General features: G+C 51.3%; 67 protein-coding genes (1 of these 67 only partly in view). 53 read left to right on the forward strand and 14 right to left on the reverse strand.

The genetic code is table 11. From position 1 onward, the window contains the following. Together MUU46_RS12795 and crp are read right to left on the reverse strand one after the other, a co-directional pair. On the reverse strand, window positions 1–1,682 hold the 5' portion of the coding sequence (locus MUU46_RS12795) for a YccS/YhfK family putative transporter (protein WP_258965738.1). Its footprint begins 391 nt before the window's first position; 1,682 of the gene's 2,073 nt are visible here — the first part of the coding sequence; the start codon lies at window positions 1,680–1,682; its stop codon lies off the left edge, out of view. Between the two features lie 53 nt (window positions 1,683–1,735). Continuing rightward, a complete protein-coding gene (crp, locus tag MUU46_RS12800) occupies window positions 1,736–2,368 on the reverse strand; it encodes a cAMP-activated global transcriptional regulator CRP (protein WP_049839093.1) in 633 nt (210 codons plus the stop codon). A gap of 306 nt (window positions 2,369–2,674) precedes the next feature. Here crp and MUU46_RS12805 point away from each other — a divergent pair, with 306 nt between their 5' ends. Then, window positions 2,675–3,079, forward strand: a complete 405-nt coding sequence (locus tag MUU46_RS12805) for an OsmC family protein (RefSeq protein WP_159757681.1) — start codon at window positions 2,675–2,677, stop codon at window positions 3,077–3,079. 67 nt (window positions 3,080–3,146) lie between these two features. Here MUU46_RS12805 and MUU46_RS12810 read toward each other — a convergent pair whose 3' ends face one another. The 4 genes from MUU46_RS12810 to MUU46_RS12825 form a co-directional block, all read right to left on the reverse strand. Then, window positions 3,147–4,016, reverse strand: a complete 870-nt coding sequence (locus MUU46_RS12810; RefSeq protein ID WP_258965707.1) for a phosphoribulokinase — start codon at window positions 4,014–4,016, stop codon at window positions 3,147–3,149. 39 nt (window positions 4,017–4,055) lie between these two features. Beyond that, entirely contained in the window at window positions 4,056–4,274 is a 219-nt protein-coding gene (locus tag MUU46_RS12815) for a YheU family protein (RefSeq protein ID WP_110511763.1), read from the reverse strand. Beyond that, window positions 4,271–5,293 (reverse strand): hydrolase, encoded by a 1,023-nt coding sequence (locus tag MUU46_RS12820; protein ID WP_159757687.1) that lies wholly within the window; start codon window positions 5,291–5,293, stop codon window positions 4,271–4,273. Before MUU46_RS12820 ends, MUU46_RS12815 begins: the two co-directional genes overlap by 4 nt. Window positions 5,294–5,401: 108 nt before the next feature. Further along, window positions 5,402–7,306, reverse strand: coding sequence for an ABC transporter ATP-binding protein (locus MUU46_RS12825; RefSeq protein ID WP_258965708.1), 1,905 nt, complete (start codon window positions 7,304–7,306; stop codon window positions 5,402–5,404). A gap of 180 nt (window positions 7,307–7,486) precedes the next feature. Between MUU46_RS12825 and kefG the strand changes: the two genes are divergently transcribed. The 4 genes from kefG to slyD all read left to right on the forward strand — a co-directional run bounded on the left by kefG (window position 7,487) and on the right by slyD (window position 10,751). Beyond that, window positions 7,487–8,038 (forward strand): glutathione-regulated potassium-efflux system ancillary protein KefG, encoded by a 552-nt coding sequence (gene kefG, locus MUU46_RS12830; RefSeq protein WP_185153746.1) that lies wholly within the window; start codon window positions 7,487–7,489, stop codon window positions 8,036–8,038. Further along, entirely contained in the window at window positions 8,038–9,843 is a 1,806-nt protein-coding gene (kefB, locus tag MUU46_RS12835; protein ID WP_159757696.1) for a glutathione-regulated potassium-efflux system protein KefB, read from the forward strand. The genes kefG and kefB overlap by 1 nt, the downstream gene beginning before the upstream one ends. Window positions 9,844–9,853: 10 nt before the next feature. After that, a complete protein-coding gene (locus tag MUU46_RS12840) occupies window positions 9,854–10,054 on the forward strand; it encodes a YheV family putative zinc ribbon protein (RefSeq protein WP_159757699.1) in 201 nt (66 codons plus the stop codon). 94 nt (window positions 10,055–10,148) lie between these two features. Beyond that, window positions 10,149–10,751 carry a peptidylprolyl isomerase gene (gene slyD / locus MUU46_RS12845; protein WP_159757702.1) on the forward strand — a complete coding sequence of 201 codons (603 nt, stop codon included), beginning with the start codon at window positions 10,149–10,151 and terminating at the stop codon, window positions 10,749–10,751. A gap of 66 nt (window positions 10,752–10,817) precedes the next feature. On the opposite strand, the gene MUU46_RS12850 is transcribed toward slyD, so the two are convergent. Then, on the reverse strand, window positions 10,818–11,036 hold the full coding sequence (locus tag MUU46_RS12850; RefSeq protein WP_159757705.1) for a protein SlyX: 219 nt from the start codon (window positions 11,034–11,036) through the stop codon (window positions 10,818–10,820). A 215-nt stretch (window positions 11,037–11,251) separates the two neighbouring features. Here MUU46_RS12850 and fkpA point away from each other — a divergent pair, with 215 nt between their 5' ends. The 11 genes from fkpA (at window position 11,252) to bfr (ending at window position 19,483) form a co-directional block, all read left to right on the forward strand. After that, a complete protein-coding gene (gene fkpA / locus MUU46_RS12855; protein ID WP_258965709.1) occupies window positions 11,252–12,100 on the forward strand; it encodes an FKBP-type peptidyl-prolyl cis-trans isomerase in 849 nt (282 codons plus the stop codon). A gap of 170 nt (window positions 12,101–12,270) precedes the next feature. Further along, window positions 12,271–12,993, forward strand: coding sequence for a helix-turn-helix transcriptional regulator (locus MUU46_RS12860; RefSeq protein WP_159757711.1), 723 nt, complete (start codon window positions 12,271–12,273; stop codon window positions 12,991–12,993). Beyond that, a complete protein-coding gene (tusD, locus tag MUU46_RS12865) occupies window positions 12,993–13,379 on the forward strand; it encodes a sulfurtransferase complex subunit TusD (RefSeq protein WP_258965710.1) in 387 nt (128 codons plus the stop codon). The genes MUU46_RS12860 and tusD overlap by 1 nt, the downstream gene beginning before the upstream one ends. Then, entirely contained in the window at window positions 13,379–13,735 is a 357-nt protein-coding gene (tusC, locus tag MUU46_RS12870) for a sulfurtransferase complex subunit TusC (RefSeq protein ID WP_258965711.1), read from the forward strand. The genes tusD and tusC overlap by 1 nt, the downstream gene beginning before the upstream one ends. A 7-nt stretch (window positions 13,736–13,742) precedes the next feature. Further along, window positions 13,743–14,030, forward strand: coding sequence for a sulfurtransferase complex subunit TusB (gene tusB / locus MUU46_RS12875; RefSeq protein WP_258965712.1), 288 nt, complete (start codon window positions 13,743–13,745; stop codon window positions 14,028–14,030). A gap of 122 nt (window positions 14,031–14,152) precedes the next feature. Beyond that, window positions 14,153–14,527, forward strand: a complete 375-nt coding sequence (rpsL, locus tag MUU46_RS12880) for a 30S ribosomal protein S12 (protein WP_043956330.1) — start codon at window positions 14,153–14,155, stop codon at window positions 14,525–14,527. Between the two features lie 94 nt (window positions 14,528–14,621). After that, a complete protein-coding gene (gene rpsG, locus MUU46_RS12885; RefSeq protein WP_110511749.1) occupies window positions 14,622–15,092 on the forward strand; it encodes a 30S ribosomal protein S7 in 471 nt (156 codons plus the stop codon). 93 nt (window positions 15,093–15,185) lie between these two features. After that, window positions 15,186–17,300, forward strand: a complete 2,115-nt coding sequence (fusA, locus tag MUU46_RS12890) for an elongation factor G (protein WP_159757724.1) — start codon at window positions 15,186–15,188, stop codon at window positions 17,298–17,300. A 70-nt stretch (window positions 17,301–17,370) separates the two neighbouring features. Next, window positions 17,371–18,555 carry an elongation factor Tu gene (tuf, locus tag MUU46_RS12895; RefSeq protein ID WP_258965713.1) on the forward strand — a complete coding sequence of 395 codons (1,185 nt, stop codon included), beginning with the start codon at window positions 17,371–17,373 and terminating at the stop codon, window positions 18,553–18,555. A gap of 183 nt (window positions 18,556–18,738) precedes the next feature. Further along, entirely contained in the window at window positions 18,739–18,933 is a 195-nt protein-coding gene (gene bfd, locus MUU46_RS12900; protein ID WP_258965714.1) for a bacterioferritin-associated ferredoxin, read from the forward strand. 73 nt (window positions 18,934–19,006) lie between these two features. After that, a complete protein-coding gene (bfr, locus tag MUU46_RS12905) occupies window positions 19,007–19,483 on the forward strand; it encodes a bacterioferritin (protein ID WP_159762036.1) in 477 nt (158 codons plus the stop codon). Here bfr and MUU46_RS12910 read toward each other — a convergent pair. Further along, a complete protein-coding gene (locus tag MUU46_RS12910; protein WP_159762035.1) occupies window positions 19,467–19,946 on the reverse strand; it encodes a prepilin peptidase in 480 nt (159 codons plus the stop codon). The two genes, bfr and MUU46_RS12910, sit on opposite strands and share 17 nt — an antisense overlap. A 375-nt stretch (window positions 19,947–20,321) precedes the next feature. Here MUU46_RS12910 and rpsJ point away from each other — a divergent pair, with 375 nt between their 5' ends. The 31 genes from rpsJ to MUU46_RS13065 all read left to right on the forward strand — a co-directional run bounded on the left by rpsJ (window position 20,322) and on the right by MUU46_RS13065 (window position 35,150). Next, window positions 20,322–20,633 carry a 30S ribosomal protein S10 gene (rpsJ, locus tag MUU46_RS12915; RefSeq protein ID WP_001181005.1) on the forward strand — a complete coding sequence of 104 codons (312 nt, stop codon included), beginning with the start codon at window positions 20,322–20,324 and terminating at the stop codon, window positions 20,631–20,633. Window positions 20,634–20,665: 32 nt separating this feature from the next. Then, window positions 20,666–21,295: a 50S ribosomal protein L3 gene (gene rplC, locus MUU46_RS12920; RefSeq protein ID WP_159762034.1), complete on the forward strand. Its 630-nt coding sequence runs from the start codon at window positions 20,666–20,668 to the stop codon at window positions 21,293–21,295. 10 nt (window positions 21,296–21,305) lie between these two features. Continuing rightward, entirely contained in the window at window positions 21,306–21,911 is a 606-nt protein-coding gene (gene rplD, locus MUU46_RS12925) for a 50S ribosomal protein L4 (protein WP_110512460.1), read from the forward strand. Further along, a complete protein-coding gene (gene rplW / locus MUU46_RS12930; RefSeq protein WP_159762033.1) occupies window positions 21,908–22,210 on the forward strand; it encodes a 50S ribosomal protein L23 in 303 nt (100 codons plus the stop codon). Before rplD ends, rplW begins: the two co-directional genes overlap by 4 nt. 17 nt (window positions 22,211–22,227) lie before the next feature. Then, window positions 22,228–23,049: a 50S ribosomal protein L2 gene (rplB, locus tag MUU46_RS12935; protein WP_159762032.1), complete on the forward strand. Its 822-nt coding sequence runs from the start codon at window positions 22,228–22,230 to the stop codon at window positions 23,047–23,049. Between the two features lie 16 nt (window positions 23,050–23,065). Then, window positions 23,066–23,344, forward strand: coding sequence for a 30S ribosomal protein S19 (gene rpsS / locus MUU46_RS12940; protein ID WP_001138115.1), 279 nt, complete (start codon window positions 23,066–23,068; stop codon window positions 23,342–23,344). A gap of 14 nt (window positions 23,345–23,358) precedes the next feature. After that, window positions 23,359–23,691: a 50S ribosomal protein L22 gene (gene rplV, locus MUU46_RS12945; protein WP_032938700.1), complete on the forward strand. Its 333-nt coding sequence runs from the start codon at window positions 23,359–23,361 to the stop codon at window positions 23,689–23,691. Window positions 23,692–23,708: 17 nt separating this feature from the next. Continuing rightward, entirely contained in the window at window positions 23,709–24,407 is a 699-nt protein-coding gene (gene rpsC / locus MUU46_RS12950; protein WP_006817277.1) for a 30S ribosomal protein S3, read from the forward strand. Window positions 24,408–24,419: 12 nt separating this feature from the next. Beyond that, complete coding sequence (gene rplP / locus MUU46_RS12955; protein WP_002919759.1) at window positions 24,420–24,830, forward strand: 50S ribosomal protein L16; 411 nt, start codon at window positions 24,420–24,422, stop codon at window positions 24,828–24,830. Then, on the forward strand, window positions 24,830–25,021 hold the full coding sequence (gene rpmC / locus MUU46_RS12960) for a 50S ribosomal protein L29 (protein ID WP_159762031.1): 192 nt from the start codon (window positions 24,830–24,832) through the stop codon (window positions 25,019–25,021). The genes rplP and rpmC overlap by 1 nt, the downstream gene beginning before the upstream one ends. Further along, window positions 25,021–25,275, forward strand: a complete 255-nt coding sequence (gene rpsQ, locus MUU46_RS12965; RefSeq protein ID WP_159762030.1) for a 30S ribosomal protein S17 — start codon at window positions 25,021–25,023, stop codon at window positions 25,273–25,275. The genes rpmC and rpsQ overlap by 1 nt, the downstream gene beginning before the upstream one ends. A gap of 164 nt (window positions 25,276–25,439) precedes the next feature. Further along, window positions 25,440–25,811, forward strand: coding sequence for a 50S ribosomal protein L14 (rplN, locus tag MUU46_RS12970; protein ID WP_000613954.1), 372 nt, complete (start codon window positions 25,440–25,442; stop codon window positions 25,809–25,811). 10 nt (window positions 25,812–25,821) lie between these two features. Continuing rightward, window positions 25,822–26,136 carry a 50S ribosomal protein L24 gene (rplX, locus tag MUU46_RS12975; protein ID WP_159762029.1) on the forward strand — a complete coding sequence of 105 codons (315 nt, stop codon included), beginning with the start codon at window positions 25,822–25,824 and terminating at the stop codon, window positions 26,134–26,136. Window positions 26,137–26,150: 14 nt separating this feature from the next. Next, window positions 26,151–26,690, forward strand: a complete 540-nt coding sequence (gene rplE / locus MUU46_RS12980) for a 50S ribosomal protein L5 (protein ID WP_097165000.1) — start codon at window positions 26,151–26,153, stop codon at window positions 26,688–26,690. Window positions 26,691–26,704: 14 nt separating this feature from the next. After that, entirely contained in the window at window positions 26,705–27,010 is a 306-nt protein-coding gene (rpsN, locus tag MUU46_RS12985; RefSeq protein WP_074780832.1) for a 30S ribosomal protein S14, read from the forward strand. Window positions 27,011–27,043: 33 nt separating this feature from the next. After that, complete coding sequence (gene rpsH / locus MUU46_RS12990; protein ID WP_097165001.1) at window positions 27,044–27,436, forward strand: 30S ribosomal protein S8; 393 nt, start codon at window positions 27,044–27,046, stop codon at window positions 27,434–27,436. A gap of 12 nt (window positions 27,437–27,448) precedes the next feature. Beyond that, a complete protein-coding gene (gene rplF / locus MUU46_RS12995; RefSeq protein WP_258965715.1) occupies window positions 27,449–27,982 on the forward strand; it encodes a 50S ribosomal protein L6 in 534 nt (177 codons plus the stop codon). Between the two features lie 9 nt (window positions 27,983–27,991). Then, on the forward strand, window positions 27,992–28,345 hold the full coding sequence (rplR, locus tag MUU46_RS13000; RefSeq protein ID WP_006817270.1) for a 50S ribosomal protein L18: 354 nt from the start codon (window positions 27,992–27,994) through the stop codon (window positions 28,343–28,345). A 14-nt stretch (window positions 28,346–28,359) separates the two neighbouring features. Next, on the forward strand, window positions 28,360–28,860 hold the full coding sequence (gene rpsE / locus MUU46_RS13005) for a 30S ribosomal protein S5 (protein ID WP_002438697.1): 501 nt from the start codon (window positions 28,360–28,362) through the stop codon (window positions 28,858–28,860). Between the two features lie 5 nt (window positions 28,861–28,865). Further along, on the forward strand, window positions 28,866–29,045 hold the full coding sequence (gene rpmD, locus MUU46_RS13010) for a 50S ribosomal protein L30 (protein ID WP_004846568.1): 180 nt from the start codon (window positions 28,866–28,868) through the stop codon (window positions 29,043–29,045). A 3-nt stretch (window positions 29,046–29,048) separates the two neighbouring features. Further along, window positions 29,049–29,483, forward strand: coding sequence for a 50S ribosomal protein L15 (rplO, locus tag MUU46_RS13015; protein ID WP_159762028.1), 435 nt, complete (start codon window positions 29,049–29,051; stop codon window positions 29,481–29,483). Between the two features lie 8 nt (window positions 29,484–29,491). Then, window positions 29,492–30,823, forward strand: coding sequence for a preprotein translocase subunit SecY (gene secY, locus MUU46_RS13020; RefSeq protein ID WP_110512469.1), 1,332 nt, complete (start codon window positions 29,492–29,494; stop codon window positions 30,821–30,823). 30 nt (window positions 30,824–30,853) lie between these two features. Further along, window positions 30,854–30,970, forward strand: a complete 117-nt coding sequence (gene rpmJ, locus MUU46_RS13025; protein ID WP_000868187.1) for a 50S ribosomal protein L36 — start codon at window positions 30,854–30,856, stop codon at window positions 30,968–30,970. 147 nt (window positions 30,971–31,117) lie between these two features. Next, window positions 31,118–31,474, forward strand: a complete 357-nt coding sequence (gene rpsM, locus MUU46_RS13030) for a 30S ribosomal protein S13 (RefSeq protein WP_097165006.1) — start codon at window positions 31,118–31,120, stop codon at window positions 31,472–31,474. A 16-nt stretch (window positions 31,475–31,490) separates the two neighbouring features. Continuing rightward, on the forward strand, window positions 31,491–31,880 hold the full coding sequence (gene rpsK, locus MUU46_RS13035) for a 30S ribosomal protein S11 (protein ID WP_043081126.1): 390 nt from the start codon (window positions 31,491–31,493) through the stop codon (window positions 31,878–31,880). 33 nt (window positions 31,881–31,913) lie between these two features. After that, window positions 31,914–32,534 (forward strand): 30S ribosomal protein S4, encoded by a 621-nt coding sequence (gene rpsD, locus MUU46_RS13040; RefSeq protein ID WP_097165007.1) that lies wholly within the window; start codon window positions 31,914–31,916, stop codon window positions 32,532–32,534. Window positions 32,535–32,559: 25 nt separating this feature from the next. Then, complete coding sequence (locus MUU46_RS13045; RefSeq protein WP_110512470.1) at window positions 32,560–33,549, forward strand: DNA-directed RNA polymerase subunit alpha; 990 nt, start codon at window positions 32,560–32,562, stop codon at window positions 33,547–33,549. Window positions 33,550–33,589: 40 nt separating this feature from the next. Next, window positions 33,590–33,976 (forward strand): 50S ribosomal protein L17, encoded by a 387-nt coding sequence (gene rplQ / locus MUU46_RS13050; RefSeq protein ID WP_001216372.1) that lies wholly within the window; start codon window positions 33,590–33,592, stop codon window positions 33,974–33,976. Between the two features lie 105 nt (window positions 33,977–34,081). Beyond that, on the forward strand, window positions 34,082–34,453 hold the full coding sequence (locus MUU46_RS13055) for a DnaJ family domain-containing protein (RefSeq protein ID WP_258965716.1): 372 nt from the start codon (window positions 34,082–34,084) through the stop codon (window positions 34,451–34,453). After that, a complete protein-coding gene (zntR, locus tag MUU46_RS13060; protein WP_159762026.1) occupies window positions 34,453–34,878 on the forward strand; it encodes a Zn(2+)-responsive transcriptional regulator in 426 nt (141 codons plus the stop codon). The genes MUU46_RS13055 and zntR overlap by 1 nt, the downstream gene beginning before the upstream one ends. A gap of 56 nt (window positions 34,879–34,934) precedes the next feature. After that, complete coding sequence (locus tag MUU46_RS13065; protein WP_258965717.1) at window positions 34,935–35,150, forward strand: alternative ribosome-rescue factor A; 216 nt, start codon at window positions 34,935–34,937, stop codon at window positions 35,148–35,150. On the opposite strand, the gene mscL is transcribed toward MUU46_RS13065, so the two are convergent. The 5 genes from mscL to def all read right to left on the reverse strand — a co-directional run bounded on the left by mscL (window position 35,151) and on the right by def (window position 39,917). Then, window positions 35,151–35,561 (reverse strand): large-conductance mechanosensitive channel protein MscL, encoded by a 411-nt coding sequence (mscL, locus tag MUU46_RS13070; protein ID WP_258965718.1) that lies wholly within the window; start codon window positions 35,559–35,561, stop codon window positions 35,151–35,153. A gap of 145 nt (window positions 35,562–35,706) precedes the next feature. Continuing rightward, window positions 35,707–37,083: a Trk system potassium transporter TrkA gene (gene trkA / locus MUU46_RS13075; protein ID WP_110512475.1), complete on the reverse strand. Its 1,377-nt coding sequence runs from the start codon at window positions 37,081–37,083 to the stop codon at window positions 35,707–35,709. Between the two features lie 21 nt (window positions 37,084–37,104). Beyond that, on the reverse strand, window positions 37,105–38,394 hold the full coding sequence (gene rsmB / locus MUU46_RS13080; protein ID WP_258965719.1) for a 16S rRNA (cytosine(967)-C(5))-methyltransferase RsmB: 1,290 nt from the start codon (window positions 38,392–38,394) through the stop codon (window positions 37,105–37,107). 51 nt (window positions 38,395–38,445) lie between these two features. After that, window positions 38,446–39,393, reverse strand: a complete 948-nt coding sequence (gene fmt / locus MUU46_RS13085) for a methionyl-tRNA formyltransferase (protein WP_258965720.1) — start codon at window positions 39,391–39,393, stop codon at window positions 38,446–38,448. A gap of 14 nt (window positions 39,394–39,407) precedes the next feature. After that, window positions 39,408–39,917 (reverse strand): peptide deformylase, encoded by a 510-nt coding sequence (def, locus tag MUU46_RS13090; protein WP_159762021.1) that lies wholly within the window; start codon window positions 39,915–39,917, stop codon window positions 39,408–39,410. 129 nt (window positions 39,918–40,046) lie between these two features. Between def and dprA the strand changes: the two genes are divergently transcribed. The 6 genes from dprA to MUU46_RS13120 are packed head-to-tail and all read left to right on the forward strand — an operon-like array spanning window position 40,047 to window position 43,840. Next, window positions 40,047–41,171: a DNA-protecting protein DprA gene (gene dprA / locus MUU46_RS13095; RefSeq protein ID WP_258965721.1), complete on the forward strand. Its 1,125-nt coding sequence runs from the start codon at window positions 40,047–40,049 to the stop codon at window positions 41,169–41,171. Next, window positions 41,143–41,616: a DUF494 family protein Smg gene (smg, locus tag MUU46_RS13100; RefSeq protein ID WP_110512480.1), complete on the forward strand. Its 474-nt coding sequence runs from the start codon at window positions 41,143–41,145 to the stop codon at window positions 41,614–41,616. Before dprA ends, smg begins: the two co-directional genes overlap by 29 nt. A 27-nt stretch (window positions 41,617–41,643) precedes the next feature. Continuing rightward, window positions 41,644–42,201: a DNA topoisomerase family protein gene (locus MUU46_RS13105; RefSeq protein WP_258965722.1), complete on the forward strand. Its 558-nt coding sequence runs from the start codon at window positions 41,644–41,646 to the stop codon at window positions 42,199–42,201. After that, window positions 42,191–42,763 carry an L-threonylcarbamoyladenylate synthase type 1 TsaC gene (tsaC, locus tag MUU46_RS13110; RefSeq protein WP_258965723.1) on the forward strand — a complete coding sequence of 191 codons (573 nt, stop codon included), beginning with the start codon at window positions 42,191–42,193 and terminating at the stop codon, window positions 42,761–42,763. The genes MUU46_RS13105 and tsaC overlap by 11 nt, the downstream gene beginning before the upstream one ends. Window positions 42,764–42,767: 4 nt before the next feature. Continuing rightward, on the forward strand, window positions 42,768–43,586 hold the full coding sequence (aroE, locus tag MUU46_RS13115; RefSeq protein WP_258965724.1) for a shikimate dehydrogenase: 819 nt from the start codon (window positions 42,768–42,770) through the stop codon (window positions 43,584–43,586). Next, complete coding sequence (locus MUU46_RS13120; RefSeq protein WP_258965725.1) at window positions 43,583–43,840, forward strand: DUF1488 family protein; 258 nt, start codon at window positions 43,583–43,585, stop codon at window positions 43,838–43,840. Before aroE ends, MUU46_RS13120 begins: the two co-directional genes overlap by 4 nt. Here the strand turns inward: MUU46_RS13120 and MUU46_RS13125 are convergent. After that, window positions 43,816–44,370, reverse strand: a complete 555-nt coding sequence (locus tag MUU46_RS13125) for a gamma carbonic anhydrase family protein (protein WP_258965726.1) — start codon at window positions 44,368–44,370, stop codon at window positions 43,816–43,818. The two genes, MUU46_RS13120 and MUU46_RS13125, sit on opposite strands and share 25 nt — an antisense overlap. Window positions 44,371–44,663 lie beyond the last annotated feature (293 nt).

Consider the following 44,663-nt stretch of genomic DNA (forward strand, 5'->3'; position numbering starts at 1 on the left):
TGGTTCAGCGAGTTGAACAACGCGTTGTGCGCCTGATTCACCCGCATCCGCTGATAGGCCAGCGTCGGAGCCTGAGGGTCGTTGCTGAGAATCAGTCGGATAGCCTCCTGATCCGCCTCCAGTGCTTGCTGGGCATTTTTGCGTAATAGCCCACTTTGCCACTGCGGCCACAGCCAGACCATCCCGCCGAAGGCAATCAGACAGCCAATCACCGTGTCGACAAAACGGGCCAGAATGAAATGTTCGCCGTTCAGGGTCAGCAGTTGGATGGTGTAGACCGCGGTGACCGTAAAGCCCACCGTTGCCCAGCCGTAGCTCTTGCGAATGATCAAGTAGCTCGCCAGCGTGATGACTAACATTGACGCCAGCGTGTAGCCTTCCGGCACGTGAAAGTGCAGGGTGCCAGCGGCTATCACCAGCCCGGCCAGCGTGCCTGCCGCCCGGTGGAAAATCCTGACCCGCGTTGCGCCGTAGCCATTTTGCGTCACTAGCAGGACGGTCATCAGGATCCAGTACGGTTTCGGCAGATGCAGCGCCGCGCCCATCAGGCTGGCAATGCTGAGCATGACGCTGATTCGCGCCGCACTGCGCAACGCCGGGGATTTTAGCGACAGATAGCTTTTTAGTGCGGCAAACAGCGGCAGGCGACGTTCGTTATCAGCCATCAGATTGCGTGGATAGAGCGGGCGCTGAAGGCGCAGCACTCGGGCGATTCGACTGAAGTGCCAGGCGCAGAACTGCCCGACCGGGTTATCCGGATGCTGATGTGCGATTTTTTCCAGCGCGCCAATCTGCTTGTCCATGTTGAAACGTTGCGGAAATCGGTGGTAGAGGATGTCATCCGCCATCACACGCAGGCGCGCCGCAATGGTCTGTGCATTCCAGCGGATCACCGCTTCAGCGTGGCTGCGTTCAACCAGTTTCTGCACTTCGGCGGGCTGATGCAGGCTGACGGAAATGTGCTCCTGCAAATCGAGGCCAATCTGGAAGGCGCGCAGCAGGCGCTTATATTCATGGTTCTGATTGGCGGCCAGCATGTGCATTTGCTGATAGCACAGGGTAATCAGATCGACGGCCTTCTGCTGGCGGCTGAGTAATGGCGGCAGCGCTTTTTCCGGATCGGTATGCTGAGTCAACAGGCTGTATTTGGCTTCACAGTAATCGGCCAGCTGTCGATACAGCAGGCTTAGTGATTCACGTAGCGGCTGTTCACGCCACATCCAGAACCAGAACCAGTTGAACAAGCCATACCATAGTGTGCCGAGAGCGTAGATGAGCAGCGGCTCCCAGACCGGCATATTCCCCGCAAGGCTGAGCGTAAAGATGGCCGCAATGAGCGATGCGGGCAGTAAACGGGCGTGAAGCGAACTGATTTCTGCAGTGACGCCGAGGATCAGCGCCAGCCCAGTCAGGATCAGCGGTAAAGGCACGGTATGCGCCAGCAGCAGCTGAACCGCGAGGCTACAGCCCGCAAACAGCGATCCGCCAATTATCAGGCGTTTGAAGAAACGTTTATGCGGTGTGTCCAGCCCGGCGATGTTGCAGCAGGCGGGGACTAACGAGAACAGCAGACCGTACTTGAGGTAACCGAGCACCAAACCGATAGCCACGGGGGTACATAACACCAGCGTTTGCCGCAGTGCATAGTTAATTTCCGGGTGATAAATCAGCCTGCGCCACATCAGGGAAAAGACAAAAACGGCGTACTGCAGGGGCAATACGCCGTTCAGCTAGCTTAGCGGGTACCGTAAACCACGATAGTTTTACCGTGGGCGGAGATCAGACTCTGATCTTCGAGCATTTTTAGAATACGGCCAACGGTTTCGCGGGAGCAGCCGACGATCTGACCGATTTCCTGACGAGTAATTTTAATTTGCATACCGTCCGGGTGGGTCATTGCATCAGGTTGTTTCGCCAGATTCAGCAGAGTCTGTGCGATACGACCGGTTACGTCGAGGAATGCCAGGTTACCTACTTTTTCAGAGGTGACCTGCAGACGACGAGCCATCTGAGAAGAGAGACGCATCAGGATATCCGGGTTTACCTGGATAAGCTGACGGAATTTTTTATAAGAAATTTCTGCCACTTCACAAGCGGTTTTCGCCCGAACCCAGGCACTACGCTCCTGACCTTCTTCGAACAGGCCAAGCTCACCGATAAAATCGCCCTGGTTGAGGTAAGAGAGGATCATCTCTTTACCTTCTTCATCCTTGATGAGTACTGCAACAGAGCCTTTCACGATGTAGTACAGCGTTTCTGCTTTTTCACCCTGGTGAATCAGCGTGCTCTTCGATGGGTACTTATGAATGTGGCAATGAGACAAGAACCATTCAAGGGTAGGGTCTGTTTGCGGTTTGCCAAGCACCATGCGCGGTTATCCTCTGTTATAAGCTGTCTCCAATGGCAGACACGACACTGCCACTGGCTTTGCAATCGTATCCTTCCCTGTGCCTGGGAAGTCGGCTGTCGGATTTTACTGCAGCCTGTAATGTGATGTTCTCTGCATACACGCATTACTTCAATGTATTACTGTTGCAGCACGACTGTTTTAGCATAGCTTTTGTCGCCTGTCTCCTGGTGTCTCGCTTCAGCATGACGCGCGTCGCCTTCCGTTGCGAGAATTGTTATGTGCGCGTAATCTGTCAGGAAAATTGCTACTCGGGAGTTAACAAATATGCAAGCGCGTGTGAAATGGGTTGAGGAATTAACCTTCCTGGGCGAGTCAGCTTCTGGCCACCAGATTATGATGGATGGTAACTCTGGCGATAAAGCCCCAAGCCCGATGGAAATGGTGCTGATGGCCGCGGGCGGTTGCAGCGCGATTGACGTGGTGTCCATTTTGCAGAAAGGCCGTCATGACGTGACCGACTGTGAAGTGAAACTGACTTCCGAGCGTCGTGAAGAAGCACCGCGTTTGTTCACCCACATCAATCTGCACTTCATTGTGACCGGTAATGACCTGAAAGAAGCGGCAGTGTCGCGTGCGGTGGATTTGTCTGCGGAGAAATACTGCTCTGTAGCGTTGATGCTGGAAAAAGCGGCGAAGATTACACACTCGTTTGAAGTGGTCGAAGCCTGATTGAGTGGCGGGGGCGTTACGCTGACCCGCCCTAAAAAATGATGCACGCCCGTTGGCGTGCATGCGATTACCCTATCTTTTTTCCTTCCATCAACCGCTCGACCAGCGGTGACATAATCAATTCCATTGCCAGCCCCATTTTCCCACCCGGCACCACCAAGGTGTTCATGTGAGAAATAAACGAACCTTGCAGCATCGCCAGCAGCCAAGGGAAATCAATATCGCCCAGATTCTGGAAATGGATAACGACAAAGCTCTCATCCAGTGACGGAATGCCCTTTGCCGCAAAGGGGTTGGAGGTGTCGACGGTCGGCACGCGCTGGAAGTTGATATGCGTCCGGGAGAATTGCGGCGTAATGTAGTTGATGTAATCTTCCATCGATCGCACCACTGAATCCATCACCGCTTCACGTGAGTGACCGCGCTCGCTGGTATCGCGGGTCAGCTTCTGGATCCACTCAAGGTTAACAATCGGCACCACGCCCACCAGTAAATCGACGTATTTCGCGACATCATTTTGTGGGGTTACCACGCCGCCGTGCAGACCTTCATAAAACAGCACGTCGGTCGGTTCCGGCAACGGCTGCCACGGCGTAAAGGTACCCGGCACCTGATTCCACGGAACGGCTTCGTCGTAGGTGTGCAAATACTTGCGCGACTGTCCGGTTCCGTTCTGACCGTAGGTCATAAACGTATTTTCCAGCAGGCCAAAGTCGTTGGCATCTGGCCCAAAATAGCTGATGTGACGGCCCATATCGCGCGCTTTGCGGATAGCCATGTCCATTTCAGGACGCGTGTAACGGTGGAAGCTGTCGCCTTCTACTTCGGCGGCAGTAAGATTGAGTTGAGCAAAGATTTTACGGAAGGCGAGGCTGGTGGTGGTGGTTCCCGCCCCGCTGGAACCGGTTACGGCGATCACCGGATGTTTGGCAGACATAGCTAACGACTCCCTGCATAAGCAATGGTTTTATTATAGTCAGCCGTGGAATTGGGTACGGGGCATGATATTGACCGTCTCGTGCAGTTCGGACCACACCAGAACGACATCCCCGCTTTTCAATTGTTGTTTTACGTCGGCGACCTTGTCTTCAAGCGAACGTTCATGTTCACCATAATCGGTGCCTTCGCGCAACACAAAGCTTTCAATCAGGCTATCGAGCGTTTCGGGAGCCAGATCTTGCCAGGGAATAATCATAACGGGGTTCCTAACCAGCGAGTGAGCCAGGCGGGAATGCGTTTCTCCAGCCACATTTCAGGATGGCGCAGCGTACCGCCGACAAATCCGACATGACCGCCATACTCCGTCAGCTGGTATTGAATATTGGCCGGAAGCTCTTCCTGAGACGGAATCGAGTGATGATCCATAAACGGGTCATCTTTTGCATGAATGATGAGTGTTGGTTTGGTTATCTGGCTCAGTACCGGCATCGCACTGCATTGGCGGTAGTAATCAATCGCGTCAGCATAACCGTGGATTTTTGAGGTAATCAGATCGTCAAACTCACGAATACGACGCACGCTTTTCAGACGCTTCAAATCCACCGGCAACGTTCCTGGATAAGCCTTCAGTTTGCGAGATGCATTGGCTTTCAGCAGGTTCAGCAGATAGCGCTGATACACGCGGGAGAAGCCTTTATCCATATGATAGCTACAGGCTTCCAGCATGAATGGCGCGGAGACGATAACTGCGGCATCGAGTGGCGTATTGTCACCCTCTTTGGCCAGCAGACAGCCCAGCATGTTGCCACCCAGCGAATAGCCCACTGCGGCCGTTGGGACGTCGCCAAATTCACGGCGCAGCCAGGAGAGGAACCAGGTGCCGTCTTCAGTTTCGCCTGAATGGTAGATGCGCTGAGCGCGGTTCGGTTCACCGCTGCAGCCGCGGAAATGCATCACCACCCCGAGCCAGCCGCGCTGCTGCGCCGCGTGAATCAGACCGTGAGCGTAAGGGCTGTACAGGCTGCCTTCCAGGCCGTGAAAAACCACCAGGCGAGGCTTATGCCGTGCCTGATTCGGATCTTCACTCCATGCCAGATCGATAAAATCCCCGTCCGGAAGATCAAGACGCTGCCAGTGCGGGGTGAACAACACTTTACGACGGATGAGACGCGGTAACATGGTCTGCAGATGGCAGTTGCGCACGCCTGTCATTGGTACAAAGGTGTCGTTCTCTTCTGGAGGTACTTCAAAGTCTACTGGGGTTACCTGAGCCATACCTTTACGCTGCTATCGTGAAAAAACGCTCTACTATACCGTCATAACACCGTTATGACGGATATGTGTTTATGAAAATGAGCCGCTGTGCGCTTTCGATGAGTTAAATCACTCTTCCTGAAGCATCTGTTCCAGCTGTTCGTGCGCATCCAGCCACGCCATTTCACACTCTTCCAGCCCTGATTTCGCCGTGGCCTGCTGTTGCAGACATTCGGTGAGTTCCGCTTTTCGTGTTTGGTCGTACAGCCCGCTGTCGCTGAGTTTTTCTTCTGCGGCCGCAAGCCGGGTATTGAGCTTTTCCATCTCTTTTTCCAGACGGGTAATCTCTTTACGCAGCGGCTGCGTCAGGGTGCGCAGCTCTGCATCACGACGTTTCTGATCTTTACGTGCCTGAGCGCTATTGGTGTTGTCTTTTGGCGCGTCGTCATTCTGACTTTCCTGCTTCTGAACATCGCTCAGCCATTGCTGATAATCTTCCAGGTCGCCATCGAAAGGTTCCACTTTCGCATCGTGAACCAGATACAGATCGTCAGTGGTGGAGCGCAGCAGGTGACGGTCGTGCGAGACCACAACCAGCGCGCCTTCGAATTCAATCAGCGCTTCGGTCAGCGCCTGACGCATGTCGAGATCCAGGTGGTTAGTCGGTTCATCGAGCAGCAGCAGGTTCGGGCGCTGCCAGACGACCAGTGCCAGCACCAGACGTGCTTTTTCACCGCCGGAGAAGCGACGCGTTTCTTCGCTGACTTTATCTCCCTGGAAACCAAAACCGCCGAGATAATCGCGCAGCTGTTGTTCCAGCACGTGCGGCGCCAGACGCACCAGATGCTGCAGCGGCGATTCGTCGGCGCGTAAAAACTCCAGCTGATGCTGGGCAAAGTAGCCGAGTTTAATACCCTTCGCCAGACCCATCTCACCGCTCTGGGCTTCCAGCTCACCGGCCAGAAGTTTAATCAGCGTTGATTTACCCGCGCCGTTGCGACCCAACAGGCCAATGCGCGAGCCGGGTACGAGATTGAGTTTAATCGAATCCAGAATGGTGCGATCGCCGTAGCCCGCGCTGACTTTTTCCATCTTCAGTAATGGATTTGGCAGGCTTTCCGGTTCGCGGAAGCTGAACTGGAATGGGTTATCTACGTGCGCCGGAGCAATCAGCTCCATGCGTTCCAGCATCTTCACGCGGCTTTGCGCCTGTTTAGCTTTAGATGCTTTCGCCTTAAAGCGATCAATAAAGCTCTGCAGGTGCGCTACTTTTTGCTGTTGGCTTTCGTACATAGACTGCTGCTGAGACAGGCGGGTTGCACGCTGGATCTCAAACGAGGAGTAGTTGCCGGTGTACTCAAACATCGCCTGTTGTTCGATGTGAATAATTTTGCTGACCACCGGGTCGAGGAAATCGCGGTCATGGGAAATCAGGATTAGCGTGCCCTGATAGCTTTTCAGCCATTTTTCCAGCCAGATTACAGCGTCGAGATCAAGGTGGTTAGTTGGTTCATCGAGCAGCAGCAGGTCAGAACGACATATCAGCGCCTGCGCCAGGTTGAGGCGCATACGCCAGCCGCCGGAGAAGGAGCTGGTTGGACGCTCAAGCTGTTCATTGCTGAAGCCCAGACCGTGTAGCAGGCTGGAGGCGCGGGAGCGAATAGTCCACGCATCAATGGCGTCCAGTTTGCCGTGTACGGTGGCGATGGCGTGACCGTCGTTGCGCTCGTTGGCTGCATTCAGTTCGGCTTCAAGTTGACGATATTCGCGGTCGCCATCAATCACATAGTCGAGAGCAGGCTGAGGGAGGGCAGGGGTTTCCTGATTCACCCACGCTAGCTGCCAGTTTCCCGGATAGGTGAAACTGCCGCCATCGGCGCTGATCTCGTTTTTTAGCAGCGACAGCAGCGTGGATTTGCCGCAGCCGTTTTTACCCACCAGACCCACTTTTTGCCCAGGGTTAATAATGGCTGTGGCGTTATCCAGCAGGACACGCACGCCGCGACGAATTTGTAACGAGGAGAAAACAATCATAAGGCGCCGTATGTTCAGACTATGTTAAATTGTCATTATGATAATGTAGTGTGGTGAACCCAACGCTACACCGGGCGGCAATGGTAGCCCAAAACAACAACGATAGACAAAAGCATTCAGGCGCATCTATGAACAAGGGATGCGAAATGGCCTGTCTGCTCATTGACCGGGAGGGGAATGATGTCAGAGACAGCAAAAGTTTTGCTGCTGTATGCCCATCCGGAATCTCAGGACTCGGTGGCCAACCGGGTTTTGCTTAAGCCGGCTCAACAGCTTGAAAACGTGACCGTACATGATTTGTACTCGCACTATCCTGATTTTTTTATCGACATACCGCGCGAGCAAAAGCTGCTCCAGGAGCATGACGTTATCGTGTTCCAGCATCCGCTTTATACCTATAGCTGTCCGGCTCTGTTGAAAGAGTGGCTTGATCGCGTTCTTAGCCGCGGTTTCGCCAGCGGCCCTGGGGGGAATCAACTGGCGGGAAAGTACTGGCGTAGCGTGATAACCACCGGCGAACCGGAAAGTGCGTATCGCCACGACTCCCTCAATCGCTATTCGATGAGCGACGTTTTGCGCCCTTTTGAGCTGACGGCCGCGATGTGTCGTATGCACTGGATGAATCCGATTATTGTTTACTGGGCGCGTCGGCAGCCACCGGAAGCATTGGCGAGCCATGCCAGAGCTTACGGTGACTGGCTGGCGAATCCTGTCACTCCGGGAGGCCGCTAATGGAAGGAACGGATTTACTGCTGGCGGGCGTGCTGTTCCTGTTCGCCGCAGTTGCCGCGGTGCCCCTGGCCTCGCGTTTAGGTATTGGTCCGGTCCTGGGCTATCTGTTAGCGGGGATTGCTATCGGGCCGTGGGGTCTGGGTTTCATCAGCGATGTGGATGAAATACTGCACTTCTCCGAACTCGGCGTGGTGTTCCTGATGTTCATCATTGGGCTGGAGCTGAATCCGTCTAAGCTCTGGCAGCTGCGACAATCCATTTTTGGCGTGGGCGCGGCGCAGGTTCTTTTGAGTGCGGCGATCCTCACCGGCTTGCTGATGCTGACCAACTTCTCCTGGCAGGCGGCGGTGATCGGTGGGATCGGGCTGGCGATGTCTTCGACGGCGATGGCGTTGCAGCTAATGCGCGAAAAAGGTATGAACCGCAACGAGGCTGGCCAACTGGGCTTTTCGGTGCTGCTTTTCCAGGACTTAGCGGTGATCCCCGCGTTGGCGCTGGTGCCGCTGTTGGCGGGTGCCGGGGATGAACATCCGGACTGGATCAAAATCGGCATGAAGGTGCTGGCGTTTGTCGGCGTGTTAATTGGCGGGCGGTATTTGCTGCGGCCGGTGTTCCGCTATATCGCAGGCTCCGGCGTGCGTGAAGTGTTTACCGCGGCTACGCTACTGCTGGTGCTCGGCTCGGCCTTGTTTATGGATGCCCTGGGTCTGTCGATGGCACTTGGCACGTTTCTCGCGGGTGTTCTGCTGGCGGAAAGTGAATACCGTCACGAGCTGGAAATCGCCATTGAGCCGTTCAAGGGTTTACTGCTGGGACTGTTCTTTATCTCCGTCGGCATGGCGTTGAATATTGGGATTTTATATACCCATATCTTGTTGGTGCTGGTAGGTGTGATTGTGCTGGTGGCGGTAAAGTCACTGGTGCTTTACGCGCTGGCTCGGATTTACGGCCTGCGCAGTTCCGAGCGCATGCAGTTTGCTGTGGTGCTGAGTCAGGGCGGGGAGTTTGCCTTTGTGCTGTTCTCTGCCGCATCGTCGCAGCGGCTATTTCAGCATGACCAGATGGCACTGCTATTGGTGACGGTAACGATGTCGATGATGACCACGCCGCTGCTGATGAAAATCGTCGATAAGTTGCTTTTTCGCCGCATCAATAGCCCGGAAGAAGAAGACGAAACGCCGTGGGTGGAAGATGATAAACCGCAGGTAATTGTGGTTGGCTTTGGCCGTTTTGGTCAGGTTATTGGCCGTTTGTTGATGGCTAATAAGATGCGAATCACCGTGCTGGAGCGCGACATCAGCGCGGTTAATCTGATGCGCAAATACGGGTATAAAGTGTATTACGGCGATGCCACTCAGATTGAGCTTCTGCGTTCGGCAGGCGCGGAAGAGGCAGAGTCTATCGTTATCACCTGTAACGGACCTGAAGACACGATGAAGTTGGTGGAAATTTGCCAGCAGTACTTCCCTCATCTGCATATTTTGGCTCGTGCTCGTGGTCGTGTGGAAGCGCATGAACTTTTACAGGCGGGCGTGAAACAGTTCTCCCGTGAGACGTTTTCCAGTGCGCTGGAACTGGGGCGTAAAGCGCTTATTACACTCGGGATGCATCCGCATCAGGCGCATCGTGCGCAGCTTCACTTCCGACGTCTGGATATGCGCATGCTGCGCGAACTGATGCCGGTCCATAGCGATATCCAGCAAATTTCCCGCGTGCGGGAAGCCCGGCGCGAGCTGGAAGAGATTTTCCAACGTGAAATGCAGCAGGAACGACGTCAGCTGGATGGCTGGGACGAATTTGAATAGAAGGTGAAAAATGGCAGTCCGTAAACGTTTTATCGCTGGAGCAAAATGTCCGGCATGTCAGGCGCAGGATTCAATGGCAATCTGGCGCGAAAACAATGTCGATATTGTTGAATGTGTTAAGTGTGGTCATCAAATGCGAGAGGCGGATAAGCAAGCGCGCGAGCACGTTCGCAAAGACGAACAGGTGATTGGTATTTTTCATCCAGAGTAGCGATCTCCGCTGTCTTTTTTTAAGCTAAGGGGTACACGGGTGCAGAATTCCGCTACAATCTGCGCCACTATTCTTCCCCTGCTCAGGAGATATCATGAAAGTAGCAAAAGACCTGGTGGTTAGCCTGGCCTATCAGGTACGTACAGAAGACGGTGTATTGGTTGATGAGTCTCCGGTAAGTGCGCCGCTCGACTACCTGCATGGTCACGGTTCCCTGATCTCTGGCCTGGAAAAAGCGCTGGAAGATCACGAAGTAGGCGATAAGTTTGACGTTGAAGTTGGCGCGAACGACGCTTACGGTCAGTATGATGAAAACCTGGTGCAGCGCGTGCCGAAAGACGTCTTCATGGGCGTTGAAGAGCTGCAGGTTGGTATGCGTTTCCTGGCTGAAACAGACCAAGGGCCAGTTCCGGTTGAAATCACCGAAGTTGAAGACGACCATGTCGTTGTCGACGGTAACCATATGCTGGCTGGCCAGAACCTGAAATTCCATGTTGAAGTCATTGCGTTGCGTGAAGCAACTGAAGAAGAACTTGCTCATGGCCACGTTCACGGTGCAAACGACCATCACCACGATCACGACCATGAAGGCGGTTGCTGCGGCGGCCACGGTCACGATCACGGCGGTCACGATCACGGCGACCATGAACATGGTAAAGGTGGTTGTGGCGGTAACGGCGGCTGCGGTTGCCATTGATCATCCACTTAGGGTGATAATAAAAAAGCGTGCATGGCACGCTTTTTTTTCATCCGATATTTTATATCAGTAATGTGGCGGCGGGGTTTCTTCTGACTGTGCAGCCATGTGTGACGGCTGGCTCGATTTCAGTTTTTCGACCATCAGGCGCATGTTGTCACGCATTTTGGCCATTTCCATTTCGTGGGAGGTCACCGTCTGGTTGAGGTCTTCAATGGTGATTTCCTGAAACGCCAGTCGGCTCTCAAGTTCTGCCAGACGCGCTTCTAATGTTATCTCGCTCATGATTCACCTCATATGTCATTCTGCGGCGGATTCTACTGGACTTTTCCTGCACGTGCAGCCACATAACGAGTCTAACGAAACTTATTTACACAAAAATAGTCTGAAAAGATTCGAGATTACAGAGCGTTCGTATGTTGATTTGTTCGACAACGATTTATAGTACGCTACTCATTTAATAAACCCTGGGGTGAGATGCCCCGGCCCTGGAGAAATGGATGAAATCACTGTTTAAAGTAACGCTTCTGGCGACAACGATGGCCGTTGCCCTGAATGCACCGCTGACTTTTGCCGCAGATGCTGCTGCAAAAACAGCTCCAGCTGCTGACTCCGCTAAAGCCGCACCGGCTAGCCTCAACGCTGCATTCAAAAACGACGACCAGCAATCCGCTTATGCACTGGGTGCATCGCTCGGTCGTTACATGGAAAATTCTCTGAAAGAACAGGAAAAACTGGGCATCAAACTGGATAAAGCTCAGCTGATCGCGGGTGTTCAGGATGCGTTTGCAGATAAGAGCAAGCTGTCTGATCAGGAAATCGAGCAGACTCTGCAGACTTTCGAGACTCGCGTAAAAACGTCTGCACAGCAGAAAATGGAAAAAGACGCGACTGATAACGAAGCGAAAGGCAAAACCTTCCGCGACACCTTCTCCAAAGAAAAAGGCGTGAAAACCTCTTCTACGGGTCTGATGTATAAAGTCGAGAAAGCAGGGACCGGCGACGCGCCGAAAGACAGCGACACCGTAGTGGTGAACTACAAAGGTACGCTTATCGATGGTAAAGAATTTGACAACTCTTACACCCGTGGCGAACCGCTGTCATTCCGTCTGGACGGTGTTATCCCTGGCTGGACTGAAGGCCTGAAAAACATCAAGAAAGGCGGCAAGATCAAGCTGGTCATTCCACCGGATCTGGCTTACGGCAAAACTGGCGTTCCGGGTATTCCGGCTAACTCCACTCTGGTCTTCGATGTTGAGCTGCTTGACATCAAACCAGCACCGAAAGCAGAAGCCGCTCCGGCTGCTGCCGCAGACGACAAAGCTGCAGCTGACACCAGTAAGAAATAAGTGTTTGAAAGCCGCCGTCCGAAAGGGCGGCGGTTTTTTATTGGGCGCAATATAATTAAGACTGGAAAGCGCCAAGTGTGCGTATTACTTTAGATGCCTCAATTTTGATGATGATAATGAGCCTGCCCTGACAACTAACGACAGGCTCCTGAAAAGGAGTGCTTTTTTTCATGTCCAGGTCGCTTTTAACCAACGAAACCAGTGAGCTTGATTTACTGGATCAACGTCCTTTCGACCAGACCGATTTTGATATTCTGAAATCTTACGAAGCGGTTGTGGACGGGTTAGCGATGCTCATTGGCTCTCATTGCGAAATCGTGCTTCACTCTTTGCAGGATCTCAAATGTTCCGCCATCCGTATTGCCAACGGTGAACACACCGGCCGTAAAATCGGCTCTCCTATTACTGATTTAGCGCTGCGCATGCTTCATGACATGACCGGTGCGGACAGTAGCGTATCCAAATGCTATTTCACTCGCGCGAAAAGCGGCGTACTGATGAAGTCTGTCACTATCGCTATCCGTAATCGTGAACAGCGTGTGATTGGGCTGCTGTGTATCAACATGAACCTTGATGTCCCGTTCTCGCAAATCATGGGCACCTTTATTCCGCCGGAAGTCCCGGAAGTAAACTCCCAGGTGAACTTTGCTTCCTCTGTGGAAGACCTCGTGACTCAGACGCTGGAATTCACCATCGAAGAGGTCAACGCCGATCGCAACGTTTCTAACAACGCAAAAAATCGCCAGATCGTGCTTAATCTTTATGAGAAAGGGATCTTCGATATCAAAGATGCTATCAATCAGGTCGCCGATCGTTTGAATATCTCCAAACACACTGTCTATCTCTACATCCGCCAGTTCAAAAGTGGCGATTTCCAGGGGCAAGATAAGTAATGCGTTTTGCCCTGATGGTGACGGGCCCTGCCTACGGCACTCAACAGTCCAGCAGTGCATGGCAGTTTGCGAATGCAGTGTTAGCTGAAGGGCATGAACTTGTGAGCGTGTTTTTCTATCGTGAAGGGGTTTACAACGCCAATCAGTTTACCGCGCCGGCAAATGATGAGTTCGATGTGGTACGGGCCTGGCAGTCTTTGCATCAGAAGTATGGTGTGGCGCTGCATATCTGTGTTGCCGCGGCGTTACGTCGGGGAGTGACTGATGAAACCGAAGCTAAACAGCTTGGTTTGACTGCTTTCAATCTGCAGCCTGGCTTCACGTTAAGTGGGCTGGGTGCGCTGGCAGAAGCCTCCCTGACCTGCGATCGAATGGTGCAATTCTGATGAAACGCGTAGCCTATGTCTTTATGACCGCCCCGCACGGTAGCAGTGCCGGAAGGGAAGGGCTTGATGCGCTGCTGGCGACTTCGGCGCTGACAGAAGACATTGGCGTCTTTTTTGTCGGTGACGGTGTGTTCCAGCTTCTCAGCAACCAACATCCTGCAAACATTCTGGCTCGCGACTACATTCCCACGTTCAAGCTGATGTCGCTCTATGATATCGAAAACTGTTGGCTATGCGCTGCTTCACTGCGCGAACGTGGTTTGAGTGAATCTTCTTTTATTATTGAGTCAGATATTTTGGAGCCCGATTTGCTCCGTCAACGGCTCGATGATTACGATGTGATTTTGCGATTCTGAGGTAACGATGCTGCATACCCTTAGCCACTCTCCCTGGCAACATGATATCAGCGCCCAGCTTCGTTTAGTCAGCCCGGGCGATGACCTGCTGCTACTGTCAGACGGCGTCATTGCTGCCCTGGACGGTAGCCGCTTCCTTGATATTCTCACCGCCGCCCCCATAACTCTGTATGCGCTAGAAGAGGACATTGAGGCCCGCGGTCTCACCGGTCAAATTTTGAGCGACGTCGTCAGGGTTAGCTATAATGACTTCGTCAGACTCACGATCCAACATGCCGGACAACTCACCTGGTAACAGAGATCGTTGTATATTTCTTGACACCTTTTCGGCGTGGCCCTAAAATTTCGCGTCCTCATATTATATGAGGCGATTTATTACGTGTTTACGAAGCAAAAGCTAAAACCAGGAGCTATTTAATGGCAACAGTAAATCAGCTGGTTCGCAAACCACGCACTCGCAAAGTTGCTAAAAGCAACGTGCCTGCGCTGGAAGCCTGCCCGCAGAAACGTGGCGTATGTACCCGTGTATATACCACCACTCCTAAGAAACCTAACTCCGCACTGCGTAAAGTTTGCCGTGTGCGTCTGACTAACGGTTTCGAAGTCACCTCCTACATCGGCGGTGAAGGTCACAACCTGCAGGAACACTCCGTGATCCTGATCCGTGGCGGTCGTGTAAAAGACCTTCCGGGTGTTCGTTACCACACCGTTCGTGGTGCACTTGACTGCTCCGGTGTTAAAGACCGTAAGCAAGCTCGTTCCAAGTATGGTGTGAAGCGTCCTAAGGCTTAATGGATTCCGTTAAGTAAGGCCAAACGTTTTATATTAATGTCAAACTAAACTCTTTGAGTTTTGGACAATCCTGAATTAACAACGGAGTATTTCCATGCCACGTCGTCGCGTCATTGGTCAGCGTAAAATCCTGCCGGATCCTAAGTTCGGATCAGAACTGCTGGCTAAATTTGTCAACATCCTGATGGTAGATGGTAAAAAATCTACTGCAGAATCAATCGTATACAGCGCGCTGGAGACCCTGGCTCAGCGTTCTGGAAAAAATGAACTGGAAGCTTTCGAAGTCGCTCTCGACAACGTGCGCCCGACTGTAGAAGTTAAGTCTCGCCGCGTTGGTGGTTCTACTTATCAGGTTCCAGTTGAAGTTCGTCCGGTTCGTCGTAATGCCCTGGCAATGCGTTGGATCGTAGAAGCTGCTCGTAAACGCGGTGATAAATCAATGGCCCTGCGTCTGGCGAACGAACTCACTGATGCTGCAGACAACAAAGGTACTGCAGTTAAGAAACGTGAAGACGTTCACCGTATGGCAGAAGCCAACAAGGCGTTCGCTCACTACCGTTGGTAATCCCTTCGGAGTGTTAGTCCCCAGGCGAGCGCTTCAGGTAAGTTGCTCGCTCTGGGTTACTCAAATGAACGTCTCAGGATATAGAGGAATCAAATGGCTCGTAAAACACCCATTGAGCGTTACCGTAACATTGGTATCAGTGCTCACATCGACGCCGGTAAGACAACCACTACCGAACGTGTTCTGTTCTACACCGGTGTAAACCACAAAATCGGTGAAGTTCATGATGGTGCAGCTACCATGGACTGGATGGAGCAGGAGCAGGAACGTGGTATTACCATCACGTCCGCTGCGACGACCTGTTTCTGGTCAGGTATGGCTAAGCAGTTCGAACCACACCACATCAACATCATTGACACCCCGGGCCACGTTGACTTCACTATCGAAGTTGAACGTTCCATGCGTGTTCTTGATGGCGCGGTAATGGTTTACTGTGCTGTTGGTGGTGTTCAGCCACAGTCTGAAACCGTATGGCGTCAGGCGAACAAATATAAAGTTCCACGTATCGCGTTCGTTAACAAAATGGACCGTATGGGTGCTAACTTCCTGAAAGTTGTTGATCAGATTGAAAAACGTCTGGGCGCAACTCCGGTGCCTCTGCAACTGGCAATCGGCGCGGAAGAAAAATTCACCGGTGTTGTTGACCTGGTGAAGATGAAAGCAATCAACTGGAACGAAGCTGATCAGGGCGTGACCTTCGAATACGAAGATATCCCAGCTGATATGCAAGATCTGGCTGAAGAATGGCATCAGAAATTGATTGAAGCCGCTGCTGAAGGTTCTGACGAACTGATGGAGAAATTCTTTGGTGGCGAAGAGCTGACTGAAGAAGAAATCAAAATTTCTCTGCGTAAGCGCGTGCTGAACAACGAAATTATCCTGGTTACCTGTGGTTCTGCGTTTAAAAACAAAGGCGTACAGGCGATGCTGGATGCGGTTGTTGAATACCTGCCAGCTCCGACTGATGTGACTGCGATCAACGGTATGCTGGACGACGGTAAAGACACTCCGGCTGTTCGTCACTCCGATGACAATGAGCCGTTTGCTGCTCTGGCGTTCAAAATCGCAACTGACCCGTTTGTGGGTAACCTGACCTTCTTCCGCGTTTACTCAGGTGTAGTAAACTCTGGTGATACCGTGTTCAACCCGGTGAAATCAGCACGTGAGCGTCTGGGCCGTATCGTACAGATGCACGCCAACAAGCGTGAAGAGATCAAAGAAGTTCGCGCTGGCGACATCGCTGCAGCTATCGGTCTGAAAGAAGTGACTACAGGTGATACCCTGTGTGATCAGGACAATGTGATCATTCTGGAGCGCATGGAATTCCCTGAGCCGGTAATTTCGATCGCTGTTGAACCAAAAACCAAAGCTGACCAAGAAAAAATGGGTCTGGCTCTGGGCCGTCTGGCTAAAGAAGATCCATCATTCCGTGTATGGACTGATGAAGAAACCAACCAGACTATCATTGCTGGTATGGGTGAACTGCACCTCGACATCATCGTTGACCGCATGAAGCGTGAATTCAACGTTGAAGCGAACGTCGGTAAACCACAGGTTGCTTACCGCGAAGCGATTCGTGCGAAAGTTACCGATATCGAAGGTAAACACGCCAAGCAGTCTGGTGGTCGTGGTCAGTACGGTCATGTTGTGATCGACATGTACCCACTGGAGCCGGGCTCAAATCCGAAAGGTTACGAGTTCGTCAACGACATCAAAGGTGGTGTAATTCCTGGTGAATTCATCCCTGCCGTTGATAAAGGCCTCCAGGAGCAGCTGAAAGCTGGTCCACTGGCTGGTTACCCAGTTGTTGATCTCGGCGTGCGTCTGCACTTCGGTTCATACCATGACGTTGACTCCTCCGAGCTGGCGTTTAAACTGGCTGCTTCTATCGCCTTCAAAGATGGCTTTAAGAAAGCAAAACCAGTTCTGCTTGAGCCTATCATGAAGGTTGAAGTTGAAACTCCAGAAGAGAACACCGGTGATGTTATCGGTGACCTTAGCCGTCGTCGTGGTCAGCTGAAAGGTCAGGAATCTAACGCTACTGGCGTTCAGATCCACGCTGAAGTTCCGCTGTCTGAAATGTTCGGATATGCAACTCAGCTGCGTTCTCTGACCAAAGGTCGTGCTTCTTACTCCATGGAGTTCCTGAAGTACGACGACGCGCCGAACAACGTTGCTCAGGCCGTTATCGAAGCTCGTGGCAAATAAGCCGCAAGGTTAAAACTAATGTCCCGTGCTCTCTCCTTGAGGGGGGAGCACTATAGTAAGGAATATAGCCGTGTCTAAAGAAAAATTTGAACGTACAAAACCGCACGTCAACGTTGGTACTATCGGCCACGTCGACCATGGTAAAACTACTCTGACTGCAGCAATCACCTCCGTACTGGCTAAGACCTACGGCGGTTCTGCTCGCGCATTCGACCAGATCGATAACGCACCAGAAGAAAAAGCTCGTGGTATCACCATCAACACTTCCCACGTTGAATATGACACCCCAAGCCGCCACTACGCACACGTAGACTGCCCAGGCCACGCCGACTATGTTAAAAACATGATCACCGGTGCTGCGCAGATGGATGGCGCGATCCTGGTTGTTGCTGCGACTGATGGCCCTATGCCACAGACTCGTGAGCACATCCTGCTGGGTCGTCAGGTAGGCGTTCCTTTCATCATCGTGTTCCTGAACAAATGCGACATGGTTGATGATGAAGAGCTGCTGGAACTGGTTGAGATGGAAGTTCGTGAACTCCTGTCCCAGTACGATTTCCCAGGCGACGACACCCCTATCGTTCGTGGTTCCGCGCTGAAAGCGCTGGAAGGCGAAGCTGAGTGGGAAGCTAAAATCGTCGAACTGGCTGGCTACCTGGATTCTTACATCCCAGAACCAGAACGTGCGATCGACAAGCCATTCCTGCTGCCAATCGAAGACGTATTCTCCATCTCCGGCCGTGGTACTGTTGTTACCGGTCGTGTAGAGCGCGGTATCGTTAAAGTTGGTGAAGAAGTAGAAATCGTTGGTATCAAAGAAACTGCGAAAACTACCTGTACTGGCGTTGAAATGTTCCGCAAACTGCTGGACGAAGGCCGTGCTGGTGAGAACGTTGGTGTTCTGCTGCGTGGTATCAAACGCGAAGAAATCGAACGTGGTCAGGTTCTGGCCAAGCCGGGTTCAATCAACCCGCACACCAAGTTCGAATCTGAAGTGTACATCCTGTCCAAAGATGAAGGCGGCCGTCATACTCCGTTCTTCAAAGGCTACCGTCCACAGTTCTACTTCCGTACAACTGACGTGACCGGTACCATCGAACTGCCAGAAGGCGTTGAGATGGTAATGCCAGGTGACAACATCAAAATGGTTGTTACCCTGATCCACCCAATCGCGATGGATGACGGTCTGCGTTTCGCAATCCGTGAAGGCGGCCGTACTGTAGGTGCGGGCGTTGTTGCTAAAGTCATCAGCTAATTATTCCTTAATTAGTTTTGACTAAAAAAGGGCGCTTCGGCGCCCTTTTTGCTATTTGTTATTTATCACTGTCACAGTTGTTTTCATTTTGTCCGCTTACTCCCGCACCGGTTCCTTAATTGTGCTATTGTAATCATAACTATTCTCATTTACACTTTGAGCATAAATTGAACGGGAGCGATCATGTACGTTTGTTTGTGTAATGGTGTAAGCGATAAAAAAATTCGTCAGGCTGTTCGCCAGTTTCATCCGCAATCTTTTCAGCAACTGCGCAAATTCATTCCCGTGGGAAATCAATGTGGTAAGTGCATTCGCGCCGCGCGCGAGATTATGCAGGACGAATTAACTCAGATACCGGAATTAAAAGAGATAGCCTGAGACTTCGGTCTTTTTTTTGACATCCCTGTAGCCCGTTCTACGCTTCTATGAGTGGAAGCGGAGGGACTATATAATGAAAGGTGATGTTAAAATCATAAGTTATCTCAATAAATTATTGGGAAATGAGCTTGTCGCAATCAATCAATACTTTCTCCATGCGAGAATGTTCAAAAACTGGGGCCTGACGCGCCTCAATGATGTCGAATACCATGAATCCATCGATGAGATGAAACACGCCGATAAATATATCGAGCGTATTTTATTTCTTGAAGGCCTTCCTAATCTGCAGGATCTCGGCAAGCTTGGCATTGGTGAAGATGTCGAAGAAATGCTGCAGTCTGACCTCAGGCTTGAACTTGAGGGCGCTAAAGATCTCCGAGAGGCAATCGCCTATGCTGATACCGTTCATGATTACGTCAGCCGCGATATGATGATTGAAATCCTGGCCGATGAGGAAGGACACATCGACTGGCTTGAGACAGAACTCGATCTGATTGGTAAGTTGGGCATTCAAAATTACTTACAATCCCAGATCAAAGTGGCAGAGTAGTCCACCACGTCTGAAAGCCAATAAGCACACCCGCTGCGCTCAGAAATGGGCCAAACCGCAGCGGGTTTTTTAATGCCTGGCTTGAGCGAGCAATAATCGCTTCTAAGCACACAAAAAGCAGCGCGGAACCCGTCGCAATTGTTATCAGCACCGGTAATTGCTGCCATCCATGCCATGCCCCGAGAGCCGCAAAGAATTTCACGTCACCATAGCCCAGCCCTTCTTTATGCCGAATACCCTTATAGAGCCAGTGCAGACCAGCCAGACTGCAATAGCCCGCTATTGCCCCTAATACGGAAGAGGGGAGTTGCTGGGGTTTAATCACCACGAAAAACAGCATTCCACACCAGAGTAACGGGCAGACCAGTCGATCCGGAAGCAAGCCGGTTCTGTAGTCATACCAGGCAAGAAGCCCTGTGACGATGCAGTAGATAACAATGAAGGGGAGGGCGGCGAACGACATAGACTCTACCTGTATGTGCAGAAGCCGTGAGTATTCTCAGTAACCCATTCAGAGACAAACACGGAAAGTCAGAAGGTCGAGAACGCTTCCAGAGTATGAGTTACCGATGCACTCATTACAGAAATGCATGCGCATGAAGTCGCAGATTACAGGTGGCGTATTTATAAACACTGCTTGCGTCGTGGTCAGATTTACGTATAATGCGCGGGCTTGTCAAAATTGACGGCGGGTTCGATATGAACTCCGACAATGTTGTTTGTTGTCGACAATGTTCCCAATTGGGGAACTACGCAAGAACGGTTACGCTCCCCCATCAATCGTAATGGGTGTGAGAAGTGGCCATTTCGTTTATAAAATAATTGGAGCTCTGGTCTCATGCAGAACCAAAGAATCCGTATCCGCCTTAAAGCGTTTGATCATCGTCTGATTGATCAATCAACCGCGGAAATCGTCGAGACTGCCAAGCGCACTGGTGCGCAGGTACGCGGTCCGATCCCGCTGCCGACCCGCAAAGAGCGCTTTACCGTTCTGATCTCTCCGCACGTTAACAAAGACGCGCGTGATCAGTACGAGATTCGCACTCACAAGCGTCTGGTTGACATCGTTGAGCCAACCGAGAAAACCGTTGATGCTCTGATGCGTCTGGACCTGGCTGCCGGTGTAGACGTGCAGATCAGCCTGGGTTAATCAGGTCATCGAGCGATTGAGAGGTTGATACAATGATTGGTTTAGTCGGTAAAAAAGTGGGTATGACCCGCATCTTCACTGAAGATGGCGTATCTATCCCAGTAACCGTAATCGAAGTTGAAGCAAACCGCGTTACTCAGGTTAAAGACCTGGCTAACGACGGCTACCGTGCTGTTCAAGTTACTACCGGTGCTAAAAAAGCTAGCCGCGTAACTAAGCCGGAAGCAGGTCACTTCGCTAAAGCTGGCGTAGATGCTGGCCGTGGTCTGTGGGAATTCCGCCTCGCTGAAGGCGAAGAGTTCACCGTAGGTCAGGACATTAGCGTTGAGCTGTTTGCTGAAGTTAAAAAAGTTGACGTAACCGGTACCTCTAAAGGTAAAGGTTTCGCCGGTACCGTTAAGCGCTGGAACTTCCGTACCCAGGACGCTACTCACGGTAACTCCTTGTCTCACCGCGTTCCGGGTTCTATCGGTCAGAACCAGACTCCGGGCAAAGTGTTCAAAGGCAAGAAAATGGCAGGTCAGCTGGGCAACGAACGTGTGACTGTTCAGAGCCTGGACGTAGTACGTGTTGACGCTGAGCGCAACCTGCTGCTGGTTAAAGGTGGTGTCCCGGGTGCAACCGGTTGCGACCTGATCATTAAACCAGCTGTGAAGGCGTGAGGAGATAGCAATGGAATTAGTATTGAAAGACGCGCAGAGCGCGCTGACTGTTTCCGAAACTACCTTCGGTCGTGACTTCAACGAAGCGCTGGTTCACCAGGTTGTTGTTGCTTATGCAGCTGGTGCTCGTCAGGGTACTCGTGCTCAGAAGACCCGTGCTGAAGTAACTGGATCCGGTAAAAAGCCGTGGCGCCAGAAAGGTACCGGCCGTGCGCGTGCAGGTTCTGCAAAGAGCCCAATCTGGCGTTCCGGTGGCGTAACCTTCGCTGCACGCCCGCAGGACCACAGTCAAAAAGTTAACAAAAAGATGTACCGCGGCGCGCTGAAAAGCATTCTGTCCGAACTGGTACGTCAGGATCGTCTGATCGTTGTCGAGACGTTCTCTGTAGAAGCGCCTAAAACTAAGCTGCTGGCACAGAAACTGAAAGACATGGCTCTGGAAGATGTATTAATCATCACCGGTGAGCTGGACGAGAACCTGTTCCTGGCCGCACGTAACCTGCACAAGGTTGACGTACGTGACGCGACTGGTATCGACCCGGTTAGCTTGATCGCCTTCGACAAAGTCGTAATGACTGCCGATGCTGTTAAGCAAGTTGAGGAGATGCTGGCATGATTCGTGAAGAACGTTTGCTGAAAGTGCTTCGTGCACCGCACGTTTCTGAAAAAGCGTCTGCTGCGATGGAAAAAACCAATACCATCGTTCTCAAAGTTGCTATAGACGCGACTAAAGCAGAAGTTAAAGCTGCTGTGCAGAAACTGTTTGAAGTCAAAGTTGATACCGTACGTACCCTGGTTGTTAAAGGCAAGGTGAAGCGTCACGGACAGCGTGTCGGTCGTCGTAACGACTGGAAAAAAGCTTACGTCACCCTGGAAGAAGGCCAGAATCTGGACTTCGTTGGCGGCGCTGAGTAAGTCGGAGGAGTAATACAATGGCAGTTGTTAAATGTAAACCGACATCTCCGGGTCGTCGTCACGTAGTTAAAGTGGTCAACCCTGAGCTGCACAAGGGCAAACCTTTTGCTCCGCTGCTGGAAAAAAACAGCAAATCCGGTGGTCGTAACAACAATGGCCGTATCACCACTCGTCATATTGGTGGTGGTCACAAGCAGGCATACCGTATTGTTGACTTCAAACGCAACAAAGATGGTATCCCGGCAATTGTTGAACGTCTTGAGTACGATCCGAACCGTTCCGCGAACATCGCGCTGGTTCTGTACAAAGATGGCGAACGCCGTTACATCCTGGCCCCTAAAGGCCTGAAAGCTGGCGACCAGATTCAGTCTGGCGTTGATGCTGCAATCAAAGCAGGCAACACGCTGCCGATGCGCAATATCCCGGTTGGTTCTACCGTTCATAACGTAGAAATGAAACCAGGTAAAGGCGGTCAGCTGGCACGTTCCGCTGGTACTTACGTTCAGATCGTTGCTCGCGATGGTGCTTATGTCACCCTGCGTCTGCGTTCTGGTGAAATGCGTAAAGTCGAAGCAGACTGCCGTGCAACCCTGGGCGAAGTTGGCAATGCTGAGCATATGCTGCGCGTTCTGGGTAAAGCAGGTGCTGCACGCTGGCGTGGTATTCGCCCTACCGTTCGCGGTACTGCGATGAACCCAGTCGACCACCCACATGGTGGTGGTGAAGGTCGTAACTTTGGTAAACACCCAGTAACTCCATGGGGCGTTCAGACCAAAGGTAAGAAGACCCGCAGCAACAAGCGTACTGATAAATTTATCGTACGTCGCCGTAGCAAATAATATTAGAGGATAAGCCATGCCACGTTCTCTCAAGAAAGGTCCTTTTATTGACCTGCACTTGCTGAAGAAGGTAGAGAAAGCGGTGGAAAGCGGTGACAAGAAGCCCCTGCGCACTTGGTCCCGTCGTTCAACGATCTTTCCTAACATGATCGGTTTGACCATCGCTGTCCATAATGGTCGTCAGCACGTTCCGGTATTTGTTTCCGACGAAATGGTCGGTCACAAACTGGGTGAATTCGCACCGACTCGTACTTATCGCGGCCATGCTGCTGATAAAAAAGCGAAGAAGAAATAAGGTAGGAGGAAGAGATGGAAACTTTAGCTCAACATCGCCATGCTCGTTCTTCTGCTCAGAAGGTTCGCCTTGTTGCTGACCTGATTCGCGGTAAGAAAGTGTCGCAGGCCCTGGATATTCTGACCTACACCAATAAGAAAGCGGCTGTACTGGTCAAGAAGGTTCTGGAATCTGCCATTGCTAACGCTGAACACAACGATGGCGCTGACATTGACGATCTGAAAATTACGAAGATTTTCGTAGACGAAGGCCCTAGCATGAAGCGCATTATGCCTCGTGCAAAAGGTCGTGCAGATCGCATCCTGAAGCGCACCAGCCACATTACTGTGGTTGTGTCCGATCGCTGAGACTCTGGAGACTAGCAATGGGTCAGAAAGTACATCCTAATGGTATTCGCCTGGGTATTGTAAAACCTTGGAACTCTACCTGGTTTGCGAACACCAAAGAATTCGCTGACAACCTGGACAGCGATTTTAAAGTACGTCAGTACCTGACTAAGGAACTGGCAAAAGCGTCCGTATCTCGTATCGTGATCGAGCGTCCAGCTAAGAGCATCCGTGTGACTATTCACACTGCTCGCCCTGGTATCGTTATCGGTAAGAAAGGCGAAGACGTAGAAAAACTGCGCAAGGTCGTAGCGGATATCGCTGGCGTTCCTGCACAGATCAATATCGCCGAAGTTCGTAAGCCAGAACTGGACGCTAAATTGGTTGCTGATAGCATCACTTCTCAGCTGGAACGTCGCGTTATGTTCCGTCGTGCTATGAAGCGTGCTGTACAGAACGCAATGCGTCTTGGCGCTAAAGGGATTAAAGTTGAAGTTAGCGGCCGTCTGGGCGGCGCGGAAATCGCACGTACCGAATGGTACCGCGAAGGTCGCGTACCTCTGCACACTCTGCGTGCTGACATTGACTACAATACCTCTGAAGCGCACACCACTTACGGTGTAATCGGCGTTAAGGTATGGATCTTCAAAGGCGAGATCCTGGGTGGTATGGCTGCTGTTGAACAACCGGAACCGGCTGCTCAACCTAAAAAGCAGCAGCGTAAAGGCCGTAAATAAGGAGCGTCGCTGATGTTACAACCAAAGCGTACAAAATTCCGTAAAGTGCACAAAGGCCGCAACCGTGGTCTGGCGCAGGGTACGGATGTTAGCTTCGGCACTTTCGGTCTGAAAGCTGTTGGCCGTGGTCGTCTGACTGCACGTCAGATCGAAGCAGCACGTCGTGCTATGACCCGTGCAGTTAAGCGTCAAGGTAAGATCTGGATCCGTGTATTCCCGGACAAACCGATCACCGAGAAGCCGCTGGAAGTTCGTATGGGTAAAGGTAAAGGTAACGTGGAGTATTGGGTTGCCTTGATTCAGCCGGGTAAAGTCCTGTATGAAATGGACGGTGTTCCGGAAGAGCTGGCCCGTGAAGCCTTCGGCCTGGCAGCAGCGAAACTGCCTATCAAAACCACCTTTGTAACTAAGACGGTGATGTAATGAAAGCAAATGAGCTGCGTGAAAAGAGCGTTGAAGAGCTGAACACCGAGCTGCTTAACCTGCTGCGCGAGCAATTCAACCTGCGTATGCAGGCTGCAAGCGGCCAGCTGCAACAGACTCACCTGCAGAAGCAGGTTCGTCGTGATGTTGCACGTGTTAAGACTTTACTGACTCAGAAGGCGGGTGCGTAATGACCGATAAAATCCGTACTCTGCAAGGTCGCGTTGTCAGCGATAAAATGGAGAAATCCATTATTGTTGCCATCGAACGTGTTGTGAAGCACCCGATCTACGGGAAATTCATCAAACGTACGACCAAACTGCACGTACATGACGAGAACAACGAATGTGGTATCGGCGACGTGGTTGAAATCCGCGAATGCCGTCCACTGTCCAAGACTAAGTCCTGGACGCTGGTTCGCGTTGTAGAGAAAGCGGTTCTGTAATAGAGTACGCATTCTCAAACGAATAAACGGCTCAGAAATGAGCCGTTTATTTTTTCTACCCATATTCAGGAACCGGTGTTATAATGCCGCGCCCCCGATATGGGGTTTTTTAACGGCTCTGAATTTAGGGTCTCAGTAGTAGTTGACATTAGCGGAGCACTAAAATGATCCAAGAACAGACTATGCTGAACGTCGCCGACAACTCCGGTGCGCGTCGCGTAATGTGTATCAAGGTTCTGGGTGGCTCGCACCGTCGCTACGCAGGCGTCGGCGATATCATCAAGATTACCATCAAGGAAGCAATTCCACGTGGTAAGGTGAAAAAAGGCGATGTGCTGAAAGCGGTAGTGGTGCGCACCAAGAAGGGTGTTCGTCGCCCGGACGGTTCTGTCATTCGCTTCGATGGTAATGCATGCGTTATTTTAAACAATAACAGCGAGCAGCCAATCGGCACGCGTATTTTTGGGCCGGTAACTCGTGAACTGCGTAATGAAAAGTTCATGAAAATTATCTCTCTGGCACCAGAAGTACTCTAAGGAGCGAATCATGGCAGCGAAGATCCGTCGTGATGACGAAGTTATCGTGTTAACCGGTAAAGATAAAGGTAAACGCGGTAAAGTAAAAAATGTCCTGTCTTCCGGCAAGGTCATTATTGAAGGTATCAATCTGGTTAAGAAACATCAGAAGCCGGTTCCGGCCCTGAATCAACCAGGTGGCATTGTTGAGAAAGAAGCTGCGCTTCAGATCTCTAACATTGCAATCTTCAATGCGGCAACCGGCAAGGCTGACCGTGTAGGCTTTAGATTCGAAGACGGCAAAAAAGTCCGTTTCTTCAAATCTAACAGCGAAACTATCAAGTAATTTGGAGTAGTACGATGGCGAAACTGCATGATTACTACAAAGACGAAGTAGTTAAGAAACTCATGACTGAGTTTAACTACAATTCTGTCATGCAAGTCCCTCGGGTCGAGAAGATCACCCTGAATATGGGTGTTGGTGAAGCGATCGCTGATAAGAAACTGCTGGATAATGCAGCAGCTGATTTGACAGCTATCTCCGGTCAAAAGCCGTTGATCACCAAAGCACGCAAATCAGTTGCAGGCTTCAAAATCCGTCAGGGCTATCCGATCGGCTGTAAAGTGACCCTGCGTGGCGAACGCATGTGGGAGTTCCTTGAGCGCCTGATCACTATTGCTGTTCCACGTATTCGTGACTTCCGTGGCTTGTCCGCTAAGTCTTTCGATGGTCGTGGTAATTACAGCATGGGTGTCCGTGAGCAGATCATCTTCCCAGAAATCGACTATGACAAAGTCGACCGCGTTCGTGGTTTGGATATTACCATTACCACTACTGCGAATTCTGATGAAGAAGGCCGTGCTCTGCTGGCTGCCTTTGACTTCCCGTTCCGCAAGTAAGGTAGGGTTACTTAATGGCTAAGCAATCAATGAAAGCACGCGAAGTTAAACGCGTAGCTTTAGCTGAAAAATACTTCGCGAAACGCGCTGAACTGAAAGCGATCATCTCTGATGTAAACGCTTCTGACGAAGATCGTTGGAACGCAGTTCTCAAGCTGCAAAGTCTGCCGCGTGATTCCAGCCCGTCCCGTCAGCGTAACCGCTGCCGCCAGACTGGTCGTCCACATGGTTATGTGGGCAAGTTCGGGTTGAGCCGTATCAAGCTTCGTGAAGCCGCAATGCGCGGTGAAGTACCTGGCTTGAAAAAGGCTAGCTGGTAATTGTCACCAATTGAATCACGGGAGTAAAGACAGATGAGCATGCAAGATCCGATCGCGGATATGCTGACCCGTATCCGTAACGGTCAGGCCGCGAACAAAGCTGCGGTCACCATGCCTTCCTCCAAGCTGAAAGTGGCAATTGCCAACGTGCTGAAGGAAGAAGGTTTTATTGAAGAATTTAAAGTTGAAGGCGACACCAAGCCGGAACTGGAAGTGACTCTTAAGTACTTCCAGGGTAAAGCTGTTGTAGAAAGCATTCAGCGTGTCAGCCGCCCAGGTCTGCGCATCTATAAGAAAAAAGATGAGCTGCCGAAAGTTATGGCGGGTCTGGGTATCGCAGTTATTTCTACCTCTAAAGGTGTTATGACTGATCGTGCAGCGCGCCAAGCTGGTCTTGGTGGCGAAATTATCTGCTACGTAGCCTAATCGGAGGAAAAAATGTCTCGTGTTGCTAAAGCACCGGTCGTTGTTCCTGCCGGCGTTGATGTAAAAATCGACGGACAGGTTATTACGATCAAAGGTAAAAACGGCGAGCTGACTCGTACTCTCAACGCTGCTGTTGAAGTTAAACATGCTGATAATGCTCTGACCTTCGGTCCACGTGATGGTTTCGTGGATGGTTGGGCTCAGGCTGGTACCGCGCGTGCCCTGCTGAACTCAATGGTTGTCGGTGTTACCGAAGGCTTCACTAAGAAGCTGCAGCTGGTTGGTGTAGGTTATCGTGCAGCGATCAAAGGGAATGTAGTAAACCTGTCTTTAGGTTTCTCGCACCCTGTTGAACATCAGCTGCCAGCAGGTATTACTGCAGAATGTCCGACTCAAACTGAAATCGTGCTGAAAGGCGCTGATAAGCAGGTGATCGGTCAGGTTGCAGCAGATCTGCGCGCCTACCGTCGTCCTGAGCCTTATAAAGGCAAGGGTGTTCGTTACGCCGACGAAGTCGTGCGTACCAAAGAGGCTAAGAAGAAGTAAGGTAACACTATGGATAAGAAATCTGCTCGTATCCGTCGTGCGACCCGCGCACGCCGCAAGCTCCAAGAGCTGGGCGCAACTCGCCTGGTGGTACATCGTACCCCGCGTCATATTTACGCACAGGTAATTGCACCGAACGGTTCTGAAGTTCTGGTAGCTGCTTCTACTGTAGAAAAAGCTATCTCTGAACAACTGAAGTACACCGGTAACAAAGACGCTGCAGCAGCTGTGGGTAAAGCTGTCGCTGAACGCGCTCTGGAAAAAGGCATCAAAGATGTTTCCTTTGACCGTTCCGGGTTCCAATATCATGGTCGTGTCCAGGCACTAGCAGATGCTGCTCGTGAAGCTGGCCTCCAGTTCTAAGGTAGAGGTGTAAGATGGCTCACATCGAAAAACAAGCTGGCGAACTGCAGGAAAAGCTGATCGCGGTTAACCGCGTATCTAAAACCGTTAAAGGTGGTCGTATTTTCTCCTTCACAGCTCTGACTGTAGTTGGTGATGGTAACGGTCGCGTAGGTTTTGGTTACGGTAAAGCGCGTGAAGTTCCAGCAGCGATCCAGAAAGCGATGGAAAAAGCCCGTCGCAATATGATTAACGTCGCGCTGAACCACGGCACCCTGCAACACCCTGTAAAAGGTGTTCACACGGGTTCTCGTGTCTTCATGCAGCCGGCTTCTGAAGGTACCGGTATCATTGCCGGTGGTGCAATGCGCGCCGTTCTGGAAGTCGCTGGAGTTCATAACGTTCTGGCTAAAGCGTATGGTTCCACCAACCCGATTAACGTGGTTCGTGCAACTATCGATGGCCTGGAAAATATGAATTCTCCAGAAATGGTCGCTGCCAAGCGTGGTAAATCCGTTGAAGAAATTCTGGGGTAATGACCATGGCAAAGACTATTAAAATTACTCAAACCCGCAGTGCAATCGGTCGTCTGCCGAAACACAAGGCAACGCTGCTTGGCCTGGGTCTGCGTCGTATTGGCCACACCGTAGAACGCGAAGATACTCCCGCTGTTCGTGGTATGGTCAACGCGGTTTCCTACATGGTTAAAGTTGAGGAGTAAGAGATGCGTTTAAATACTCTGTCTCCGGCCGAAGGCTCCAAAAAGGCGGGTAAACGCCTGGGTCGTGGTATCGGTTCTGGTCTCGGTAAAACCGGTGGTCGTGGTCACAAAGGTCAGAACTCTCGTTCTGGCGGTGGCGTACGTCGCGGTTTCGAGGGTGGCCAGATGCCTCTGTACCGTCGTCTGCCGAAGTTTGGTTTCACTTCACGTAAAGCAATGATCACAGCTGAAATTCGTCTGTCTGATCTCGCTAAAGTAGAAGGCGACGTTGTAGACCTGAACACGCTGAAAGCGGCTAACATTATCGGTATCCAGATCGAATTCGCGAAAGTGATTCTGGCTGGTGAAGTAACTCGTCCGGTAACTGTTAACGGCCTGCGCGTGTCTAAAGGCGCTCGTGCTGCTATCGAAGCTGCTGGCGGTAAAATTGAGGAATAAGTAGCAGAATGGCTAAGCAACCGGGATTAGATTTTCAAAGTGCCAAAGGTGGGTTCGGCGAGCTGAAACGCAGACTTCTGTTTGTGATTGGTGCGCTGATTGTGTTCCGTATTGGCTCTTTTATTCCGATCCCTGGTATCGATGCCGCTGTACTTGCCAAACTGCTTGAGCAACAGCGAGGCACTATCATTGAAATGTTTAACATGTTCTCTGGTGGTGCTCTCAGCCGTGCTTCTATCTTTGCCTTGGGGATCATGCCGTACATTTCGGCATCGATCATCATCCAGCTGCTGACGGTGGTTCACCCGACGCTGGCAGAGATTAAGAAGGAAGGGGAATCTGGCCGTCGTAAGATTAGCCAGTACACCCGCTACGGTACTCTGGTGCTGGCAATATTCCAGGCGACCGGTATTGCTACCGGTCTGCCGAATATGCCTGGTATGCAAGGCCTGGTGATTAATCCGGGCTTTGCATTCTATTTCACCGCTGTTGTAAGTCTGGTCACAGGGACTATGTTCCTGATGTGGCTCGGCGAACAGATTACTGAACGTGGTATCGGTAACGGTATCTCGATCATTATCTTCGCCGGTATTGTTGCGGGCCTCCCGCCAGCCATCGCCCATACTATCGAGCAAGCGCGTCAAGGCGACCTGCACTTCCTCCTGTTGCTGTTGGTTGCAGTATTAGTATTTGCAGTGACCTTCTTTGTTGTGTTTGTTGAACGTGGTCAACGCCGCATTGTGGTAAACTACGCGAAACGCCAGCAAGGTCGTCGTGTCTATGCTGCACAGAGCACACATTTACCGCTGAAAGTGAATATGGCGGGGGTAATCCCGGCAATCTTCGCTTCCAGTATTATTCTGTTCCCGGCGACCATCGCGTCATGGTTCGGGGGCGGTACTGGTTGGAACTGGCTGACAACAATTTCGCTGTATTTGCAGCCTGGGCAACCGCTTTATGTGTTACTCTATGCGTCTGCAATCATCTTCTTCTGTTTCTTCTATACGGCGTTGGTTTTCAACCCGCGTGAAACAGCAGATAACCTGAAGAAGTCCGGTGCATTCGTACCAGGAATTCGTCCGGGAGAACAAACGGCGAAGTATATCGATAAAGTAATGACCCGCCTGACTTTGGTTGGTGCGTTGTACATCACTTTTATCTGCCTGATCCCGGAGTTCATGCGTGATGCAATGAAAGTGCCGTTCTACTTCGGTGGAACATCGTTACTTATCGTTGTTGTCGTGATTATGGACTTTATGGCTCAAGTGCAAACTCTGATGATGTCTAGTCAGTACGAGTCTGCATTGAAGAAGGCGAACCTGAAAGGCTACGGCCGTTAATGGTTGCCTGAGAAGTTACGGAGAGTAAAAATGAAAGTTCGTGCTTCCGTCAAGAAATTATGCCGTAACTGCAAAATCGTTAAGCGTGATGGTGTCATCCGTGTGATTTGCAGTGCCGAGCCGAAGCATAAACAGCGCCAAGGCTGATTATTTCGCATATTTTTCTTGCAAAGTTGGGTTGAGCTGGCTAGATTAGCCAGCCAATCTTTTTGTATGTCTGTACGTATCCATTTGAGTATCCTGAAAACGGGCTTTTCGGCATGGTGCGTACATATTAAATAGTAGGAGTGCATAGTGGCCCGTATAGCAGGCATTAACATTCCTGATCAGAAACATGCCGTGATCGCATTAACTTCGATCTTCGGTGTCGGCAAAACTCGTTCCAAAGCCATTTTGGCGGCGGCGGGCATTGCTGAAGATGTTAAGATCAGTGAGCTGTCTGAAGAACAAATCGACACGCTGCGTGACGAAGTTGCCAAATTTGTCGTTGAAGGTGATCTGCGCCGTGAAATCAGCATGAGCATCAAGCGCCTGATGGATCTTGGTTGCTATCGCGGTTTGCGTCATCGTCGTGGTCTGCCAGTGCGCGGTCAGCGTACGAAGACCAACGCACGTACCCGTAAGGGTCCGCGCAAACCGATCAAGAAATAATCGGGGTGATTGAATAATGGCAAAGGCACCAGTTCGTGCACGTAAGCGTGTAAGAAAACAAGTCTCTGACGGCGTGGCTCATATCCATGCTTCTTTCAACAACACCATCGTTACCATCAGCGATCGCCAAGGTAATGCACTGGGTTGGGCAACAGCCGGTGGTTCCGGTTTCCGTGGTTCACGCAAATCCACTCCGTTTGCAGCTCAGGTTGCAGCAGAGCGTTGCGCTGAAGCCGTAAAAGATTACGGCATCAAGAATCTGGAAGTTATGGTCAAAGGTCCGGGTCCGGGTCGCGAATCTACCATTCGTGCTCTGAACGCCGCTGGTTTCCGCATCACTAATATTACTGATGTGACTCCGATCCCTCATAACGGTTGTCGTCCGCCGAAAAAACGTCGCGTATAACGCCACGTTTTCCAGGTTAGTTGGAGATAGAAAATGGCAAGATATTTGGGTCCTAAGCTCAAGCTGAGCCGTCGTGAGGGCACCGACTTATTCCTTAAGTCTGGCGTTCGCGCGATCGATACCAAGTGTAAAATTGAACAAGCTCCTGGCCAGCACGGTGCGCGTAAACCGCGTCTGTCTGACTATGGTGTGCAGTTGCGTGAAAAGCAAAAAGTTCGCCGTATCTACGGTGTGCTGGAGCGTCAGTTCCGTAACTACTACAAAGAAGCAGCACGTCTGAAAGGCAACACCGGTGAAAACCTGTTGGCTCTGCTGGAAGGTCGTCTGGACAACGTTGTATACCGTATGGGCTTCGGCGCTACTCGTGCTGAATCACGTCAGCTGGTTAGCCATAAAGCTATCATGGTAAACGGTCGTGTTGTTAACATCGCTTCTTATCAGGTTAAAGCGAATGACGTTGTCAGCGTTCGTGAGAAAGCGAAAAAGCAATCTCGCGTGAAAGCCGCTCTTGAGCTGGCTGAGCAGCGTGAAAAGCCAACCTGGCTGGAAGTTGATGCTGGCAAGATGGAAGGTACGTTCAAGCGTCAGCCTGAGCGTTCTGATCTGTCTGCGGACATTAACGAACACCTGATCGTCGAGCTTTACTCCAAGTAAAGCTTAGTACCAAAGAGAGGACACAATGCAGGGTTCTGTGACAGAGTTTCTAAAACCGCGCCTGGTCGATATCGAGCAAGTGAGTTCGACGCACGCCAAGGTGACCCTTGAGCCTTTAGAACGTGGCTTCGGCCATACTTTGGGTAACGCACTGCGCCGTATTCTGCTCTCATCGATGCCGGGTTGCGCGGTGACCGAGGTTGAGATTGATGGTGTACTTCATGAGTACAGCACCAAAGAAGGCATTCAGGAAGATATCCTTGAAATCCTGCTCAACCTGAAAGGGCTGGCGGTGAGAGTTCAGGGTAAAGATGAAGTTATTCTTACTCTGAATAAATCTGGCATTGGCCCTGTGACCGCAGCCGACATTACCCACGACGGTGATGTCGAAATCGTCAAGCCGCAGCATGTTATCTGCCACCTGACCGATGAGAACGCATCTATTAATATGCGTATCAAAGTTCAGCGCGGTCGTGGTTATGTGCCGGCTTCTGCCCGAATTCATTCGGAAGAAGATGAGCGCCCAATCGGCCGTCTGCTGGTCGACGCCTGCTACAGCCCTGTAGAGCGTATTGCCTACAATGTTGAAGCAGCGCGTGTTGAGCAGCGCACCGACCTGGACAAGCTGGTCATCGAAATGGAAACCAACGGCACAATCGATCCTGAAGAGGCGATTCGTCGTGCGGCAACCATTCTGGCAGAACAACTTGAAGCTTTCGTTGACTTACGTGATGTACGTCAGCCGGAAGTTAAAGAAGAGAAACCAGAGTTCGATCCGATCCTGCTGCGCCCTGTTGACGATCTGGAATTGACTGTCCGCTCTGCTAACTGCCTTAAGGCAGAAGCTATCCACTATATCGGTGATCTGGTACAGCGTACCGAGGTTGAGTTGCTGAAAACGCCGAACCTGGGTAAAAAATCTCTTACCGAGATTAAAGACGTGCTGGCTTCTCGTGGTCTGTCACTGGGCATGCGCCTGGAAAACTGGCCGCCGGCAAGCATTGCTGACGAGTAACCGGATCACAGGTTAAGGTTTTACTGAGAAGGATAAGGTCATGCGCCATCGTAAGAGTGGTCGTCAACTGAACCGCAACAGCAGCCATCGCCAGGCTATGTTCCGCAATATGGCAGGTTCACTGGTTCGTCATGAGATCATCAAGACGACCCTGCCTAAAGCGAAAGAGCTGCGTCGCGTAGTTGAGCCGCTGATTACTCTTGCCAAGACTGATAGCGTTGCTAATCGTCGTCTGGCATTCGCCCGTACTCGTGATAACGAGATCGTGGCAAAACTGTTTAACGAACTGGGCCCGCGTTTCGCGAGCCGTGCCGGTGGTTACACTCGTATTCTGAAGTGTGGCTTCCGTGCAGGCGACAATGCGCCGATGGCTTACATCGAGCTCGTTGATCGTTCTGAATCGAAAGCAGAAGCAGCTGCAGAGTAATCTGCAGTGATTTGAAAAAACCCGCTTCGGCGGGTTTTTTTATACCCTCAGAATCCCCGCTTCACTACAATTACAGTATTCTTTTTGTTCACCCGGACGCGCACGATGTGGTTACTAGACCAGTGGGCCGAGCGCCACATTCTCGAGGCACAAAGCAAAGGCGACTTTGATGCTCTTCCTGGCAGCGGTGAGCCTCTGCTCCTTGATGACGATTTGCATGTTCCTGTGGAATTGCGTGCAGGCTATCGTTTGCTGAAAAATGCAGGGTGTTTGCCTCCAGAACTGGAGCTGCGTAAACAGGCTGTTGAGCTTGCCGACCTTTTACAGGGGATCCGCGAAGACGACCCTCGTTTCATTGAACTCCATCGCCGGCTTACTTTGTTTGAACTGAAACTGAGGCAGTCTGGAGTGAACACTGATTTTTTACGCGGTGAGTATGCAGATAAACTGTTCAACAAAATTAACGAGGAGTCGTAATGTTCCGTATTGGCGAACTGGCAAAGCTTGCTGGTGTAACACCTGATACCATCCGTTATTACGAAAAGCAGCAGATGATGGACAATCCTGTGCGCACCGAAGGAGGGTTCCGACTTTATACCGACAGCGACCTGCAGCGTTTACGTTTCATTCGTCACGGCAGCCAGTTAGGGTTTACGCTTGAGGCTATTCGTGAACTGCTATCCATTCGTGTCGATCCGGAACATCACACCTGTCAGGAATCGAAAGGAATTGTTCAGGCCAGATTGAGTGAAGTTGAGAGCAGGATTGCTCAACTGGAAACCATGCGACGTTCTTTGCAGCGCCTCAATGACGCATGTTGTGGAACTGCGCATAGCAGCGTTTATTGTTCAATCCTCGAAGCGCTGGAACAAGGAGCAGAAACGGATAAGGCAGGATGTTGATTTCAGAGCAACCCGGGATTACACTCCCGCCGACTTAAGTAAAAATTGGAGAAAATATGAGCCACTATCAACACAAGAAGGGGCAAATTAAAGATAATGCTATTGAAGCGTTACTTCATGACCCGCTGTTTCGCCAACGCGTTGAGAAAAGTAAGAAAGGGAAAGGGAGTTTTGAGCGTAGGAGTAAATACGGTAACCGGGGTAATTGGGAGGCCAGTGGTAAGAAAGTGATGCACTTTTTTACCACTGGCCTTTTACTTTCTGTGTCCTGATTAAGAACGTGAGTTTTGTTCTTTCAAAAGGTCACGAATTTCAGACAGCAGAACTTCTTCTTTCGTTGGCCCAGGTGCTGCCGCTGGTTCTTCTTTTTTACGATTCAGTTTGTTGACCAATTTGATTGCCATAAAGATGGCAAATGCCACGATCACGAAATCAAAGATGTTCTGAATGAATATACCGTAGTGCATCACAACTGCCGGAACATCACCCTGCGCATCGCGCAGAGTCACAGCAAACTGCTTAAAGTCGACCCCGCCAATGACTAATCCCAGGGGGGGCATAATAATATCGGCAACCAGTGACGATACTATTTTACCAAATGCCGCACCAATAATGACACCCACCGCCAAATCAACAACGTTTCCGCGCATCGCGAATTCGCGAAACTCTTTAATAATGCTCATTTTATTCTCCTTATGCCAACTGACATTTATAAGTTTAACAAATGATTAGCCGATTTCCATTACAGACAGGATGTCAGATGGAATAAATAAACCATAAATAATACATGGTTAATAAAAAAGGCACTCTTTTGAGTACCTTCTATGGTTACAGGAAGAAGGGACTTGGCTGGAATAATCGCTCGACGTCTGTAATAAACTTTTTATCCGTCAGGAACATAATGACGTGATCGCCTTGCTCGATGCGTAAATTATCGTTGGCGATAAGCACTTCATTCCCACGAACTACAGCGCCGATGATTGTGCCAGGCGGAAGCTTAATATCATCAATAACACGGCCGACGACTCGGGACGTGCTTTCATCCCCGTGGGCAACAGCCTCAATAGCTTCCGCTACACCGCGACGGAGGGAGGATACCCCGACAATATCAGCTTTACGTACATGGCTTAGCAGTGCCGAAATGGTCGCTTGTTGAGGAGAAATGGCAATATCAATCACGCTGCCCTGGACCAGGTCGACATATGCCCGGCGTTGGATCAGTACCATGACCTTTTTGGCGCCCATGCGTTTGGCCAGCATGGCCGACATGATGTTCGCTTCATCATCGTTGGTGACCGCAATGAACAGATCAACCTGATCGATATGCTCCTCAGCCAATAATTCCTGATCCGAAGCATCACCGTAAAAAACGATCGTGTTCTGCAGTTTCTCAGCCAGCTCTGCTGCGCGTTGTTGATCGCGTTCGATCAGTTTCACGCTGTACTCTTTCTCCAGACGGTGCGCCAGTCCGGCCCCGATATTGCCGCCGCCAACAAGCATGATGCGTTTGTATGGTTTTTCCAGCCGCTGGAGTTCACTCATTACTGCACGAATATGCTGTGATGCAGCAATGAAGAAGACTTCATCGCCCGCTTCCACGATGGTCGAACCCTGTGGTCGAATCGGTCTGTCATGACGGAAAATCGCTGCTACGCGGGTGTCGATATGTGGCATGTGTTCGCGCATCGTAGAGAGCGCATTCCCGACCAGTGGGCCACCATAATAAGCTTTCACCACTGCCAGGCTGACTTTTCCTTCAGCGAAGTTCACGACTTGCAACGCACCCGGATATTCAATCAGGCGGTACATGTTATCGATGACCAGCTGTTCCGGCGCGATGAGGTGATCGATCGGCACAGCCTCTGAATGGAAAAGTTTGTCGGCGTCACGAACGTAGTCAGGTGAACGAATGCGGGCGATGCGGTTCGGCGTGTTAAACAATGAATAGGCAACCTGGCAGGCCACCATATTTGTTTCGTCAGAGCTGGTCACTGCGACCAGCATATCGGCATCATCTGCGCCTGCTTCACGCAAAACGCGAGGATGCGAACCGTGACCCTGCACAACGCGAAGATCGAACTTATCCTGCAGGCTGCGCAAGCGGTCACCGTTGGTATCCACCACGGTGATATCGTTGTTTTCGCCGACCAGGTTCTCCGCCAACGTGCCGCCCACCTGTCCGGCACCCAGTATGATAATTTTCATCAGTCGCGACCCGTTATTTCATCACTGTTTGATTAGCTTAGCGTAAAAGAATCCGTCGCCTTCGTCTGCCGCAGGCAAGTTCTGCACACCCGGACGCGTTACGCTACCGGTTTCGTGGAGCGCTGCATCAGGCGTGCGTTTCAGAAACGCGGAAATTTGCTCGCAGTTTTCTTCCGGTAAAATTGAGCAGGTCGCATACACCAGCGTGCCACCGGTTTTCAGGTGCGCCCATGTTGCATCCAGAATTTCGCTCTGGAGCTGCGCCAGCTCAGCAATATCGCGATCGCGGCGTAGCCATTTAATATCCGGATGGCGGCGAATGACCCCCGTTGCCGAGCATGGTGCATCCAGAAGGATACGGTCAAACTGTTGTTCACCGCACCACTGTGATGGATAGCGACCATCGCCCTGTTTGACGTCGGCTTTCATGCCCAGACGTTTCAGGTTTTCATATACGCGCGACAGGCGCTGTTCGTCAATGTCGACAGCCATCAGGCGTGCTTCCGGTGCGACTTCCAGAATATGGGTTGTTTTACCGCCAGGAGCCGCACACAAATCCAGAATGACTTCTCCGTTATTTGGCATCAGGTAGTTTATGCAGCCTTGTGCCGAAGCATCTTGCACCGTAACCCAACCTTCTTCGAAGCCAGGCAGGACGTGAACAGGGGCCGGTGTTTCCAGGCGCACGGCATCAGGATATGCGTCATGCGCAAAACCTTTCATGCCTGCCTGCTCCAGTAATGCCAACCATTCATCGCGAGAATGATGATTACGGTTTACACGCAACCACATTGGTGGACGCAGGTTGTTAGCATCAAGAATGGATTGCCACTGTTGCGGGTACGCTTTCTTGATGCGTTTAACCAGCCAGGCAGGGTGCAGGAAACGGCTTTCAGTCGCGGCAAACTCTTCGAGCAGCGCTTCCTGATTACGCTGGAATTGGCGCAATACACCATTGATCAGGCCTTTCAGCTGTGGGCGCTTAATGGCGACAGCACCTTCTACCGTTTCAGCAAGCGCTGCATGGGGTGGAATTCGGGTATGCAGCAGCTGATAGAGACCCACCATGATCAAGTAATGCACGGTGCGCTGTTTACCGGTCATCGGGCGCGCCATTAACTTGTTGACCAGCCAATCGAGCTGGGAGAGCGTGCGCAATACACCGAAGCTCAGCTCCTGTAAAAGCGCTCTGTCTTTATCTGCCACTTTTTGCTGCATGGCGGGCAGGACATTACTTAATGACTGGCCTTGTTCCAACACTTGCTCAACGGCAAGAGCGACCAGACTGCGTAAATTCGTATTTTTTTTCATAAGCGTAAAAATGAAAAGGCCCGGCAATACCGGGCTTGAAGTAAGGGGCCGTCAGGCAAGACGGTTACCGGGAATAAACCACTCCCGGCGCGAATTTAAAAGATCCTGCGCGCTCATGGCTTTCTTCCCTGCAGGTTGTAGCGATTGCAGGTTCAGAATGCCATTACCGGTCGCGACCTGGATGCCATGCTTATTAGCATCGACAATGGTGCCTGGCGCGGCGTCAGTTTGCGTGTGGATAACGGATGCTTGCCATACTTTGACCGGCTGGCCATCAATCTCCAGCCAGCTCATTGGCCATGGATTAAAGGCACGAATGCAACGCTCAAGCTGCTCCGCGGACAGTGACCAGTCGACGCGTGCTTCTTCTTTACTGAGCTTTTCGGCATGAGTGACCAGAGCTTCATCCTGAACTTCTGGTTTTGCTGCGCCGTTTGCCAGCTGTTTCAGCGTTTCAATCAGGCCCTGTGGCCCCATCTCCGCGAGCTTATCGTACAGCGAACCGCTGGTATCTTCTGCGGTAATAGGACAGGAGAGTTTATACAGCATATCGCCAGTATCAAGACCCACATCCATCTGCATGATAGTAACGCCGGTTTCGGTATCGCCCGCCCAGAGTGAACGCTGGATGGGGGCTGCACCACGCCAGCGCGGCAGCAGCGAACCGTGAACGTTAATGCAGCCCAGACGCGGCATATCCAGAACCGCTTTCGGCAGGATCAGACCATAGGCAACGACAACCATAACGTCGGCGTTTAAGTCGGCAACGAGCTGCTGGTTTTCCTGAGGACGCAGTGATGCAGGCTGGAAAACCGGTAGACCTTTTTCTTCTGCCAGCACTTTAACCGGGCTTGGCATCAGCTTTTTACCGCGTCCGGCTGGCCTGTCTGGTTGAGTAAAGACGCCAACCACCTGGTGTCCAGACGACAACAGCGCGTCAAGATGACGCGCTGCAAAGTCAGGAGTACCAGCAAAAATAATGCGGAGTGATTCTGACACGTTAATTCTTATCCTTAAGCACGAGCGTTCAGTCGATCCAGTTTCTCAACTTTCTGACGGATGCGCTGCTGTTTCAGCGGGGACAGATAATCGATAAATAGTTTGCCGACCAGATGGTCCATTTCGTGCTGAATGCAGATTGCCAGCAGGCCATCGGCTTCTAATTCGTAAGGCTTACCTTCACGATCCAGCGCGCGAATTTTCACTTTCTCGGCGCGCGGAACCAGGGCCCGCTGTTCAGGGATCGACAGGCAGCCCTCTTCGATACCGGTATCGCCGCTTTTTTCCAGCAGCTCTGGGTTGATCAACACCAGCTGCTCTGCACGATCTTCAGACACGTCAATGACGATGATACGCTGATGGATGTCGACCTGAGTTGCGGCCAGACCAATACCTTCTTCGGCGTACATCGTTTCGAACATATCATCTACGATGCGCTGAATTTCTGCATTTACTTCTTTAACCGGCTCTGCGACTTTGCGAAGGCGCTCGTCCGGAATATGTAACACTTGCAAAACTGACATAATTATCCAGAGTTGTGTTCAGGAGTTGGAAAGTTTATTACCTCTATTCTAGACAAAACCCCCTCTGATTGACAGCATCACTGACCAATCGCAAAGATTGCCGGGACTGCTTGTGGCAAGGGGAAAAGGATGACACCCACAGAAATATGGCTCCGTCTGATGACGGTCAATGGGTTATACGGCGACACGCAGTTCGCGCTGGCACAACGGTTGATTTCTACAGATTCAATTAATGCCGACGTTTTGCGTGATAATGGGTTTTCAGCTAAGCACATCAAGCAATTTTTCTCACTTACCCAGCGCACCCTGGAGGACACTCAGAATTGGTTAACAATCCCTGAGCATTCCCTTCTTTCTGCTGATCATCCTGACTACCCTTCCTCATTACGGGCGATCGTCGACTATCCGGGCATTTTGTTTGTCGCGGGAGATGCAAAGCTATTAGCGTCGGCACAAATCGCGATTGTCGGCAGTCGGGATCACTCTTGGTACGGCGAGCGGTGGGGACGCATTTTCAGCGAAGCGCTTGCCAGAAAAGGCATGACGATTACCAGTGGGATGGCGCTCGGTATCGATGGTGTGGCACATCGTGCCGCGCTGGATGCATCCGGGAAAACCATTGCAGTATTGGGCAACGGTTTGTTTCATACCTATCCGCGACGACATGCTTCGTTAGCACAACGCATTATTGAAAGCGGGGGCGCGCTGGTGAGCGAATTCCCATTGGCACAGCCGCCTTTCCCCGCCAATTTCCCACGACGAAATCGAATTATCAGTGGGCTTAGTCGTGGGGTCCTTGTGGTGGAAGCGGCGATAAAAAGTGGATCTCTCGTCACGGCCAGAACCGCGCTGGAGCAGGGCCGGGACGTTTATGCCGTTCCAGGGCCATTAGGGAACCCAGGATCTGAAGGACCACACTGGTTGATTAAGCAGGGCGCGATACCCGTGACGTCAGTAGAGGATATCCTGGAAAATTTGCAATATGGGCGACATCCGTTGCCAGATGAGGCTGAAAAATCAAATTATTCCCCGGATACGGAGCTTGCAGCATTGCCATTTCCAGAGCTCCTGGCTAACGTAGGAGATGAGGTAACACCTGTTGACGTTGTCGCTGAACGTGCCGGCCAACCTGTGCCAGTGACGGTAGCCCAACTACTCGAACTGGAGTTAGCAGGATGGATCGCAGCTGTACCCGGCGGCTATGTCCGATTAAGGAGGGCATGCCATGTTCGACGTACTGATGTATTTGTTTGAGACTTACATCCATAACGAAGCAGAGATGCGGGTGGATCAGGATAAGCTGACGCAGGATCTTACTGACGCCGGTTTTGATCGTGAAGATATCTACAACGCACTGCTGTGGTTGGAAAAGCTGGCTGATTATCAGGAAGGGCTCACTGAGCCAATGCAGCTTGCTTCAGATCCACTCTCTGTTCGTATTTATACCGCAGATGAGTGCCAACGGCTGGATGCCAGTTGCCGGGGATTCTTGTTATTCCTGGAGCAGATTCAGGTGCTAAACCTCGAAACGCGTGAAATGGTTATCGAACGCGTCATGGCGCTGGATGCCACAGAGTTTGAGTTGGAAGATTTGAAGTGGGTGATTCTGATGGTGCTGTTTAATATCCCGGGCTGTGAAAATGCCTATCAGCAGATGGAAGAATTACTCTTCGAAGTAAATGAAGGTATGCTGCACTAATTCAATTGCGCAGCGACAAGAGTTGTTATGGCCAAATCAGCACTGTTTACGGTGCCTAAACACGAGCCCTGCCCACAGTGCGGGGCCGAACTGGTTATCCGAAGCGGTAAACACGGGCCGTTTCTCGGCTGTTCTCATTATCCGGAATGTGATTACGTCCGTCCCCTGAAAAGTCAGGCGGACGGACACATTGTCAAAGTTCTGGAAGGGCAGCTGTGTCCTGCTTGTGGAGCAGAACTGGTGCTTCGGCAGGGACGTTTTGGCATGTTTATCGGCTGCAGCCAGTATCCGGCCTGCGAGCATACGGAACTCATCGACAAGCCTGATGATACCGCTATCGCTTGCCCGCAGTGTCACGAAGGGCATTTGGTTCAGCGTCGTTCCCGCTATGGTAAGACTTTCCATTCCTGCGATCGCTATCCCGATTGCCAATTTGTCCTTAATTTCAAACCGGTAGTGGGCGAATGCCCCGTATGCCATTACCCACTGCTTATCGAAAAGAAGACGGCGCAGGGCGTTAAGCTCTTTTGTGCCAGTAAACAATGTGGAAAGCCGATATCGGCGGAAAAAATCAGTGAACAGTAACCTGCATCAAGAAATCGTTTTGAAAGCTATCGAAGCGCTCAATAATAAAGAAGTCATCGCTTATCCCACTGAGGCTGTTTTTGGTGTGGGTTGTGACCCTGATAGTGAAACAGCGGTCATGCGTTTGCTTGAGCTCAAGCAGCGCCCCATGGAAAAAGGCCTCATACTGATTGCCGCGAATTTTGAACAGCTCACGCCGTATATCGACGATTCCGTATTGTCGGATGCGCAGCGTGAGGCGGTGTTCTCCCGTTGGCCTGGCCCGGTCACTTTTGTCTTCCCAGCCCAGGCTTCGACCCCACGTTGGCTAACCGGGCGTTTCGATACGCTTGCTGTACGCGTGACCGACCATCCGCTGGTGGTGGAACTGTGTCAGGCATATGGGAAACCGTTGGTCTCGACGAGCGCGAATCTCACCGGGCAGGAACCTTGCCGTACCGTTGCAGAAGTTGTCACTCAATTTGGTGACGCCTTTCCGGTAGTTCAAGGAGAGACGGGTGGACGGATGAATCCTTCTGAAATTCGTGATGCCCTGACGGGCGAACTTTTCCGCCAAGGGTAATTGTATGGAACGGTACGCAGTATTCGGCAACCCCATTGCGCACAGCAAATCGCCCTTCATTCATCAGCGATTCGCCCAGCAGCTTAATATTGAGCATCCTTATGGTCGGGTGCTTGCCCCACGTGAAGCCTTTAATGAAGCGCTGGATGCATTTCTGGCTGCAGGGGGTAAAGGCTGCAATGTGACGGTTCCTTTTAAAGAAGAAGCGTTTGCACGTGCGGATGAACTGACAGAGCGGGCGGCGCTGGCTGGAGCCGTTAATACCTTGAAGCGTCTTGAAGACGGGCGACTGTTGGGTGATAACACTGACGGGATCGGTTTGTTGAGTGACCTTGAACGTCTGGCCTTTATCAAACCGGGTTATCGTATCCTATTGATTGGTGCGGGCGGCGCGGCGCGGGGCGTATTGTTACCGCTGCTGTCGCTAGACTGTGCGGTGACGGTAACCAACCGGACATTTGCCCGTGCACAGGAGCTGGCTACGCTCTTTACGCATACCGGCAGTGTGAAAGCGCTGGCGATGGATGCGCTTGCCGATCAAAAATTCGATTTGATAATCAATGCTACTTCCAGCGGTATCGGTGGTGAAACCCCTGCAATCCCGACCGCGATTATCAATATAGATGTGCACTGCTACGACATGTTCTATCAGAAGGGAAACACGCCTTTCCTGAACTGGTGCGAACAGCACGGCGCAAAACAGAATGCCGATGGTCTGGGGATGCTGGTGGCCCAGGCGGCACATGCTGTATTGCTGTGGCATGGCGTTATGCCGTCAATAACACCTGTGATCGACGAACTGAAAAAGGAACTCGCTCTGTGAATCAGGCGATCCTGTTTCCTGATCGTGAGGCCTGGGATGAAGTGCAGTTGTGCATTTGCTTCCCGGTTTTAGTTGGAGGGTTCCAGCTGAACTGCGCATTATCAGCTGAATCACTGGCGTACCGCTTTGGTGGCGATGCGCCAGAGGTATGGCTGGAAAGCTTTCGACAGAATCGCTGGGATCTGGAGGAAGAAGCCGAACAGGCTATCCGCGATCAGCAGGACGACAATCAGGGTTGGATCTGGCTTTCCTGATCGAGATATTCATCTTTCCATTTCACATAGTTGTTAGCGGAATACTTCAAGCCCTCTCGTTCCGCTTCTGTTAATGGGCGGATCTTTTTGACCGGACTGCCGAGATACAGAAAACCGCTTTCAAGACGTTTGTTTTGTGGCACCAGGCTTCCGGCCCCAATCATTACATCATCTTCTATTATTGCACCGTCCAGCAGAATCGATCCCATACCGACCAATACCCGATTGCCAATCATGCAGCCGTGCAGCATGACTTTGTGCCCTACGGTGACGTCCTCGCCGACGATCAGGGGATTGCCTTCCGGTTTATAGGAGGATTTGTGCGTGACGTGTAGGACGCTGCCGTCCTGAATATTGCTGCGGGCGCCAATAGCCACATAGTTCACATCACCGCGAATAACGACCAACGGCCAGATGCCCACATCGTCAGCGAGGCGTACATCTCCAATCACTACGCTGGTGCTGTCGATCATTACGCGGGAACCGATCTTGGGATGTAATTCTTTATAAGGGCGAATATTTGCCGACATGTTTACCTCTTTCATAAAGGAGCAGATGATTTTTAGACATTATCGGCTTTCTATAAGGCTTTAACACCTCAAAAAGTAGTCAGATCGGACGGGATCTCAGCAAAAAGAATGAAAAAACAGCGGTCGGAAAAAAGATCGCAAAAAAGGGTTGTGCAAAAAAATGGGATCCCTATAATGCGCCTCCATCGACACGGAACATGTGAACAACTTCACAGTGTACCGGCGGCGATGAGAGTTAAAAATCCTGAAATTAAGGGTTGACTCTGAAAGAGGAAAGCGTAGTATACGCCACC

It is taken from the genome of Scandinavium tedordense (assembly GCF_024764965.1).
GTDB lineage: Bacteria > Pseudomonadota > Gammaproteobacteria > Enterobacterales > Enterobacteriaceae > Scandinavium > Scandinavium tedordense.

Coding starts and splice junctions, on each gene's coding strand:
- MUU46_RS13105 (WP_258965722.1), top strand. CDS start 41,644: ATGGCCAAATCAGCACTGTTTACGGTGCCTAAACACGAGCCCTGCCCA.
- def (WP_159762021.1), bottom strand. CDS start 39,917: ATGTCAGTTTTGCAAGTGTTACATATTCCGGACGAGCGCCTTCGCAAA.
- rpsH (WP_097165001.1), top strand. CDS start 27,044: ATGAGCATGCAAGATCCGATCGCGGATATGCTGACCCGTATCCGTAAC.
- rplF (WP_258965715.1), top strand. CDS start 27,449: ATGTCTCGTGTTGCTAAAGCACCGGTCGTTGTTCCTGCCGGCGTTGAT.
- dprA (WP_258965721.1), top strand. CDS start 40,047: ATGACACCCACAGAAATATGGCTCCGTCTGATGACGGTCAATGGGTTA.
- MUU46_RS13055 (WP_258965716.1), top strand. CDS start 34,082: ATGTGGTTACTAGACCAGTGGGCCGAGCGCCACATTCTCGAGGCACAA.
- MUU46_RS13125 (WP_258965726.1), bottom strand. CDS start 44,370: ATGTCGGCAAATATTCGCCCTTATAAAGAATTACATCCCAAGATCGGT.
- rpsD (WP_097165007.1), top strand. CDS start 31,914: ATGGCAAGATATTTGGGTCCTAAGCTCAAGCTGAGCCGTCGTGAGGGC.
- rpsG (WP_110511749.1), top strand. CDS start 14,622: ATGCCACGTCGTCGCGTCATTGGTCAGCGTAAAATCCTGCCGGATCCT.
- rpsS (WP_001138115.1), top strand. CDS start 23,066: ATGCCACGTTCTCTCAAGAAAGGTCCTTTTATTGACCTGCACTTGCTG.
- rpsK (WP_043081126.1), top strand. CDS start 31,491: ATGGCAAAGGCACCAGTTCGTGCACGTAAGCGTGTAAGAAAACAAGTC.
- rpsE (WP_002438697.1), top strand. CDS start 28,360: ATGGCTCACATCGAAAAACAAGCTGGCGAACTGCAGGAAAAGCTGATC.
- rplN (WP_000613954.1), top strand. CDS start 25,440: ATGATCCAAGAACAGACTATGCTGAACGTCGCCGACAACTCCGGTGCG.
- rpsJ (WP_001181005.1), top strand. CDS start 20,322: ATGCAGAACCAAAGAATCCGTATCCGCCTTAAAGCGTTTGATCATCGT.
- rplQ (WP_001216372.1), top strand. CDS start 33,590: ATGCGCCATCGTAAGAGTGGTCGTCAACTGAACCGCAACAGCAGCCAT.
- rplD (WP_110512460.1), top strand. CDS start 21,306: ATGGAATTAGTATTGAAAGACGCGCAGAGCGCGCTGACTGTTTCCGAA.
- MUU46_RS13065 (WP_258965717.1), top strand. CDS start 34,935: ATGAGCCACTATCAACACAAGAAGGGGCAAATTAAAGATAATGCTATT.
- MUU46_RS12820 (WP_159757687.1), bottom strand. CDS start 5,293: ATGGCTCAGGTAACCCCAGTAGACTTTGAAGTACCTCCAGAAGAGAAC.
- zntR (WP_159762026.1), top strand. CDS start 34,453: ATGTTCCGTATTGGCGAACTGGCAAAGCTTGCTGGTGTAACACCTGAT.
- MUU46_RS12825 (WP_258965708.1), bottom strand. CDS start 7,306: ATGATTGTTTTCTCCTCGTTACAAATTCGTCGCGGCGTGCGTGTCCTG.
- crp (WP_049839093.1), bottom strand. CDS start 2,368: ATGGTGCTTGGCAAACCGCAAACAGACCCTACCCTTGAATGGTTCTTG.
- rpmD (WP_004846568.1), top strand. CDS start 28,866: ATGGCAAAGACTATTAAAATTACTCAAACCCGCAGTGCAATCGGTCGT.
- fusA (WP_159757724.1), top strand. CDS start 15,186: ATGGCTCGTAAAACACCCATTGAGCGTTACCGTAACATTGGTATCAGT.
- rplO (WP_159762028.1), top strand. CDS start 29,049: ATGCGTTTAAATACTCTGTCTCCGGCCGAAGGCTCCAAAAAGGCGGGT.
- rsmB (WP_258965719.1), bottom strand. CDS start 38,394: ATGAAAAAAAATACGAATTTACGCAGTCTGGTCGCTCTTGCCGTTGAG.
- aroE (WP_258965724.1), top strand. CDS start 42,768: ATGGAACGGTACGCAGTATTCGGCAACCCCATTGCGCACAGCAAATCG.
- rplX (WP_159762029.1), top strand. CDS start 25,822: ATGGCAGCGAAGATCCGTCGTGATGACGAAGTTATCGTGTTAACCGGT.
- rplR (WP_006817270.1), top strand. CDS start 27,992: ATGGATAAGAAATCTGCTCGTATCCGTCGTGCGACCCGCGCACGCCGC.
- tusD (WP_258965710.1), top strand. CDS start 12,993: ATGCGTTTTGCCCTGATGGTGACGGGCCCTGCCTACGGCACTCAACAG.
- rplC (WP_159762034.1), top strand. CDS start 20,666: ATGATTGGTTTAGTCGGTAAAAAAGTGGGTATGACCCGCATCTTCACT.
- MUU46_RS12810 (WP_258965707.1), bottom strand. CDS start 4,016: ATGTCTGCCAAACATCCGGTGATCGCCGTAACCGGTTCCAGCGGGGCG.
- rpsQ (WP_159762030.1), top strand. CDS start 25,021: ATGACCGATAAAATCCGTACTCTGCAAGGTCGCGTTGTCAGCGATAAA.
- secY (WP_110512469.1), top strand. CDS start 29,492: ATGGCTAAGCAACCGGGATTAGATTTTCAAAGTGCCAAAGGTGGGTTC.
- bfr (WP_159762036.1), top strand. CDS start 19,007: ATGAAAGGTGATGTTAAAATCATAAGTTATCTCAATAAATTATTGGGA.
- bfd (WP_258965714.1), top strand. CDS start 18,739: ATGTACGTTTGTTTGTGTAATGGTGTAAGCGATAAAAAAATTCGTCAG.
- rpsL (WP_043956330.1), top strand. CDS start 14,153: ATGGCAACAGTAAATCAGCTGGTTCGCAAACCACGCACTCGCAAAGTT.
- mscL (WP_258965718.1), bottom strand. CDS start 35,561: ATGAGCATTATTAAAGAGTTTCGCGAATTCGCGATGCGCGGAAACGTT.
- kefG (WP_185153746.1), top strand. CDS start 7,487: ATGTCAGAGACAGCAAAAGTTTTGCTGCTGTATGCCCATCCGGAATCT.
- MUU46_RS12840 (WP_159757699.1), top strand. CDS start 9,854: ATGGCAGTCCGTAAACGTTTTATCGCTGGAGCAAAATGTCCGGCATGT.
- rplE (WP_097165000.1), top strand. CDS start 26,151: ATGGCGAAACTGCATGATTACTACAAAGACGAAGTAGTTAAGAAACTC.
- MUU46_RS12805 (WP_159757681.1), top strand. CDS start 2,675: ATGCAAGCGCGTGTGAAATGGGTTGAGGAATTAACCTTCCTGGGCGAG.
- rpsC (WP_006817277.1), top strand. CDS start 23,709: ATGGGTCAGAAAGTACATCCTAATGGTATTCGCCTGGGTATTGTAAAA.
- slyD (WP_159757702.1), top strand. CDS start 10,149: ATGAAAGTAGCAAAAGACCTGGTGGTTAGCCTGGCCTATCAGGTACGT.
- rpsN (WP_074780832.1), top strand. CDS start 26,705: ATGGCTAAGCAATCAATGAAAGCACGCGAAGTTAAACGCGTAGCTTTA.
- MUU46_RS12910 (WP_159762035.1), bottom strand. CDS start 19,946: ATGTCGTTCGCCGCCCTCCCCTTCATTGTTATCTACTGCATCGTCACA.
- trkA (WP_110512475.1), bottom strand. CDS start 37,083: ATGAAAATTATCATACTGGGTGCCGGACAGGTGGGCGGCACGTTGGCG.
- kefB (WP_159757696.1), top strand. CDS start 8,038: ATGGAAGGAACGGATTTACTGCTGGCGGGCGTGCTGTTCCTGTTCGCC.
- rplP (WP_002919759.1), top strand. CDS start 24,420: ATGTTACAACCAAAGCGTACAAAATTCCGTAAAGTGCACAAAGGCCGC.
- MUU46_RS12850 (WP_159757705.1), bottom strand. CDS start 11,036: ATGAGCGAGATAACATTAGAAGCGCGTCTGGCAGAACTTGAGAGCCGA.
- rplV (WP_032938700.1), top strand. CDS start 23,359: ATGGAAACTTTAGCTCAACATCGCCATGCTCGTTCTTCTGCTCAGAAG.
- MUU46_RS12860 (WP_159757711.1), top strand. CDS start 12,271: ATGTCCAGGTCGCTTTTAACCAACGAAACCAGTGAGCTTGATTTACTG.
- fkpA (WP_258965709.1), top strand. CDS start 11,252: ATGAAATCACTGTTTAAAGTAACGCTTCTGGCGACAACGATGGCCGTT.
- smg (WP_110512480.1), top strand. CDS start 41,143: ATGTTCGACGTACTGATGTATTTGTTTGAGACTTACATCCATAACGAA.
- rpmJ (WP_000868187.1), top strand. CDS start 30,854: ATGAAAGTTCGTGCTTCCGTCAAGAAATTATGCCGTAACTGCAAAATC.
- rpmC (WP_159762031.1), top strand. CDS start 24,830: ATGAAAGCAAATGAGCTGCGTGAAAAGAGCGTTGAAGAGCTGAACACC.
- MUU46_RS13045 (WP_110512470.1), top strand. CDS start 32,560: ATGCAGGGTTCTGTGACAGAGTTTCTAAAACCGCGCCTGGTCGATATC.
- rplW (WP_159762033.1), top strand. CDS start 21,908: ATGATTCGTGAAGAACGTTTGCTGAAAGTGCTTCGTGCACCGCACGTT.
- tusB (WP_258965712.1), top strand. CDS start 13,743: ATGCTGCATACCCTTAGCCACTCTCCCTGGCAACATGATATCAGCGCC.
- rplB (WP_159762032.1), top strand. CDS start 22,228: ATGGCAGTTGTTAAATGTAAACCGACATCTCCGGGTCGTCGTCACGTA.
- tusC (WP_258965711.1), top strand. CDS start 13,379: ATGAAACGCGTAGCCTATGTCTTTATGACCGCCCCGCACGGTAGCAGT.
- MUU46_RS12815 (WP_110511763.1), bottom strand. CDS start 4,274: ATGATTATTCCCTGGCAAGATCTGGCTCCCGAAACGCTCGATAGCCTG.